Origin of the sequence: Isoptericola sp. NPDC056134, from assembly GCF_042264825.1 — a bacterium.
Taxonomy (GTDB): Bacteria; Actinomycetota; Actinomycetes; order Actinomycetales; family Cellulomonadaceae; genus Isoptericola; species Isoptericola nanjingensis.
The window spans coordinates 4,209-61,404 of sequence record NZ_JBHJVM010000009.1 but is presented as its reverse complement, the minus strand read 5'-3'; the positions used below and the strand labels follow the sequence as shown (position 1 = coordinate 61,404).

Here is a 57,196-nt window from a genome sequence, read left to right as displayed (position 1 = left end):
GCTCGTCGGGCCCGCGGAGGGCTCCCCGGCGACGGTCCCGCCGGGACCCGGTGAGGTCGACGCCGCCGAGCGGGTGGTGGTGCGGCGCGCGGACGGCCGCGACGCGACGCTGCTCGTGCGCCCCGACGGCTACCTCGCCGACGCCCGGGTGCCGGCGGCGACGTCAGGGGCGTGAGCTCTCGAACTCCTGACCCAGGACGTACCCCAGCCGCCGGTACACGCTGCGGGCGGCGACGTTGTGGGCGTACACGCCCAGCGTGACCATCGACGCCTCGGAGACCCCGGCGCGGGTCGCCGAGGCCGTCACGGCCGCCCCGATCCCCCGGCCCCGCCACGCCGGGTCCGTCCCGATCGACCCCAGGGTCCACGGCCGCCCCGGCACGCGGCGCGACGCGCCTGCCACGGCGCGCACGACGCCGTCGTCGTCCCGCCAGCCCCACCAGCGGGACCGCGGCTCGCCCACGGGCAGCTCGCCGTCCGGGTTCGCGACCGCGAGGCAGGCGGCCGCCTCGGCACGTCCGGCGTCGCCCAGCAGCTCGACGACCCGCTCCTCGCCCGCGACGACGGCGGGCGGTCCCGTGACGGCGTACCAGTCCCAGGCGTCGAACGGCGCATGGTCGAACGGCGCGGGGACGACGGCGCCGCCGCACGCGCCGGACGCCGACACCGCGGCGTAGGTGCCGCGCGGCATGGACGCCCGCACGACCGGCCCCAGCCCGCCAGGGCGAAGCTCCGCCTCCGCGGCGAGGAGCAGACGTGCCGCGCCCTCGGCGCCGCCCACGGCCAGCAGGCTGACCCCGGCCGCGTCGTGGTCGACGGCCAGCGGGCGCCCCCCGTCGATCCGCTCGCGCCAGCGCAGCCGCACGAGGAACGCGTCGTCGTCGTGCCAGACGTGGCTGGCGTCCCACCCGCTGTGGGCGGCCTCGGCGACCACGACGGGGTGGTGCGCCCAACGGGGAGGCACGCTCGCCCCGGCCACCTGGGTGACCGGGGCGAGCGACGGCGCGTCGAGGGAGAGCGTCACTCCCCGTCGGCCTGGGGGACGGCGTCCACCCCGGCCTCCTTGCGCTGCTCGGGCGTGATCGGGGCGGGGGCCTCGGTGAGCGGGTCGTAGCCGCCGCCCGACTTCGGGAACGCGATGACGTCGCGGATCGACGCCGACCTCGTCAGCAGCGCGACGATGCGGTCCCAGCCGAACGCGATGCCGCCGTGCGGCGGGGCGCCGAACTTGAAGGCGTCGAGGAGGAAGCCGAACTTCTCCTGCGCCTCCTCGGGGCCGATGCCCATGACGTCGAACACGCGCTCCTGCACGTCGCGGCGGTGGATACGGATCGAGCCGCCGCCGATCTCGTTGCCGTTGCAGACGATGTCGTAGGCGTAGGCGAGCGCGTTGCCCGGGTCGGACTCGAAGCTGTCGACCCACTCCGGCTTGGGCGACGTGAACGCGTGGTGCACGGCGGTCCAGGCGGAGTGGCCCAGGTCGACGTCGTCGTCCTCGCCGGTCGGCTTGAACAGCGGCGCGTCCACGACCCAGACGAACGCCCAGGCGTCCTCGTCGACCTGGCCGGTGCGGTGCGCGATCTCGAGCCGGGCCGCGCCGAGCAGCGCGCGGGCCTCGGCGGTCTTGCCCGCCGCGAAGAACACGGCGTCGCCCGGCTGCGCACCGGTGGCGGCGGCGAGGCCCTCGCGCTCGGCGTCGGACAGGTTCTTGGCGACCGGGCCGCCCAGCGTGCCGTCCTCGCCGTAGGTGACGTACGCGAGGCCCTTGGCCCCGCGCTGCTTGGCCCACTCCTGCCAGGCGTCGAACTGGCGGCGCGGCTGCGACGCGCCCCCGGTCATGACGACGGCACCCACGTACTCGGCCTGGAAGACCCGGAACGGGGTCTCGGCGAAGTAGTCCGTCAGCTCGACCAGCGGGTTGCCGAAGCGCAGGTCAGGCTTGTCCGTGCCGTACAGGCGCATGGCCTCGGCGTAGGTCATACGGGCGATCGGCGTGGGGATCTCGACGTCGATCAGCCTCCACAGGGCGGCGAGGACCTGCTCGGCGAGCGCGATGACGTCGTCCTGGTCGACGAAGCTCAGCTCGACGTCCAGCTGCGTGAACTCCGGCTGGCGGTCGGCGCGGAAGTCCTCGTCGCGGTAGCAGCGTGCGATCTGGTAGTAGCGCTCCAGCCCGCCGACCATGAGCAGCTGCTTGAACAGCTGGGGGCTCTGCGGCAGCGCGTACCAGGAGCCGGGCGCCAGGCGCGCGGGCACCAGGAAGTCGCGCGCGCCCTCGGGCGTCGAGCGGGTCAGCGTGGGCGTCTCGACCTCGACGAAGTCGTGCTCGTCGAGCACGCGACGGGCCGCCTGGTTCGCCTTGGCGCGCAGCCGCAGGGCGTGTGCCGGCGCGGGGCGGCGGATGTCGAGGTAGCGGTGCTTGAGGCGCGCCTCCTCGCCGATCACCTCGGTGTCCGCGAGCGCCGTCGACACCTGGAACGGCAGCGGCGCGGACTCGTTCAGCACGACGACGTCCTTGGCCAGGAGCTCGATCTCGCCGGTGGCGAGGTTCGGGTTGGCGTTCCCCTCGGGGCGGCGACCGACCTCGCCCGTGACCTGGAGGACGAACTCGGAGCGGAGCGGGTGCGCCACCGCCTCGTCGCGGATGACGACCTGGGCGATGCCGGACGCGTCGCGCAGGTCGATGAAGGCCACTCCCCCGTGATCCCGGCGCCGATCGACCCACCCCGTGAGGGTGACGGTCTGACCGATGTGCTCGGCCCGCAGTGAGCCGGCCGTGTGGGTGCGGAGCACGGAGTGTTCCTTTCGAACGGGGTGGGAGGACCGTGTCGCCGGTGGCGACGTCCGGGCGCGCTGGCGCGCCCGTGCGAGTCTAGTCGTTGGCCGGCCCCCTTCTGCGAGGAGATTCCCATGGCGCCACCGATCGCCACCACGACCGCCGTCGACCGCGACGGGCTGCTGGAGGTGCTGCGGGAGCGTCGGCACGGCGTGCTCGTCACCACCCGGCGGGACGGCTCGCCGCAGCTGAGCCCGGTGACGTTCGGCGTCGACACGGATGGCCGGGTGGTGGTCTCGACGTACCCGGACCGCGCGAAGGCCGTGAACCTGCGGCGGGACCCGCGGGCGTCGTTCCTGGCCCTCGGCGACGACTTCGACGACGCCTGGGTGCAGGTGGACGGCACGGCCGAGGTCATCGACGTGCCCGACTCGGTGGAGCCGCTGGTCGAGTACTACCGCGCCGCCGCGGGCAAGGAGCACCCCGACTGGGAGGAGTACCGGGAGGCGATGCTGCGCCAGGGCAAGAGCGTCGTGCGGATCACGGTCGAGCGGTGGGGCCCCGTCGCCACCGGCGGGTTCCCCGCCCGGCTGGTCGAGGGCGCCTGAGAGCCTGGTCACACCCACGGCACGGCCTGCCCGGCGGGCCGTAACGTCGACCCCATGGCGACGTTGCCCGACCCCGTCTGGCCCGTGCTCGTCCTCGCGCTCGTCTCCGCGGGCGACGCGCTCCTGTGCGTGAGACCCGCGGCGTTCATCGCGCAGTGCTTCCGGGACGTGAACTTCCCGGAGCGCTGGTGGTGGGTGATGCCGTGGATCAAGGCCGCCGCCGCGGCCGGGCTCGTCGCCGGGATCTGGATCCCCTACCTCGGGCTCGTGACCGCCGTCTGCCTGGTCGTGTACTTCGTGCTCGCCCTGATGTTCCACGTCCGGGCGCGGGACTTCGGCCGCAACTTCTTCGTCAACGCCACGGGCATGTTCCTGCTGTGCCTGTTCGTGCTGTGGTTCTCGTTCCTGCGCTGAGCCCGCCTGTGCCTCAGAAGAGCACCTGCTCGACGTCCGCGCCGGCCACCTGGAGCCCGCCGCCGTCGCGAGGCATCCCCGCGAGCGCCCCGGACGGGTAGTCACCCTCGTCGTGCGGCGTGAGGTCGTCCGGGAACCGCCCCGTGGCGCCCGACCGCGAGCGGTGCCCGGACGAGCGGAAGCCGCGCTCGGTGAGGAGAGGCTCGACCCGGTCCCACAGCCACTGCCGGTAGGCCTCGAGCGCGTAGGCGCCGCGGGCGTACACGCGCCCGTAGCCGGCGACGGCGCGTGGGTGCTCGCGCTCCAGCCACTGCAGGTACCACTCGCGGGTGCCGGGCTTGAGGTGCAGCGGCACCACGGTGACTCCCGTGGCACCGGCGTCCGCGACGGCGTCCAGCAGGCGGCGCAGGTGGTCGCGGGAGTCGGTCAGCCAGGGCAGCACCGGGGCCACCATGACGCCGCAGGGCAGGCCCGTGGCCCGCACCGCGCGGATCAGGTCGAGGCGCGCCCGGGGTGTCGGCGTCCCCGGCTCGACCGACTGCTGCAGCTCCTCGTCGGCGGGCGAGTCGGCGAAGCCGAGGGAGACCCCGAGCCCGACCTCGACGCGCTGCGCCGCCTCGGCGATCAGCGGCAGGTCCCGACGCAGGAGCGTGCCCTTGGTGAGGATCGAGAACGGCGTGCCGGAGTCAGCGAGCGCCCCGATGACGCCGGGCATGAGGCGGTACCGCCCCTCGGCCCGCTGGTACGGGTCGGTGTTGGTGCCCATCGCCACCGGCTCCCGCGTCCAGGCCGGCCGCGCCAGCTCGGCGCGCAGCACCTCGGCCACGTTCGTCTTCACCACGACCTGGGAGTCGAAGTCCCGGCCGGCGTCCAGGTCGAGGTACTCGTGGGTGGGGCGGGCGAAGCAGTTGTGCGAGACGACCCCGTTCGCGATGAAGTCGCCGGTGCCGGTGGTGATGTCGATCATCTCCTGCTCGAAACCCAGGTCCTCGATGCTCACGACGCGCAGGTCGGCGGCTGTCTTGACGGCCCCACCGAGCACGGAGAGCTTCCGGGTGATCGCCGGGCGCACGAGACGGAAGAAGCGTTGCCGGGAGGGAAGCCCACCCACGACCCGCACGCCCCCGACGCCGCGAGGGCTGGAGCGCTCTCGGACGTTCGGCACACCGAGCCGATCCATGGATGCGCTCGTCCTGGAGAGGATCTCCTCGTCCTTGTTCGAGACGCGGAGGATGCCCCGCGAAAACGATCCTTCCGCATCGAAGATGCCCGCCAGGAACCCCCTCGACCACTCTTCGGTCGGGTCACCGGGCCAGGCCACCAACCGGTTGATCTTCTCGTAGTCCGCACGGCGACCGGTGTATATGCAGTCGATCGCCCGACGGGTCGCGGACGCGGCGCTGAACGGGCGACGCTTGAGCGCGACGCCTTCCTGCGTGAGGTAGTCGGCCGAGCGCTCCAGAGCTTCCGCGTCGGCCGACGCCAGACGGACATGGGTGACGCGCACCGGCCGCCCGGAAGCCCTTGTGTACGTCTTGTCGAGGCGCATGCCGCCACCGCGGATCATGCCCGTGAGATAGCCGCGCCGGTACTCCTTCGAGGGTCCAGCAACCGTCGGCTCGGCGGCGGCCCTCCCGTTGCCGAACCCCATGAGCGTGTTGTTCAGCGTCAGGAACGGACGCTGCGGGTAGCCGCGCTCCTGCCGCGCCACATGTTTCCAGCCGCGCCCGCTGACCAGGAACCGGTGGTCACCGCTGGCCACGATCTCCGTCCCGTCGGCCAGGGTCACGCGGTACGCCCGACGGATGGTCCGCCACCAGGCGAGGACCGCCGTCGCCTCGTACCTCCGATATCGGCCGTCGACGACCGTCCCGACGATCTGCTCCCCCACCCGGATGTCGCGAATCGGCTTCTGCCTCCCGTCGGCCATCAGAACCAGGGTCTCCGGGCTGGTGCAGTAGCGGCACGCATGACTGCATCCCCGGTACGGGTTGACGGTCCACCCGAACGGCATCTTCGATGCGGCGGGCACCTTGGACAGCGCGCTCTTCGCGAGCACCTCGTGGAACGTGACGTCGGCGAACTCCGGCGTCCGCACCGTGCGCACCAGGCCGAGCCGCCCCAGGGCGGAGCGTTCGAGCCCGGGCAGGGCACCGTCGTCGGCGCCGACCGTCTGACCATCCCATCTCACGCCATCATTCGAACAGACGTTCGACTCGCTGTCCAGCCCGCCCGGCGTCAGCGGCGGAGCCGCGCGAGCGCCCGGCGGGCCCGATCCCGCCACGGCAGCGGGCGCCGGGCCAGCTCCGCGAGCAGCACCGCGACCGTGTCCAGGGCGGCCGCGGTCACCTCGCGCGGTCGCGGCGTGTCGGGGTCGGTCCAGTCGTCGCCGGGCGGGACGGGCAGCAGGTCGGCCAGGTCGCCGTGCACGGTCACGTCCTGGTCGCGCAGCCAGGCGACCCAGGTCTCGCTGAGCTCTGCCACCCACGGGTGGTCGTCGGGCCCCAGGGCGATGGGGGTGGACCGCCTCGGCGCGAGCGCGTCCCCGGCGACGACGCCGTCGACGAGCGGCGAGAGGGCACCGCCGCGCCGCACCGCGTCCCCGAGCCGGCGGTTGAGGCCGCGCAGCACCTGCGCCTCGGGCGCCCCGACCGAGGCGTTCGACCGCTCGGCGTCCCGCGGCGCCCAGGCGGGGTCGACCTCGACGGCCTCCAGGAAGCGGAGCCAGAGCGTGTCCCCGGCGCCGCCCGCCGGCGGCGCGGTCACCACGTGGACCCGCGAGGCAGGGAGGTCCGCGGCCCACACGGTCAGCACGTGGGTCGGGTCCACGGAGTCCAGGAACGCGGACCGCCCCGCCCTGACCCGGTCGAGGTAGGCGCGCAGCGTCGTCCTCGCGCCGAACTTCAGCGTCTCCTGCCATCCGCTCGCGAGCTCGCGCGCCAGGTCGCGGACGGTGAGCACCACGTGGACCTCGGCGCCGGTCGCCGCCAGGTCCGCGAGCACCCGGGCCGCCTGGGCCGGGTCCGCCCTCGCCAGCAGCTCGTGGCTGACGACGACGTCTCCCCGCGCCCGCCGCACCTGGCCCACCAGGCGGTCCCACGCGCCGCGCAGTCGCCGCGGGTCGATGCCGTGCCGCGCCCCCGTGGCGTCCAGCGCGGCCCAGTAGTGCACCCTCGGCTCGCCCAGCGGCCCGCTGGGGTACAGCACCCCGTGCCGGCGCAGGTCGTGGCGGTTCGCGTGGAGACGCGACTGCAGGTAGGTGGTGCCGGACTTGGGCGCGCCCACGTGCAGGAAGACTCGGCTCGGCATGGGCCCAGCGTCGCACGACGCCCTGTGCGAGCCCTGGACGGCGTCCGCCCGTGGCTCGGCTTCACAACGCCAGCGAGACCCCCGACCGCGACGTGGCGAACAGCCCGTCCGCGCCCTGGAGCGTGAGCGCCGGGACCGGCGCCGCGGCGAGGTCCGACGACCGGTAGCGCTTGAGGTCCCCGCGGTAGACGACGGTGCCGGGCACGTCCAGCAGCGTCTGCGGGCGCACCTTCCAGCGCGGGACGCCCAGGTCGCACACCCCCGCGTCGCGCAGCACGTGGTAGACGAACTCGGAGCAGAAGAACCGCCGGTCGTCCTCGGACCCCCGCCCGAGCAGACCGGTCACGAGGCCGGGGGCGTTGTAGGCGTAGGTGTGGCTGTCGAGGAGGAACTCCGCGACGCGAGCGCCCACGGCGTCCCGCTGGCGGGACGTCACGGGGACCTCGAGGACGACGCCCGGCAGCCGGTCCATCCCCCGGTACAGGTCGTCGTCGAGCCGCTCGCGCTTGAAGCAGCCGACGAACGGGTTGGACGCGCGGCGACGCCCGAAGCTGAACATGAGCTCGAGGTCGGCGTCGAGGGCCAGGGCCGCGTGCGTGTACTCGTCCCGCGTCGCGAGGCGGATCGTCCGCGACAGGACGGTGCTGCTGCGGGACAGGACGACGTAGATGCTCACGGCGGTCACCGTACCGTCCCCCGGGCGCCGTCCGGCCAGGTCAGCGGCGAGATCAGGGTGAATCTCAGGGGCGCCTCAGGGTCTTCGGGGGACAACCCCCGCGGGATGGCTCCCGATCAGTTCCGGCCGCCCGCGGGGTCCACCTCTCAGGCCGGTCCCCGCCGGCTGCTTCCCGACCCGAGGAGACCCCCGTGATCACCGTGCAGCGTGGCTTCAGCAGCTTCTCCGTCGACGACCTCGACGCCGTCGAGTCGTTCTACCGGGACGTCGTGGGGCTCCGCGTGCACCGCACGTCCATGGGGCTCGAGCTGGACGTCACCGGCGGCAGCGCCGTCTTCGTCTACCCGAAGGGCGAGGCCCACGAGCCCGCGAGCCACACCGTGCTCAACCTCGTCGTGCCCGACGTCGCCGCCGCGGCGGCGGACCTGCACGCCGCCGGCGTGGACCTGGTGCGCTACCCGGGGTTCGCCCAGGACGCCGACGGCGTCGTGCGCAGCGACGACCCGCGCCAGGGCCCGACCATCGGCTGGTTCCGGGACCCGGCGCGCAACGTCGTCGCGCTCATCGAGGCCTGAGGGACGCCGGGTTCACTCGGCGGCGGCCGGCACGACCCGCGGGAACAGGTCCTCCGCCGGCGGCTCCCACGTCGCGGCGTCCGCGTCCACCTGCTCCCCCGAGCGGATGTCCTTCACCTCGCCGGACAGGACGGCGGGCTCGGTGCCGTCCTCGCCCGGCTGCGCCGGGAACCACACGAACGGGATGCCGCGGCGGTCGGCCACCTTGATCTGCTTGCCGAACTTCGCCGCCGACGGCGCGACGTCGGCGGGAACCCCACGGGCGCGCAGGGCCGCCGCGACCGCGTCGGACCGGTCCCGGTGCGCCTCGTCCGTGACGGCGACCAGCACGGCCGTGGGCACGCCGCGCGTCGCGGCGACCAGCCCTGCGGACAGGAGCCGCGAGACGAGGCGGGAGACGCCGATCGACAGGCCGACGCCCGGGTACGTGTTCTTGCCGTCGGAGGCGAGGGTGTCGTAGCGCCCGCCCGAGCAGATCGAGCCGAGCTGCTCGTGCCCCACCAGCACCGTCTCGTAGACCGACCCGGTGTAGTAGTCGAGGCCGCGCGCGATCTTCAGGTCCGCGACGACGACGCCGGGAGCGCGGCGTGCGGCCGCCTCGATCAGCGCGGCGAGCTCGCCCAGCCCCGTCTCGAGCAGCTCCGTGCCCGCGTCGTAGGACGCCGCGAGGGCCCGGACCCGGTCCACCACGGTCGTGTCCGCGCCCGAGATCGCGGCGAGCTCGAGGCACGCCTTGGCCTGCTCGGGGGCGGCGCCCTGCTCCGCCTGCAGCAGCTCCGCGACGGCGTCCGGCCCGATCTTGTCGAGCTTGTCGACCTGGCGCAGCACGCCCTCGACGTCGTCGAGCCCCAGGCCGCGGTAGAAGCCCTCGGCGACCTTGCGGTTGTTCACGAGGATGCGGACCTCGGGCACGCCGACGTCGCGCAGCGCGCCGAGCGCCTCGGCCATGACGAGCGGGAGCTCGACCTCGTAGTGGTAGGGCAGCTCGCCCGCGCCGACGACGTCGATGTCGGCCTGGACGAACTCGCGGAAGCGGCCGTCCTGGGGGCGCTCGCCGCGCCAGACCTTCTGGATCTGGTAGCGCTTGAAAGGGAAGGCGAGGCGGCCGGCGTTCTCCAGCACGTACCGCGCGAACGGGACGGTGAGGTCGAAGTGCAGGCCGAGCTGCTTCTCGGCCGCCGCTGCCCTGTCGGCCCTCGATCCCTCGGCGTCGCCGTCCTGCTCCTCCTGCAGCCGGCGCAGCACGTAGACCTCCTTCGAGGTCTCGCCCTTGCGCAGCAGCTGGTCGAGCGGCTCCACCGCCCGCGTCTCGATACCGGCGAACCCGTGCAGCTCGAACGTCCGCCGCAGCGTGTCGAGGACGTGCTGCTCGACGACGCGACCGTCGGGGAGCCATTCGGGGAAGCCGGAGAGCGGGGTGGGGCGTGCCATGGGCCTCATCCTCCCAGACGCCGGGGCCGTGTCCGGACCCGTCCCACCGCCGGGGACGGGGCGGACGGGACGGATCAGCGCAGGTGCGGGCGCAGGAAGGGGTTCGTCGCCAGCTCGCGGCCGACGGTGGTGGTCGGGCCATGGCCGGGCACGACGCCGAGCTCCGGGCCGAGCGCGCCCACGACGTCGCGCAGCGTGCGCGCCATGGTGGCGGCGTCTCCACCCGGCAGGTCGGTGCGCCCGACCCCGCCCGCGAAGAGCACGTCTCCCGCGAGGACGACGCCGCCGCCGTGGTCGCCGCCGTGGTCGCCGCCAGAGTCGCCGTCGTGGTCGCCGTCCCGGACGACGAGGAGCGTCGAGCCCTCGGTGTGCCCCGGAGCGTGCAGCGTGCGCAGCCGCACCGCTCCCGCAGCGAGCGCCCCCTCGCCGTCGGGTCCGAGGTCGAGCGGCTCGACGACGGCCGGCGCGCGGTAGTCCTCGGCCCGCCGGCCCGTGGCCGCGAGCGCCTGCGCGAGCGCGCCGCTCACCCCCGGGTCGCCGCCGTCGCGCACCGCAGCGAGGCCCAGCGTCCCGAACGGGTCGGCCAGGCGGTAGGCGTCCGCGGGATGAATGCGGAACGGGACGTCGTACCGCTCGCAGAGCGCCGCGGCGTCCCAGGTGTGGTCCACGTGCCCGTGGGTCGCGACGACGGCGCGCGGGACCAGGCCGCGCTCGGCGACCAGGCGCTCGACGTCGGGGGCGACCCCCGCCCCGGCGTCCACGACCACGCAGTCGGCGTCCCGGCCCTCTGCGCCGGCGACCACGACGCTGCAGTTGGTGGCGAAGACGGGCGCGACGACGAGGAGGATCTGCACCGCGCCACCGTAGCCGCCGCGGCCCGGCCCGGGGTCGCCGCCGCCGTAGCGGATGTGACCTGCGTCCCGGCCTCTAGACTGTCCCCCGCGCGCGGGAGTTCCCGTGCGGCGACCGGGACGAGGCGAGGAGGACCGCGCGTTGGCGGCCACCAAGCGCGAGCGGGAGTACGCCCGCAAGCGGCAGCAGCAGTGGGAGCAGCGGCAGGCGCAGGCGCGCGCCCGGCGGCAGCGGACGTTCGCGATCGTGGCGATCGTGGCGGTGCTCGCCCTGGTGGGCGGCGGGTTCGTCGTCGCGAACCTGGGCGGTGCCGCGAACCCCGCAGCGTCGTCGACGCCGCAGGCCGCAGGTGACTGCCCCGCGGCGGAGGTCGGCGCCCGCGACGGCGGGGACCTGCCCGACCCCTCGGCTGCCGAGGACCGCACGTGGACCGCGACCGTCGACCTGTGCGCCGGCGGCACGGAGACGGACCTCGTCCTCGAGCTGGACGGCGCCGCCGCCCCGCAGGGCGTCGCGAGCTTCGTGTCGCTCGCGGACCAGGGCTACTACGACGGCACCCCCTGCCACCGCCTCACCACCCAGGGCATCTACGTCCTGCAGTGCGGCGACCCCACGGGGACCGGGACCGGTGACCCCGGCTACTCGTACGGCCCGATCGAGAACGCCCCGGAGGACGACGTCTACCCCGCCGGGACCATCGCGATGGCCCGCCGCGGCGACGACGGCGAGTCGATGGGCTCGCAGTTCTTCATCGTGTACCAGGATTCGACCATCCCGTCCGACACCGCGGGCGGGTACACGGTGCTCGGCACCGTCACGTCCGGCCTGGACGCCGTCCAGGCAGTCGCTGACGAGGGCGTCGACGGAGGGGCCGGCGACGGCTCCCCCGCGACCCCCGTCATCATCGAAGGAGTGGAGACCCAGTGAGCGAGAGCACCCCCGGCTCGACCGGCCCCGAGGAGACCCCGGCCGGCACCGAGGAGACGGCCGAGACTCCATCGCAGACGACCCCGGACGAGGCGACCCCGCCGGCTCCCGCGGCGGACCCGCAGCCCGTCCCGGGCGAGACCACGGACCCGGCTCCCCCGGCCGAGCCCGCGCAGGAGACCCCGGAGCCCGAGACCGCGGAGCAGGCTCCCGCCGAGGCCGCCGAGACGGCCCCCGTGGCCGAGTCGACCGAGACCACCGGGACGACCGGGACGAGCGCTGAGCCCGAGGCCGCCGAGGCCGAGGCCGAGGCGACCGCCGCGCCCGCCCCGGCGGCTCCCGCGGCGCCGAAGCCGCCCGCCATGCCGAAGCCGCCCCGCCCGGGCGCGCCCAAGCCGTCGGCGCTGCGCCGCCCGGCCGCGCCCACTCCCGCCGACGTGCCGCCGGCCGAGCCCACGACGCCTGCGGCGCCGGTCGTCCCCCCGGCGCTGGACGCGGCCGCGGCGTCCGCCGCGGAGGCGTTCGGTCGGGTGGACGACGACGGCACGGTGTTCGTGCGGGAGGCCGCCGGCGAGCGCCAGGTGGGCCAGTTCCCCGGCGTGGACGCCTCGGAGGCGATGAGTCTCTACGTGCGGCGCTACCTGGACCTGGACGCCAAGGTCGCGCTGTTCGAGACCCGGCTGGACAGCGCCGACCTGTCGGTGCGCGAGATCGACCAGACCCTCGCGAAGCTCGCGGAGGAGACGGGCGAGCCCGCCGCCGTCGGCGACCTGGACGCCTTGCGGGCCCGCGTGGAGGGCCTCAAGGCACGCGCGGCGGAGCGCCGGGCCGCGCTCGAGCAGGAGCGTGCGGCCGCCAAGGCCGAGGCCGTCGCCGCCCGCACCGCGATCGTCGAGGCCGCGGAGAAGATCGCCGCCACCGACCCCGCCAAGATGCAGTGGCGCCCGGCAGGCGAGGAGCTGCGGGGCCTCCTGGATCGCTGGAAGGAGGCGCAGCGCAGCGGGCCGCGCATCGACCGCCCCTCGGAGGAGGCCCTCTGGAAGCGGTTCAGCCACGCGCGCACCGCGTTCGACCGGGAGCGGCGGCACTTCTTCGCCGACCTCGAGCAGCGCAACTCGACGGCCAAGGCGGCCAAGGAGCAGCTGGTCGCCGAGGCGGAGTCCCTGCAGACCAGCACCGACTGGGGAGCGACCGCCGCCGCCTACCGCGACCTCATGGCGCAGTGGAAGGCCGCGGGGCGTGCCAGCCGCAAGGACGACGACGCGCTCTGGGCCCGGTTCCGGGCGGCGCAGGACGCGTTCTTCGGCGCCCGCGACGCCGAGAACGCGGCGATCGACGCCGAGTACGGGCAGAACCTCGAGGTCAAGGAGGCGCTGCTCGCCGAGGCCGAGGCCCTCCTGCCCGTCAAGGACCTGGCCGCGGCGAAGGAGAAGCTGCGCGACCTCCAGGACCGCTGGGAGGAGGCCGGCAAGGTGCCGCGCGGGGACATCCAGCGCGTCGAGGCCCGCATGCGGGCGGTCGAGACGGCCGTCCGGGGGGCCGAGCAGGCTCGCTGGGATCGCACCAACCCCGAGACCCGCGCGCGGGCCGAGGGTGCCGCGGCACAGCTCGAGGCCGCCATCGAGGGGCTCGAGCGCGATCTCGCCGAGGCGCGCGAGTCGGGTGACGCGCGGCGCGTCGAGGAGGCCGAGACGGCGCTCGCCGCGCGGCGCGCCTGGCTCGAGCAGGTCGTCCGCGCCGCGGAGGACACCCGCGGCTGACGGCGCACGGCCGCCGGCCTGACCGGGCGGGGCCCGACCGGACGGCGCGTGCGCGCGACGATCCACAGGCGGTGCCCGAAGGGGCTCACGACCGGATAGTTTCCGCGTCGTGAGCCCCTTCGTCGTCGTCCCCGCACCGCCCGGCCCACCCACGGGCGACCGCCTCCGGTCCCCGGTCGCTCCGCGGCGGCTCGGTGACCTGCTCACGGCGCCGGGACGCGCGTCCGGTCCCCTGGTACGCCCGGCGGACGTCGGCGGGCGGGCGGCGTGGGACGTCCTCGTGCGCGACGGCTCCCTCGAGGTGGTGCGCGACGACGCGGCCGTCGTCGCCGGCACGACCGTGACCCCCGTGCTGCGGGCCGCGCTGCTGGCCGGGTCGCTGCCCGCGGGGGCCGTGGCCGCCGGGCGCACGGCGGCGTGGGTGCACGCCGGCCGGCTGGCGGGCACCCGGTCCGCCGAGCACCTCGACGTCACCTACCCGGCCGGCGGGCACCGGCCCGAGCTCTGGGGAGCGGGGCTCGTGTGGCAGGCGCCGCTGCTGCGCGGCGACGTCGTCGAGCTGGCCGGGGTGCGGGTGACCGCGCCGCTGCGGACCGTGGTCGACGTGGCGGTGCACGTGCCGGGCGAGGAGGACGCGACCCGCCTCGCCCGCGTCGTCGCGGACTCCTGCGGCCTCGCTCTCCCGGACGCGGCCGCGCTGCTGGAACGTCGCGTCCGCGTCGTCGGACGCCCGCGGGCCCGCCGCGTGCTGGCCCGGGCCGCCGCCCTCCGTGCGGCGCCCGCCGCCCTGCCCTAGGTTGAGCCGCATGGCCTCCGCCGCACCCGCCGTCGAGCTCGACGCCGCTGGCCGCGCCGTGCGCGTCTCCAGCCCCGACCGCGTCGTCTTCCCCGAGCTGCCCGACCGCCCGGGCCTTACGAAGCGCGAGATCGTCGAGTACTTCCTGTCGGTGGGCGACGGGATCCTCGGCGCGCTGCTGCACCGGCCCACGACGCTCGAGCGGTGGCCGAAGGGCTGGTGGCCCGAGGCGGTGATGGCGACGCGCGCCGACAACCGCGGCGACGCCTTCTACCAGAAGCGGCTGCCCAAGGGAGCCCCCGACTGGGTCGAGACCGCGACCATCGCCTTCCCCAGCGGGCGCACCGCCGACGAGGTGGCGCCGACCGAGCTCGCCGTCATCGCCTGGGCGGCGAACCTCGGCACCCTGACCTTCCACCCGTGGCCCGTGCGCCGCGACGACGTCGAGGCGGTCGACCAGCTGCGCATCGACCTCGACCCGCAGCCCGGCACCTCCTTCGACGACGCCGCGGCCGTCGCGCCCCACCTGCGCGACCTGCTCACGGAGCTCGGGCTCACCGGGTACCCCAAGACCTCGGGCGGGCGCGGCCTGCACGTCTTCGTCCCGCTCGCGCCCCGCTGGTCCTTCCAGCAGGCCCGGCGCGCCACGATCGCGGTCGGCCGCGAGCTGGAGCGCCGCCTCCCCGACCAGGTCACGACGAAGTGGTGGAAGGAGGAGCGGGGCGAGGCGATCTTCGTCGACTACAACCAGATGGCCCGCGACCGCACCATCGCCTCCGCGTACTCCGTCCGGGCGAACAAGCGCGCCACCGTCTCCACCCCGCTGGAGTGGGACGAGGTCGGCGAGGTGCACCCGGACGACTTCGACGTCACGACCGTCCCCGCCCGGTTCGCCGAGCGCGGCGACCTGTTCGCCGCCCTGCGCGCCGACCGCGACCCGGGGCTGGACTGCTCTCTCGACGCCGCGCTCGAGCTCGCGCGCCGCGACGAGGAGGAGCACGGCCTGGGCGACCTGCCCTACCCGCCGGAGTATCCCAAGATGCCCGGCGAGCCCAAGCGTGTGCAGCCCAGCCGGGACACCGACCGCAAGCGCACCTGACCGTCAGGGACGCGTGTACCGCAGGAAGACCGACCCGTCGCCGAGCGGGACGCACTCGGCGCGCGTGAGGTCGGCCTGCATCCCGTCGGGCAGCAGGCGCAGCCCGCCGCCGGCGACGTGCGGCACCACGCGTACCGTCATCTCGTCGACCACTCCGGCCAGCAGCGCCACCGCGGCGGTCGTCGGGCCCGAGACCTCGACGACGCCGTCGGTCCCCGCCGCGATCTCGGCCAGGCGCTCGGGGGTGAGGCGCGCCTCGAGCGTGGTGCGGGGCGCGTCGACCGTGCCCTGCTCCGCCACGAGGCCGTCGGAGCAGACGATCTTGTCGATCCCGCGCCAGATCTCGGCGAACTCGTCCGCGGCGTCGCTCTGCCCGGGCTCCCACGTGTCCCACACGCGCATCGTCTCGAACATGCGGCGGCCCACGACGAAGGTCCGCACGTCCCGGACCCGGTCGTTGATGAACGCGTGGACGGCGTCGTCCGGTGCGCCCCAGTCGAAGTCGCCCGACGCGTCGGCCACGTAGCCGTCGATGGAACAGCTCATCAGTCCGTACCTCAGTGTGCCCATGCTCCCCAGACCTGCCCCGGGGCCTCGACTCATCGGCGGCCCGCCGATCGGTGGGCTCAGGCGGTGCCCGGAGCCCCGGGCAGGAGGCTCGCGAGGTCGTAGCCGACCGGTTCCTCGAGCTGGTCGTAGGTGCACGACGACGGCTCGCGGTCGGGGCGCCACCGCTTGAACTGCGCGGTGTGCCGGAAGCGCGCGCCCTCCATGTGGTCATAGCCGACCTCCAGCACCCGCTCCACGCGCAGCGGCGTGAAGGACAGGTCCTTGCCGGCGCTCCAGCGCGACTGCGCTCTCGGGCGCCTCTCGCCCGCGCTGCCGTCCGCGACCGCCGGGTCCTGCCAGTCCGCCCACGGGTGCGCGGCGGCGTCCTCGGTGCCCGGTTCCACGACGAGCGGTGCGAGCTCGGCGTGCAGGGCCGCCCGGCGCGCGGCGGGGAACGACGCGGAGACGCCGACGAACTGCAGGCTGTCGGGGTCGTCCTCCTGTGCGTACAGGCCCAGCAGGAGCGAGCCGATGAGCGGCGTCGAGGGCGTCGACGTCTTGTGCAGCCGGTAGCCGGCGAGGACCACGTCGGCCGTGCGGGCGTGCTTGATCTTCAGCAGCGCCCGCTTGTTCGGCTGGTACGGGTCGTCGAGCCGTTTCGCGACCACGCCGTCGAGGCCCGCGCCCTCGAACGCCTCGAACCAGTCGCGCGCGACGCCGGCGTCCTGCGTGCGGGGCGTGGCGTGCACCTGCGGCCCGTCGAGCGCCAGCCCGTCGAGCGCCTCGAGCCGTTCGCGCAGCGGCCGCCCGGACAGGTCGTCGCCGCCGAGGGCGAGGACGTCGAAGACGACGAGGCTGGCCGGCGTCTCCGACGCGAGAAGCCGCACCCGCGACTCGGCGGGGTGGATCCGCTGGCCCAGGGCGTCGAAGTCCAGGTGCGCCGCCCGGGCCGCGCCGTCCCCGGGGCGCGCGACCACGATCTCGCCGTCGACGACGCAGCGCTGCGGCAGCGCGTCGAGCGCCGCGTCCACCACGTCCGGGAAGTAGCGCTGCATCGGCCGACCGTTGCGGGAGTCGATCCGCACGTCGTCGCCGTCGCGGAACACCAGGGCGCGGAACCCGTCCCACTTCGGCTCGTACACCCAGACGTCGTCGCCCGGAGGCTGGTCCGGCACGTCCGGCACCGACTTCGCGAGCATGGGCAGCACGGGCGGTTCGAGCGGCAGCGTCATGCTGGCGAACCTACTCCGGGAGGTGGGCCGGCACCTCCGCTCGCCGGAGCCTGGGGGCCTCGAGCCGCACCCGGACGGTCACCCTGCCGGCGTCGTCCCGGTGCGCGACCGCGTGCCCTCCGCGCTCGGCGCCGTCGAGCTCGACCGTCAGGGGGGCGCCCTCGCCCAGGAAGTTGCGCCACCAGCTCTTGGCGTCCGGCATCCCGACCCCGATGACGACCTCGTCCCCCCGGCGGCGGTACCCGACCGGGATCGCGAACTCGCGCCCCGACCGGCGCCCCGTGTACCGGACGATCGTGAGGGTGCGGCGGAGCGCTCCGCCCCAGCGGGGCGACCTGCGCCAGGCGAGAACCCCGGCGTTGAACCGGGTGACGAAGCGGCGGGAGCGGGGCGAGGCCAGGCTCGGCATGAGGTGTTCCTTCCTGACGCGCGGCGGGGACGCCGGTCAGCGCCCCGTCACGCTAGCAAGGCAACCGGAACGACTCGTCCACTTCCGCCTGGAGTGAGAGCGATGACCGCCGAGCTCTCTCGCACCCGCCCGGCCGCGCGCCCCGCGGACGGCGCCACGGCCGCGCTGCGGGCCGACGCCCGCAACCGCGACCGGATCGTCGCCGCGGCGCGCGAGCTGTTCGCCCGTCACCCGCGACGACCTCGCGCTCGTCGTCATGGCCGACAGCGGCGTCGTGGCCGCCACGCCGGAGGAGGCCGTGGTCGCCTCGCGCCGGCTCGTCGGCCTCCTGCTCAGCGGGCTGCGCGCCGACGGCGCCGTGCGGCTCCCCGCCCCGACCGGCCGGGGCTGCTGGAGTCGCTCAGGCTCCCGCCGACTCCTGGTGCACGTCGGCGGCCCTCGTCCCGGTGATGCGGTAGACGTCGAAGACGCCGTCCACCTTGCGCACCGCGGTGAGCACCTGCTGCAGGTGGCCGGGCTCCGCCATCTCGAAGACGAACTTCGACAGGGCGATCCGGTCGGACGACGTCGAGACCGACGCCGACAGGATGTTGACGTGGTAGTCCGACAGCACCTTGGTGACGTCGGACAGCAGCCGCGACCGGTCGAGCGCCTCGACCTGGATCTGCACCAGGAACATCGTGTTGGCGCCCGTGGTCCAGGACACGTCCACCATGCGCTCGGGCTGCGCCTTGGCCAGCTGCTCGGCGTTGGCGCAGTCCGCGCGGTGCACGCTGACGCCCGCGCCGCGGGTCACGAAGCCGACGATCGAGTCGCCGGGCACCGGGGTGCAGCACTTGGCGAGCTTCACCCAGATGTCGTCCACGCCCTTGACGACGACGCCGGGGTCGCCGGTGCGGCCGCGGCGCGACGGGCGGCCGGGGGCCGCGGCCTCCGCGGCGTCCTCCTCGGTGCCCTCCTCGCCGCCCAGCGACTTGACCAGCAGGTCGACGACGTGCGGCGCGGACGCGTGCCCCTCGCCCACCGCCGCGTAGAGCGCGGAGACGTCGGCGTAGCGCATGTCGTTCGCCAGCCCGACCAGCGCCTCGTGGCTGAGCAGGCGCTGGATCGGCAGGTTCTGCTTGCGCATCGCCTTGGTGATGGCGTCCTTGCCCTGCTCGATCGCCTCCTCGCGCCGCTCCTTGGTGAACCACTGGCGGATCTTGTTGCGGGCGCGCGCCGACTTCACGAAGGCGAGCCAGTCGCGCGAGGGGCCCGCGGACTCCGCCTTGGAGGTGAGGATGTCGACCGTGTCGCCGTTCTGCAGCGTCGAGTCCAGCGGCACGAGCCGCCCGTTGACGCGGGCCCCCATGGTGCGGTGGCCCACCTCGGTGTGCACCGAGTACGCGAAGTCGACCGGCGTCGCCCCGGCGGGCAGCGCCATCACCTCGCCCTTCGGCGTGAAGACGTACACCTCCGCGCCGCCGATCTCGTAGCGCAGCGAGTCGAGGAACTCGCTCGGGTCGGCGGTCTCGCGCTGCCAGTCCACGAGCTGGCGCAGCCACGCCATGTCGTTGGCGCGCGGGTCGTCCGACGTCGTCTTGCCGGCCGGCGCCATCTGCTTGTACTTCCAGTGCGCGGCGACGCCGTACTCCGCGCGACGGTGCATGTCGTGCGTGCGGATCTGGATCTCGACGGGCTTGCCGCCAGGGCCCACGACCGTCGTGTGCAGCGACTGGTACATGTTGAACTTCGGCATCGCGATGTAGTCCTTGAAGCGGCCCGGGACCGGGTTCCAGCGCGCGTGGAGCGCGCCGAGCACCGCGTAGCAGTCCCGCACCGTGTCCACGAGGACGCGCGTGCCGACCAGGTCGTAGATCTCCGCGAAGTCGTGCCCGCGGACGATCATCTTCTGGTAGATCGAGTAGTAGTGCTTCGGGCGGCCGGTGACCGTCGCCTTGATCTTCGCGCTGCGCAGGTCGGCGGAGATCTGCTCCCGCACCACCGACAGGTACTCCTCGCGGGCGGGCGCGCGCTCCGCCACCAGGTGCACGATCTCGTCGTACACCTTGGGGTAGAGCGTCTGGAAGGACAGGTCCTCCAGCTCCCACTTGATGGTGTTCATGCCCAGCCGGTGCGCCAGCGGGGCGTAGATCTCGAGCGTCTCGCGCGCCTTGCGCTGCGCCGACGAGCCGGAGACGTACTTCCACGTGCGGGCGTTGTGCAGCCGGTCCGCGAGCTTGATGACCAGCACGCGGATGTCCTTGGCCATCGCGACGACCATCTTGCGCACGGTCTCCGCCTGGGCGGCGTCGCCGTACTTCACCTTGTCCAGCTTGGTGACCCCGTCGACGAGCATGGCGATCTCCTCGCCGTACTCGCGGGTCAGCTCGTCGAGCCCGTAGTCCGTGTCCTCGACCGTGTCGTGCAACAGCGCGGCCGCCAGGGTCGCGCCGTCGAACCCGAGCTCGGCGAGGATGGTCGCCACGGCGACAGGGTGCGTGATGTACGGGTCGCCGGACTTGCGCTCCTGGCCCCGGTGACACCGCTCGGCCGTCGCGTAGGCGCGCTCGAGCACCGAGAGGTCGGACTTCGGGTGGTTGGTGCGCACAGCCTGGAGCACCGGCTCCAGCGCCGGCGTCGTGGGCGGCGCGCCCCGCACCCCGAGCCGCACGAGCCGGTTGCGCACGCTCCGGCCGGACCCCGAGCCGCGGCCCGGGACCGCCCCCTGCCCGGTCGATCCCTGGGGCGCGTTGGCGGCGCGCACGACCTTCGTCTCGTCGCTCATCTGCGCCTCCTTCCGCAACCACCGCGGGGTCGCCGCCGGCCGGGACGGCAAGTCTACGACTCCACGCGGAGCAGAGCCTCGACCGTCCGTCCGGTCAGCCTGTCGCGTCCGCCCAGGCCGGCGAGCTCGAGCAGGAACGCCAGGGCGACCACCTGGCCGCCCGACCGCTCCACGAGCTCGGCCGCCGCGCACGCCGTGCCGCCGGTCGCGAGCACGTCGTCGACCAGGAGAACACGCGCCCCCGCCTCGAGTGTTCCCGTGCGCAGCTCGATCGCGGCGGAGCCGTACTCGAGGTCGTAGTCCACCCGTTCCACCGGCGGCGGCAGCTTGCCCGCCTTGCGCAGCGGCAGGAACCCCACCCCGAGGCGAGTGGCGAGCGGCGCCCCCAGGAGGAAGCCCCGCGCCTCCATGCCCGCGACGACGTCCACGCCGCCGTCCGCGTCCACGAGGCGGGCGAACGCCTCCACGACGTCCGCCAGCGCCGGGCCGTCCGCGAGCAGCGGGGTGATGTCGCGGAACACGACGGGCGGGTGCGGGTAGTCCGGCACGTCGCGGATCAGCGCGCGCACCTCCGCCGCTCGCTCGGCGCCGAGCCCCCGGAGCCCGTCCAGGACGATGTCGTCCGGACGGTCGCCGGGGCGCCCGCCGCCGGGCACGCCGAAGCCTGAGCTGTCATCCATCGCGTGACCCCCGGCTCAGTGTCCGCGCTTGCGGCGCGGCTGGGCGCGGTTGCCCTGGTGCTGGCCCGGGATCAGCTGCGCAGACCCGGTCGTGAACGCCGCGACCTCGGCGTCGTGGCCGCCCTCCGCGACCAGGCCGGCGCGCTCCGCCAGGACCGCCTTCGTGTGCGCGGCGATCTTCGGCTCGCGATCCCGCAGCGCGACGTCGAGCGGCGTCGCGAGGAAGAGCGACGACGCGGCGCCGACGGCGATACCGACGAACAGCGACAGCGACAGGTCGCGGAGCGTGCCCGCCCCCAGCAGGAACGCGCCGACGAAGAGGATGCTCGCCACCGGCAGGAGCGCCACGACCGACGTGTTGATCGAGCGCACGAGGGTCTGGTTCACGGCGAGGTTGGCGCGCTCCGCGTACGTGCTGCGGGTCTGCGTGAGCACGTCCGCCGTGTTCTCGCGGACCTTGTCGAACACGACCATCTTGTCGTAGAGCGAGAAGCCGAGGATGGTGAGGAAGCCGATGATCGTCGACGGCGTGACCTCCCAGCCGATGGCCGCGTAGACGCCGGCCGAGATGAGCAGGTCGGCGAGCATCGCGACGATCGCCGCCACGGACATCCGCCAGGCGCGGAAGTACACGGCCATGAACAGCGCCGCGGCCACCACGAACACCACGGTGCCCCACAGCGCCCGCATGGAGACGCCCGCGCCCCAGGTCGGGCCGACGAAGGACGTCGTCACCGCGGACTCGTCGACGTCGTACGCGGTGGCGAGGCCCGTGACCAGGGCGGCCTCCTGCTCCGGCGTGACCGTCTCGGTCTGCACCCGGACCGCCGAGCCGCCCACGATCGCGACGCGGGGCTCCTCGTTCGGGAGCACCTCGTGCACCGCGTCGATCGCGACCTGCTGCTCCGTGGAGCTCGCGTCGTTCACCGTGAACTCCGTGCCGCCGCGGAAGTCGATGCCGAGGGTGAGGCCCTTGATCAGGATCACGGCGATCGACGCGACGGCGAGGATGCCCACGATCGTGAACCAGCGCTTGCGGCGCTGCACGATCGGGTAGGACCGCCGGCCCGTGTACAGGTCGTTGCCCCACTGGGCGAAGTGCATGCCGGCCATCAGCGGCTCTCCTCGTTCGTGCCGGAATGGTTCTCACCGGTCGCCGAGGGCGATCCGTCGCCCGGTCCTGCGTCCGGCTGCGGGTCCGCCTCCTCCGCGGCCGCCCGGCGCTCGGCCGCGCGCCGCTCGGCGATCGTCAGCCGGCGCCCGGAGGCGTCGGTGACGGGGGCCGCGGGGGCCTGCCGTGCACCGCTGTGCACGGGCTCGGCGACCACGCGCTCGCCCGGCGCCTCGGCGCCGGTGTCGGCGCCCTCGGAGGCGGCGCCGGCCACGGCGGGCTGCGGCATCCGCACCCGGCCGGCGCCCGCGTACCGCGGGCCGGAGCTCGCGCGCAGGCGCTCGGGCGACAGGCCCGACCACAGGTGGCCGTCCCGGAAGAACGGGATCTTGGTGATGACCTCCATCATCGGGTGCGTGAACCAGAACACGACGGCGACGTCGATGATCGTGGTCAGACCCAGGGTGAACGCGAAGCCCTGCACGCCGCCCACGGCGAGGAAGTACAGGATGATCGCGGAGATCAGGTTGACGGCCTTGGCGGCGAGCACCGTGCGCCGGGCGCGGGCCCAGCCGCGCTCGACCGCGTAGGCGAGGGTCCGCCCGTCGCGCAGCTCGTCGCGGATCCGTTCGAAGTACACGATGAACGAGTCCGCCGTGAAGCCGATGGCGACGATCAGGCCGGCGACGCCCGCGAGCGAGAGCCGATAGCCCATCCCCCAGGAGAGCAGGGCGATCGACACGTAGGTGATCACGCCCGCGACCACCAGCGACGCGACCGTCAGCAGGCCGAGCGTGCGGTACTGCAGCAGCGAGTACACGACGACGAGCGCGAGGCCGATGAGGCCGGCGATCAGGCCGTTGCGCAGCTGCTCGGAGCCGAGGGTCGCGGAGATGACCTCCTGGCTCTCGACCGTGTACTGCACCGGCAGGGCGCCGAAGCTCAGCTGGTTGGCCAGCGTGGCCGCGGAGTCGCGCGTGAACGACCCGGAGATCGTCGCCTGGCCGTTGGAGATGATCGTGCCCGGGGACAGGGACGGCGCCGAGACGACGAGCCCGTCCAGGACGATGGCGAACTGGTTGCGCGGCGCCTCGAGGCCCTGCAGACGGGTCGTGGTCTCGCGGAACTCCTTCGTGCCCACGGAGTCGAAGTTGAGGAAGACGCCCCACTCGTTGGTGGTGGTGCCGTTCGCGCCGGGGACGAGGCCGGAGCTCGCCGACGAGATGTGCACGCCGTCGACCTCCATCGGGCCGAGGATGTACTTCAGCCCGTCCTGCTCGCCGCACGTCACCAGCGGCTTGTCCGGGTCGTCCCCGCCGCCGCCCTTGAGGTTGGCGGGGTCGGTGCAGTCGAGCTGCTCGAACTGCTTCTGGATCTCCGGCGTGATCTGCGCCAGGTCGCTCGGGTCGGAGGCTGCTGCCTCCTCGCCCTCCGGGGTCGCCGACGGCGACGGGTCCGCGTCGTCGCCCTCGGTCGGGGTCGCGGTGGCGGTCGGCGTGGCCGACGGGTCGACGTCCGCCGGGACGGACAGCGGCGCACCCGCGCCCTTGCCGCTCGGCGCGTCGCCGGCGGCGTCCTCAGCGGCCGCGTCGTCCTTGGCCGCGTCGTCCTTGGCGGCGTCGTCCTGCGCCGCGTCGCCGGCGTCGGCGCTGGGCGAGGCGGACGGCTCGGGGGTCGGCGTGCCCGCGGCGTACGTCAGCACCGGGCGGAAGCGCATCTGCGCCGGCTGCGAGATGAGGTCGATGGTCTCCTGCGACACCTCGCCGGGGATCCCGACGACGATGTTCTGGGAGCCCTGCGCGGTGATCTCCGCCTCGGACACGCCCGAGGAGTCGATGCGCTGACGGATGACGTTGATCGACTCGTCGATCGTCGCCGACGTCACCTGCGACCCGTCGGTGGTGTCCGCCTTCAGGATCAGCTGCGTGCCGCCCTGCAGGTCGAGCGCCAGCCCCGGGGCCCAGCTCGCGCCGTCCGGGTTGGAGTCGGACTTGGCGTCCCAGAAGACGCCGGCGCCGAGGGCGAGGAACGGCAGGACGATCGTCAGGATCGTGAAGACCACGAGGGTGCGTACCGGACGCGACCGCTTCGTGCGTGAGTTCGCCAACTTCTGTCTCTTCCCGTCTGCGCGCCGCCGCGGGGCCGGCGCGTGATGGCGCCGGCCGGGATCACCCCGACCGGCGCGTCGTCAGGCCGACGGGCGCGAGCGCCCGCCGTCCCATGTCGCTGGTGCTGTCACTTCGATGCTGTCACTTGGTGGTGCCGGCCTCGCCCTCGTCACGACGCTGCTGCTCCCGGTACTCCCGCTGCGCGGTGTCCAGGCTCGACAGGTCGTCGGGGACGTCGATGTGACCGTCGCCGGAGGTGATCGTACCGGTCGCGGAGGAGTCGCTTGTGACGTCGGTCTCGTCGGCCTCGGCCACGGGCTCCTCGACCGGCGCGTCCACGCGCTTGGCGATGGCCGCGCGCAGCCAGCGGGTCTGCGCGCCGCCGGGGCCGGTCTCGATGGTGACGGTGTCGGTCGCCTCGTCGATCTCCACGACCGTGCCGAACAGGCCCGAACCGGTCATGACCTCCTGACCCGGCTCGAGCTGCGACCGGAACTCGGCCTGCTGCTTCTGCTGCTTGCGCGTCCGCTGGCTCATGAAGAACATGAGGCCGGCGAGGACCACGAAGAGGATGATGAGTTCCACGGAGCGTCCTTGTCTGTCGCTGCCCGACGGTCGTCGACCGACTGCCGGGCGTCGGGGGCGCACCGGTCGGCACGCCGGCGCAGAGTCCTGCGCACACGGCCCCCAACGAGCACGGCACCCGTCGAGTTCCGGCCCTGGGCCGTCGGCGGCCGGGGGCGCTCCCAGTCTACTGGGGCGGCCCGGCGTCCCTGTCGGACCCGTCGAACAGGGTTCCCCCGAGCGGCGCGCCCCACGCGCCGGGCGGCGGCTCGAGCCCGAGGTGCTCCCAGGCGGCCTGCGTGGCGACCCGGCCGCGCGGCGTGCGGCCCAGGAGCCCTTCGCGGACGAGGTACGGCTCGGCCACCGTCTCCACGGTGTCCGGCTCCTCACCCACGGTCATCGCGAGCGTGCCCAGGCCCACGGGACCGCCGGCGAACCGGCGGCAGACGGCGTCGAGCACGGCACGGTCCAGCCGGTCGAGGCCGATCGGGTCGACCTCGTAGACCTCCAGCGCCGCCCGGGCCGCCCGGAGGTCGAGGCTGCCGTCCCCGCGCACCTGGGCCCAGTCGCGCACGCGGCGCAGCAGGCGGTTGGCGATGCGGGGGGTGCCGCGCGACCGGCCCGCGATCTCGTGCGCTGCGGCGTGCTGGATGTCGACGCCGAGCAGGCCGGCGGACCGGGTGATGACGCGCTCCAGCTCGGCGGCGTCGTAGAAGTCGAGGTGCCCGGTGAACCCGAAGCGGTCGCGCAGCGGGGCGGGCAGCAGGCCCGACCTCGTCGTCGCGCCGACGACGGTGAACGGCGGCAGCGCCAGCGGGATCGCGCTCGCGCCCGCCCCCTTGCCGACGACGACGTCGACGCGGAAGTCCTCCATCGCGACGTACAGCAGCTCCTCGGCCGGGCGGGCCAGCCGGTGGATCTCGTCGATTAAGAGGACCTCGCCCTCCTCCAGCGAGGACAGCACCGCCGCGAGGTCGCCCGCGTGCTGGATCGCCGGGCCGCTCGTGACCCGCAGCGAGGTGCCGAGCTCGGCGGCGATGATCATCGCCAGCGTGGTCTTGCCGAGCCCGGGCGGGCCGGACAGCAGGACGTGATCGGGTGACGCGTCGCGGGCCAGGGCCGCCTGCAGGACCAGGGAGAGCTGGTCGCGCACCACCCGCTGCCCGACGAACTCGTCCAGCTTCTTCGGGCGCAGCGCCGCCTCGGCCGCGCGCTCGACGTCGTCGGCCGAGGAGGTGACGAGCCGCTCCCCGCCGTACTCCGGGTCCGCCTCAGCCACGGCGGCCGCCCAGGGAGCGCAGCGCCGCGCGCAGCGTGGCCGCGACGTCGATCGGGCTGTCGGCCGGGCGGTCGTCGCCCGCGTCCGCGAGGACCCGGTCGACGGTGTCCTGGGCGACCTTGGCGGCCCAGCCCAGGCCCACGAGCGCCTCGACCACCTGGTCGCGCGCCGGGTCTCCCGCGGCGACGGGCGGCGCGTCGGGCACGACGGCGCCGGCGGCGGCGGACGTCGGGGCGCCCAGCTTGCCGGACAGCTCGAGCACCATGCGCTGGGCGCTCTTGGGGCCGACACCGGGGATGCGGCGCAGCGCCGCGAGGTCCTCGGACGCGACGGCGCGGCGCAGGGCGTCGGGGGTCAGCACGGCGAGCATGGCGAGAGCGATCCGGGGCCCGACGCCGGACACGGACTGGGCGGTCTCGAAGACCTCCCGTTCGTCCGCCTCCGCGAAGCCGAACACCGTCATCGAGTCCTCACGGACGACCAGCGTGGTGTGCAGCTGGGCCCGCTCCCCCACCCGCAGGCCGGCGAGGGTGCCCGGGGTGGCGTGCACGAGGTACCCGACCCCGCCGACGTCGAGCACGGCCCGCTCCAGCGTCACGTGCGTGACCGTGCCGGTCAGGGAGGCGATCACCGTGGTCCTTCCGTCGAAGAGGCCGTCGAGATGTCCGTCGACACGGCCGTCGAACACCCGTACGAGGCGTCACTGTAACAACCGGCGCCGACGCCGGGGCGGGCGACACTCGACGAGCCGCACGACGAGCCGCGCGACGGCGACCGGGCGGCCCGGGTCCCGCTCAGCGCCGGGCTCGGGAGGGGGCGCCGCGGTGCGAGCCGGTGCGCGCGGTGCGCTCGGCCGCCGCCCAGGCGCGCTGGGCCGGGGTGAGCTCGTTCCGCTCGCCACCCTGGAGCGCTCCGGACGGCCGCCACAGGTGCGTGACGGCGAGGGCGAGCGCGTCGGCGGCGTCGGCCGGCCGCGGCAGCTCGTCGAGCCCGAGGATGCGCGCGATCATGCGCTGCACCTGCTCCTTGTCGGCGCGGCCGGACCCGGTGACGGCGGCCTTCACCTCGCTCGGCGTGTGCATCGCGACCGGGACGCCGCGCCGGGCGGCCGCGACCATCGCGAGGCCGGCGACCTGCGCGGTGCCCATCACGGTGCCGCGGTTGTTCTGGGCGAAGACGCGCTCCACGGCGACGACGTCGGGCACCGTGCGCTCGAGCCACTCCTCGAGCCCCTCGGCGACGCGCAGCAGCCGGAGGTCGACGCTCAGCTCGGGCTCGCTGCGCACGACCCCGACGTCGACCATCCGGGCCTTGCGGCCCGGCAACGAGTCGACGACGCCGACCCCGCACCGGGTCAGACCCGGGTCCACCCCCAGCACGCGCACGTCGTCACCCTCTCACGCGGGCGGCCGCGGACGGCCGACCCGCGCCGGGAGCCGTCACTCCTCGTCGAGGGCCGCCATGACCTCGTCGGAGGCGTCGAAGTTCGCGTAGACGTTCTGCACGTCGTCGCTGTCCTCGAGCGCGTCGATGAGGCGCATGATCTTGCGCGCGCCCTCCACGTCGACCTCGACCTCCATGGAGGGGTGCCAGATGGAGTCGGCCGAGTCGTACTCGATGCCGGCCTCCTGGATCGCCGTGCGCACGGCGACGAGGTCGGTGGCCTCCGAGAGGACCTCGATGACGTCGCCCTCGTCGCTGACCTCCTCGGCGCCCGCGTCGAGCGCGGCGAGCATGACGTCGTCCTCCGTGACGCCCTCCGCCTTCGGCACCACGACGAGGCCCTTGCGGGAGAACAGGTAGGACACGGAGCCCGGGTCGGCCAGGTTGCCGCCGTTGCGGGAGAACGCGAGGCGCACCTCGGAGGCGGCACGGTTCTTGTTGTCCGTGAGGCACTCGACGAGGACGGCGATGCCGTTCGCGCCGTAACCCTCGTACATGATCGTCTGGTAGTCGACGGCGTCGGCGCCCTCGCCGGAGCCGCGCTTGAGCGCGCGGTCGATGTTGTCGTTGGGGACCGACGACTTCTTCGCCTTCTGGATGGCGTCGAACAGCGTGGGGTTGCCGGCCGGGTCGCCGCCGCCCGTGCGCGCGGCGACCTCGATGTTCTTGATCAGCTTCGCGAAAAGCTTGCCGCGCTTGGCGTCGATCGCCGCCTTCTTGTGCTTGGTCGTGGCCCACTTGGAGTGACCTGACATGCGCTCCCTAACTCCTTCGCGATGCTTGGACGAGCCGGACGAACAACCCGTGCACGCGCGCGTCCCCCGTGATCTCCGGGTGGAACGCGGTGGCGAGCAGCCGTCCCTGACGTGCTGCGACGATCTTACCGGCGGCGGGCCCCACCGTGGAGCCGTCCGCCCAGCGGTCCGGCATGCGGGCGAGCACCTCGACGTCCGGCCCGGCCTCCTCGACCCACGGAGCGCGGATGAAGGCGGTGCGCACCGGGCGCCCGCCCGGCGCGTCCGAGACGCCCGCGACCTGCAGGTCCGCCTCGAACGAGTCCACCTGGCGGCCGAACGCGTTGCGCCGCACGACGACGTCCATCCCGCCCAGCGTGCGCTGGTCGGCGGTGCCGCCCTCGATGCGGTCCGCGAGCAGGATCATCCCCGCGCACGAGCCGAACACGGGCAGCCCCTCGCCGATCAGCCGCCGCAGCGGGTCGGCGAGCTCGAACAGCCGCAGCAGCTTGTCGATCGTCGTCGACTCGCCGCCGGGCAGGACGAGCCCCTCGACCGCGTCCAGCTCGGACGGGCGGCGCACGCTCACGGCGCGCGCCCCCGCCTGCTCGAGCGCGGCCGCGTGCTCGCGGACGTCGCCCTGCAGGGCGAGGACTCCGATCGTCGTGGTCACCGGGGCAGTGTAGGGGCGACCGTCGGCGAAGGCCGCAACGTGCTCAGGTGCAGGTGCCGAGCAGGCCCAGCGTGATCGAGTACCGCCGCGTGTTGGACCACGCCGAGCTCCATGTCGCTCCCGGGTAGACGCGGTCCGCGCGGACCTGGGCCGTCGCGTTGTTCGCCGTCGCGGTGACCTGGTGACTCGTCGTCCCCGCGGCCACCTGCACCGTGGTGTTCCCGCCCGGACCGTAGCCGAACGTGTAGCGGGTGGCGCCGGTCGCCGCCGTCCAGTTGAACGTCACCGACCCGATCCCCAGCAGGCCGCACGTCAGGTTCGTCGGGGCGGCGACCGTCGCGGCGGAGACCGCGGCGCTGGTCACCGTGCCCGTGTCGTTCCACGACGTGCCCGGGATCGTCGCCGCCAGCGCCACGGACACGCCCCCGCTCTGGCCCTGGGTGGCAGAGGGGGCCGCGGCCGAGACCGCCACCGCCACGCACAGCGCCACGGTCCCGCCCGCCGGGATCGTGGCGGTGCCACCGGACCCCGCGCCGCAGCCGGTCCCCGTGTCCGCCGCGCCGAACGACGCGCTCGTCGTGAACGCCGTCCCGAGCGTCCCGGTCCGTGAGGTCGTCGCGGTCACCGTGGCGGAACGGGAGCCGCCGTTGCGCACCGTGACGATCTCGGACGCGCCGGAGCCCGGCACCGCGCCGGGGAGCGCGAGAGCGGGCAGGCTGACCGTGCCCCCGCGGCCCACGAGGCCGTTGCCGAGGTTCGCGACCTGCACGTCCACCGTGCCCGCAGAGATCTGGGTCGTCGGCGCCGCCGCGGTGCCCGCCCCGCGCCACCAGGCCCAGGCGATCCCGCCCCCGGCGAGCACGCACACCATCGCCGCGACCACCAGGACCGCGACGCGGCGCACGGTCGCCCCGGCCCGCGCCGGCTCAGGCACGGTGGTCGCCCCCTCGCGGGCGGGCACGATTCAGCAGCACGCCGGCCGCGACGGCACCCGCGGCCGCGAGCAGCACCGGCAGCGGCTGTCCACCGGTCCGTGCGAGCGCGCCCGGGCCGTCGGGGACGTCGTCGGCCTGTCGGCGCCCGCCGTCCTGCTCGCCTCCGCTGTCCGGCGGCCCGTCGCCCGCCAACGTCACGAGCACGTCCACGGGGACGGTCCCGCCCTGCGTCTCGTTCCCCGCCGCGCGGTCGAGCGACGCCTCCACCGTGACGGGCAGCACCTCCGACTCGGCGAGCAGCACCGGGGCGGACCCCGCGCCGTCGGACCACCTGCCCCCCTCCGGGCGCACCCGGACCTGCACCGCCTCTGCGAGGGCGGAGGCTCCGTGGCCGGTCACCCCGTCCCCGACCGAGACGGCGACGCGGCTGCCGGCCGGGCCGGGCCCGTCGTTGCGCACGAGCAGCACGGCCCGGCGCGTCTCGCCCGGCGTCCAGGGCGTGGAGCCGAAGAGCGCCGCCTCGAGGTCGGTCGTCCAGCGGCGGCCGTCCACACTCAGCGCCACGCCTCCGTGCTCGGGGCCGCCGTACGCTCCCGCCGCCGGCGCCGGCGCCAGCAGCACCCCGGCGACGAGCGCGGCCCCGCACGTCGCGACACGGCGCCCTTCGCCCCTCATCGGCCGTCGCCCTTCCGCGCACCGCCCGCGGCCGGCGGCGCCGCCGGCCACCAGGTCGCGAGCCCGTCGGGCGGAACGCTCGGCCCGGTGCCCGACGCCTGAGCCGGGGGCCGACGGGGGCTCCCCCGCGCCGGACGACCGGCGCCCCCGCCGCTCCCGGACCTCGCCCGCGACGAGCCACGACGCGTACCCCAGGAGGAGGACCGCGACGCCGGTCGTGAGGAACCCCCGCTGCTCGGGCGTCCCGAGACCCATGAGGCGGCCCAGTTGCGGGACGGCGTACCAGAGCGTGCCGCGCACCTGCACGGCCCGCACGGGCTCCGGGTCGGCGACCGCGTTCGCGTCACCCCGGGTCAGCAGCGTCCGCTCCCCGTCGACGGTGGTGCCGAGGCCGACCACCCGGTGCGTCACGACCGTGGGGTCCCCGGAGCGCAGCTGGTACGTGACCACCTGTCCGGTCGTGATCTCGTCCACGTCGACCGGGCGCACCACCACGAGCGTGCCGACGTCGAGCGCGGGGCGCATCGACCCGGTCGCCACGCCGTACGGTGTGGCGCCGGCCAGGCGCGGAACCAGGACGACGAGGAGCAGGGCCCCGCCCGCGACCAGCAGGACGACGCACGCGAGGACGCGCCCCGCCGCGCGTCCCACGACACGGCCCGGGCGCGGTGCCGCAGCCACGGCGCGCTCAGGGAGCGGGGACGACGTGCGCCTGCGTGACCTGGACCGTGACGTCCTCGAGCGCGGCGGTCAGCGCCTGCGTGTCGTTCCCCGCGGCCGTGTCGAACGCCGCCTCGAGGTTGACGACGAGCGAGTCGGTCTCGCCGACCGGGACCGGCTCGGTCAGCGGGAGCTCCAGCGTCTCGCCGCCCAGGGTCGCCGAGGTGAGGCTGAGGTCGAGCGCGCCCGTGAGCGCGTTCTCCGCCGCCCAGGTCGGCGACGAGACGGTGATCTCGCCCAGCGCCAGATGGTCACCGGTGCCCCCCACCGCCAGCGTGCAGGTGGTGGTGACCGTGTCGCCCGGCACGATGCCCGCCGCGACCGAGCCGCCGCCGTCGAGGGTCCAGTCGCCGCACGCCCCGTCCGACATCGTGAGCGTGCCGGCGGTGACGTCCGACCCGGTGGCCGTGCCCTGTGCCGTCCAGTAGGCGATCGTCTGGGCGCCGCCGACGAGCAGGACGGCGGCCCCTCCTACGGCGATCGCAGCCTTCGTCAGTCGGTTCATGTCGACATCCCCCTGCCGCTCTGTCCGCACCCCTGCGTGCGGCCCGATGAGACGACGGTAGCCAACTGATGCCCGGGGCGCGCGTCGGCGGCCCGGGACGCCTGGAGGGTCAGGGCGTGCGGGTACCCAGCTCCTCGGGGTCGGACGGCTCGTCGTCGTGCTGGACGCCGAGGTGGCGGACGGTGCCGTCCCACCCCCGGGCCAGGTCCTCCACGACGTCCGGCAGGCTGGTCGGGAAGACCTCGCGCGTCTCGGCGCGCAGCTCGGCCGTGGTCAGCCAGCGCATCTCGTCGAGCACGTCGCGCTCCTCCGCCGTCCACCCGTCGTCGGTGGGCCGGTGGCCGCCGTCCACGCGCGCCAGGAAGAAGACCTCCTGCTGGCGGCACGTCTCCGCGAAGAAGTGGAAGTACGCGTCCCGGGTCAGCACGGGGCCCACCAGGTCGCCCGGCGCGAGCTCGAGCCCGGCCTCCTCGCGCAGCTCGCGCAGGGCCGCGTCGACCTCGCTCTCGCCGGCGTCGATGCCGCCGCCGACGGTGAACCACCACGAGCGTTCCGGCTGGTCGGCGTCGTGACCGCGCACCAGCAGCACCCGGTCCGCGTCGTCGAGCACGATGACGCGCGCCGCGCGCCGCTGGCGCAGCCCGTCCGGCCCTACCGCCCAGTCGTCGCCGAGCGCCGGCGTCACCGGTCCCGCCCCGTGAGGCGCGCCGACTCCGGCTCGGCCTCGACGTCGCGGTTCACGGCCGACGGGGAACGTGCATCCATGGCGCTCATGGTAGCCAGGGGCGAGACCTCGACGACCCGATCCCCGCGCCCTGGACGGTCACCGCCACGGACGGGACCGGGCCGGCGCTCACCGGCGGGGCTTCACCCGCTTCGTCGGGAGGGCGGACAGCGGATCCTCCGGCCACGGGTGGCGGGGATAGCGGCCCCGCAGGTCCGCCCGGACCCCGGGATAGCCCTGTCTCCAGAAGGACGCAAGATCGCTCGTGATCGCGACCGGTCGTCCGGCGGGCGACAGCAGGTGCAGGACGACGGGGACGCGGCCGTCCGCGACGGCCGGGGCCGCGGTCCAGCCGAAGACCTCCTGCAGCTTCACCGCGAGGACCGGCGGCTCGGCACCGTCGTACGCGAGCCGGACCGCGGAGCCCGACGGGACCTGGAGCCGTTCCGGCGCCAGCTCGTCGAACCGGGCTGCCGCGGGCCACGGCAGGAGCCGACGGAGCGCCGAGGCCACGTCGATGCGGGCGAGGTCGCGCGCGACCCGCACCGAGGCGAGCTCCGTACCCAGCCACGCGTCGAGATCGGCGAGCAGCGCCTCGTCGTCGACCGCGGGCCACGGGGCTCCGAGGTGGGCGTGGCAGAACGCGAGCCGCTGCCGCAGGGTGAGCGCGGTCTCCGACCAGCGCAGGACGGACAGACCGCTGCCCCGTATGCCCTCGCGCACCGCCCCCTGGACGAGCATCCGGTCGGGGTCGGTCAACGGGACGTCGCCCAGCACGATCGCGCCGAGCGCCTCGACCCGCCGCGTCACGATCCGGCCGTCGTCCCAGCGGATCCGGTCCTCGGTCGAGACGAGATCGCCCGCGACGTCCCGCGCGGTCTGCTCGTCGATCGGCGCCGCGGACCTGATCCGGGCGTCGGCGCGACCGGGTGCCCGGTCGGCGACCGCGATCGCCAGCCAGGCGGTGCCTCGCAACGGCGACCGCGGATCCAGCGCAGCACCCGTGCCGCCGGACATCTGGTACGTCGTCGAGTCGGCCCCCCGGGCCCGCGCGATCCGCTCCGGGTACGCCAGCCCCGCCACGATGCCCACCGCGAGATCGTCCGGCACCCCGGGCGTCCCCCGACCGGCCCGCCCGTCCGACGGGTGGCCCGACGGCGCGCCGCGGCCGAGGCGCGCCGACTCCTCCCGCCAGCGGGCGGTCGCCCCCCGGTCGTCACCGCAGCGGAGTGCCCGCAGGCGTGCCGGCAGGTCGTCGCCGAAGGCGCGGCCCGAGTCGTCCGAGAGCATCGCGACGATCTCGCGCGCCCGGTCGTCGCCGACCCGCGGGGCCCCGTCCAGCAACGCACGAGCGAGGCGAGGATGCGCCCCGATCGCCCGCATCCGCCGGCCCCGCTCGGTGATCCTGCCGTCGTCGTCCACGGCGTCGACGCGGCGCAGCAGCGCGGTGGCCGCCGTCATCGCGGGCGCGGGCGGCGCCTCGAGCAGCGTCAGGCCGGCCCCCGCAGGCGCGCCCCACGCCGCGAGGTCGAGGGCGAACGCCGCCAGGTCGGCGACCGCGATCTCCGGCGCCGCATGATCGTCGAGACGCGCGTGGTCGGTGGCGGACCAGCACCGGTAGACCCGGCCCGGCGCCTCCCGACCGGCGCGACCCGCCCGCTGGTCGGCCGACGACCTCGAGACCCGGCAGGTGACCAACGTCCCGAGACCGCGGGACTGGTCGGTCCGCGGTTCCCGGGCGAGACCCGCGTCCACCACGACCCTGACCCCGGGCACCGTCAGCGAGCTCTCCGCCACCGACGTCGTCACCACGATCCGACGCGCGGCGGAGGGCACCAGCGCTCGCTCCTGCTCGGCCCGGGACTGGCGACCGAACAGCGGCAGGACATGGAGGTCGGCCAACCGGCGGGCCATCCCGTCGATCTCGGCCTCGCCCGGGACGAACACGAGGACGTCGCCGTCGTTCTCGGTCAGGGCGCGCCGGACGACGGTCCCGACGTGGTCCAGCAGGCGAGGGTCGACCCGACCGCCGGGAAGCAGCGGCGTGGGCAACGGCGGGGGCGCCCACTCGGTCGCCACGTCGAACAGCGCGGCGGTCGCCGTGATCACGGGTGCGGGAGCGCCCGCGCCGAGCGCGCGGCTCAGCCCGACCGTGTCCGCCGTGGCCGATGTCGCGACGACGGCCAGGTCGTCCCGAAGGTTCGCCCGGACGTCGACGAGGAGCGCGAGCAGGAGGTCGGCGTCCAGGTGCCGCTCGTGGCACTCGTCGATCACGATCGCCGTGACACCCGCCAGCTCCGGGTCCTGCTGCAGCCGGCGCACGAGGAGCCCCGTCGTCACCACCTCGACGCGGAGGTCCTTCCCGCCGCTGCGCTCACCGCGCATCGCGTAGCCGATCCGCCGTCCGAGCGGCTCGCCGACCAGCGCCGCCAGCCGGGTCGCCGCCGCACGGGTGGCCATCCGGCGCGGCTCGGCGACGATGATCCTGCCGCCGAGCGCGTCGGACAGGGCCAGGGGCAGCAACGAGGTCTTCCCCGATCCGGGCGGCGCGACCAGCACCGCAGCGCCGCTCGACCGCACCGCGTCGACCGTGGCGGGCAGGACCGCCCGGACGGGCAGGTCCGCACCCGGCACCGAAGGTTCAGGGAGCAGCACGCCCCGACACTAGTCGAGCGCGACCAGGGGCCCCGCGGACGCGATGTCGGCGGGACCCCTGGTCGCGGTCAGAGCTGGTGCTACCAGCCGCGCTCGGCCAGGCGCACCGGCGCCGGCTCGGCCTCGACGTTGATGCCGACCATGGCCTCGCCCAGCCCGCGGGAGACCTTGGCGACGACGTCCGGGTCGTCGTGGAAGGTGGTCGCCTGGACGATCGCCTTCGCGCGCGCGACCGGGTCGCCCGACTTGAAGATGCCGGAGCCGACGAACACGCCCTCGGCGCCGAGCTGCATCATCATCGCGGCGTCCGCCGGGGTGGCGATGCCGCCCGCGGTGAACAGCACGACCGGCAGCTTGCCGGCCCGCGCCACCTCGGCGACGAGCTCGTAGGGGGCCTGCAGCTCCTTGGCGGCGACGAACAGCTCGTCCTCGGGCAGCGAGGTCAGCCGACGGATCTGCGCACGGATCTGGCGCATGTGCGTGGTCGCGTTGGAGACGTCGCCCGTGCCGGCCTCGCCCTTGGAGCGGATCATCGCCGCGCCCTCGGTGATGCGGCGCAGCGCCTCGCCGAGGTTGGTGGCGCCGCACACGAACGGCACCGTGAACTGCCACTTGTCGATGTGGTTGGCGTAGTCGGCGGGGGTGAGCACCTCCGACTCGTCGATGTAGTCGACGCCCAGGGACTGCAGCACCTGCGCCTCGACGAAGTGCCCGATGCGCGCCTTCGCCATCACGGGGATCGAGACGGCGTCGATGATGCCGTCGATCATGTCGGGGTCGCTCATGCGGGCGACGCCGCCCTGCGAACGGATGTCGGCGGGCACCCGCTCCAGGGCCATGACGGCGACGGCGCCGGCGTCCTCGGCGATCTTCGCCTGCTCGGGCGTGACGACGTCCATGATGACGCCGCCCTTGAGCATCTCGGCCATGCCGCGCTTGACGCGGGCGGTGCCCACCTCGCCCGCGGGGATCCGGCCGTCGCTGCCGCTGGTCTCGCTCAACGCAACCTCGCTCGTGTCGCAGTGGGACGCGTGACCGCTGTCACGCACCCTCCATCCTAGTTCCGCGTGTCAGGCCCCGGAGAGCCCCTCCGGCATCTGGTCGTCCAGCTCGACCATGTGCGGCAGCGCCGCGTGCCCCGAGAGGCGCAGCAGACGCACGTACCAGCTGCGTCGCGCCCGTCGCGCCTGCGCGACGGCCTCGTTGTGGAACCGGCGGGCCAGCTGGGCTCGGTACCAGGCCGCCGAGAGCTGTCCGACGAGCTCGTCGCCACCGGGCTCCCGGCGCAGCTCCGCCAGCGCCTCGTCGTCGCCGAGCGCGGAGCGCAGGGTCGCGGACAGCTCGCTCTCGGCGCGCTCCCGGCCGGGCCCGAACCCCTCGAGCGCGAGCTCGGCGCCGGCCGCCGGCGCGGGCCCGGTGTCGTCCTCCAGGGCGGCGAACGCCGCGTCCGCGACGAGCACGGCCCCCGCCGGGTCGAGCAGCCCCGAGGAGGCCAGGTCGACGGCCGCGCCCGCGCGGCGCGCGAGCTGGGCCTGCAGGGCGATGCGCGACGCGACCACCTTGCGGTGGAGCCGGTCGAGGCGCGACGCCGAGATCCAGGCGAGCCAGACCGCGACGGCCGCGACGACGAGGACGACGAGCGCGAGCTCGGACCAGGTCATGCGCCCTCACCTCCCCCGGCACGCCGCGTGCGCAGCCAGCCGACGGCGCTCTCCGTCCGCGACGGGGCCACCGGGGAGCCCAGCGCCTCCCCCGCGGCGAGCGCCATCTCGTAGACCGCGAGCACCTGCGCGGTCACCGCGGACCAGTCGAACCGGCGCACGAACGCCGTGGCGCGCTCGCGCCGTTCGCCGGTGCCCGCAGGGTCCGCCAGGGCCGCGAGGATCGCGCGCGCCAGGTCGTCGGGCTCTCCGGTGCGGAACAGACGCCCCGCGGCGCCGTCGTCGAGCACCCGGCGGAACGCCCCGAGGTCGCTGGCCACGACGCCCGCGCCGGCGCTCATGGCCTCGACCAGGACGATGCCGAAGCTCTCGCCGCCCGTCTGCGGCGCCACGTACAGGTCCGCCGACGCGAGCAGCGACGCCTTGTCCTCGTCGCTCACGCCGCCGAGGAACTCGAACGACCCGGCGTGCGGGCCGAGGGCCTCGAGGGCCGCGTCCCGGCCGTCGTCGCCCTTGCCGGCCACGAGGAAGCGCGCCCCCGGAACCTGCTCGAGCACCCGCGGCGCGGCCGCGACGAGCACCTGGAGGCCTTTGCGCGGCTCGTCGAGCCGGCCGAGGAAGGCGACGGTCGGCGCCTCGGGGGTGCCGCGCCACCGGTCGGACGGCGCGGCGGCAGCGAACGTGTCCACGTAGACGCCGTTGGGGATGACGACGGCGTCGCCGCCCACGTGGTCGACGAGGGTGCGGCGCGCGTCCTCGGAGACCGCGATCCGCGCCGCGATCTTCTCCAGCGACTGACGCAGCAGCGGGTAGGCGACCTGCAGCGCCCGCGACCTCGTCTGGGACGTGTGGAAGGTGGCCACCACGGGCCCCTCGGCGGACCACAGGGCGAGCATGGACAGGCTGGGCACCATCGGCTCGTGCACGTGCACGACGTCGAAGCGCCCCGCCTCCAGCCAGCGCCGCACCCGCGCCGCGGTGCGGGGGCCGAAGGTCAGGCGCGCCACCGAGCCGTTGTAGCGCACCGGCACCGCGCGGCCCGCGGACGTGACGACGTCGGGCACCGGGGTGTCGTCGTCGGCCGGCGCGAGCACGGAGACGTGGTGCCCGGCGTCCTGCAGCGCACCGGCGAGGTCGCGCACGTGGAACTGCACGCCGCCCGGCGCGTCGAACGAGTACGGGCACACGATCCCGACGCGCAGCGGGCGCGACGGCGTCGCGGCGGCGAGGTCGGCGGGCGCGCTCATGCCTCGCCCGCCTCGGCCCTGGTCCGGGCGTACCGCTCGGCGTCGAGGTCGTCGACGAAGACGCGCTGGAGCATGTGCCAGTCCTGCGTGGACTCCTGCAGGGTGACGGCGACCGCGTCCACCCACCCCTGCGTCATGCGCGCCACCCGGTCCTTGCGGTGCAGCCCGGAGTCGTCGGGCACCGGGACGGGCGGGTAGAACCGGATCACGATGCCCCAGGCCGTGCCGGCGGCGCGCCGGCGCTCTCCCGTGAGCCGCTCGTAGGTGATCCCCACCGGGACGAGCGGGACCTTGGCCGCGAGCGCCAGGGCGGCCGGCCCGGCGGCGACGCGGGCGCGGTGCCCGCAGAGGTCCACCTCGACGCCGGACGCCGTGAGGTCGCGGTCGGCGAGCAGCGGGACGATGCAGCCGCCCCGCACCGCGCCCCGCACGAGGTTGCGGAAGACGTCGTGGTCGCCGAGCGGCAGCACCTCGATGCCGATCGATCGCCGGAACTCGACGAACTCGACGAAGAGCTCCTCCGGCTTGAGTCGCTCCGCGACCGTGAGGACGGGCGCGATGTGCGGGGTCGCGTACGCGCCCGCGAGGTCCCAGTTGCCCAGGTGGGCGAGCGCGAGCGAGACCCCCCGCCCGTCGGCGACCGGGCCCGCGACGTGCTCGAGCCCGTCGACGCGCACCCGCGCCGCGACCTGCTCGGCCGTCGCGCCCTGCAGGGTGAACGCCTCGCGGAAGTACCGCATGTACGACCGCATGCCCGCGCGCGTCAGCCGGCGCAGCTCGGGACCGCCCAGGTCGGGCCGCACCCGCGCGTAGTTCGCCTCGAGCCGCCGCACCCCCTCGGTGCGCCGCAGCCAGGTGACGTCGGCGACGGCGGTGAACGCCGCGCGCAGCACCGGCTCCGGGATCTTCGGCGCGTGGCGCCACGCGAACGTGTACAGGCGGGCGACGTCGATCCGCATCAGGCCTCCGGGTCGGGGGTGGCTTCGGTGTGCGCGCTGCGCGACAGCTGGTGACGTACGGTCGCGACGCGCTGCACCACCGTGACGAGGCTCGCGACAGCGAGCAGCGTGAGCATGACCTCGGCGACGACGACCGGCACCCCCACCTGGGTGAGCACGACCGCCAGGAGAGCGACCAGCAGCCGGTCGCTGCGCTCGGCGATGCCGACCGTCGCGGTGGCGCCGACGCTCTCCGCGCGCGCCCGCGCGTAGGGGACGACGGCGCCCAGCACGAGGCAGGCCAGCGACGCCGCCACCCCCCACGTGGCGTACGGGAGGTCGGGGTGCAGCACGAACCACAGGGTGATGCCCGCGAACACCGCGCCGTCCGACACCCGGTCGAGCGTCGAGTCGAGGAACGCCCCCCAGGGCCCCGAACGCCCCGACAGGCGCGCCATGACGCCGTCGAGCGAGTCGGTGAGGACGAACAGGCCGATGAGGAGCCCGCCGAGCAGCACGTGGCCGGTGGGCAGCAGCGTGAGCGCGAGGACGGACACCACCACCGTCCCGGCGATCGTCACCGCGTCCGGCGACACGCCCCAGCCCAGGAGCAGCCGCGCGAGCGGGGTGAACAGGCGCTGCATGGCCGCGCGGAGCCCGCCGAGCATCAGCGACCTCCCTCGGGCGCGGCGCCGCGGCCCGCCGGCCACGCCGCGGCGAGCCGGGCGCGCGTGTCCGCCAGCAGCTCCGGGAGGGCCTTGGTCTGCCCGACGACGGGCAGGAAGTTCGCGTCGCCGAGCCAGCGCGGCACGACGTGCTGGTGGAGGTGCGCCGCGATGCCGGCGCCGGCGACCTCACCCTGGTTCATGCCGATGTTGAAGCCGGCCGGCCCGTAGACCGCGGTGAGGGTGCGGATCGCCGTCTGGGTCATCGTGGCCAGCTCGACGGTCTCCGACCCCGTGAGGTCGACGTAGCCCGACACGTGCCGGTACGGCAGCACCATGAGGTGCCCGGAGTTGTACGGGTACAGGTTGAGCACCGCGTAGCACTCCGCCCCGCGGGCGACGACGAGGCCCGCCTCGTCGTCGCCCGCGGGGATGCGGCAGAACGGGCACTGCGCCACCGTCCCGTCGGCGGGCTTGTCCTGCCCGCCGATGTAGACCAGGCGGTGCGGCGTCCAGAGCCGCTGCAGGCCGTCCTCGGGCGGGCCGAAGCCGCTCGCCGGCTCGACCGCCGGACCCGTCGTCGCGTTCTCCCCCGTCACGCCCGCGCCGTTCAGACCTGGACGCGGTCGCGCACGGCCGTGACGATCCGCTCGACGGCGTCCGCCACCGGCACGCCGTTCTCCTGGCTGCCGTCGCGGAAGCGGAACGACACCGCGCCCGCCTCGGCGTCCTCGCCGCCCGCGATCAGCACGAACGGCACCTTCTCCTTGGCGGCGTTGCGGATCTTCTTGCCGAACCGGTCGTCCGACCGGTCGATCTCGGCGCGGATCCCCTGCGCCTTGAGCTGGGCGACCACGTCGGACAGGTAGTCGTCGAACGCGTCGGCCACGGGCACGGCGAGCACCTGGACCGGCGCGAGCCACGCGGGGAAGGCGCCGGCGTAGTGCTCCACGAGGATGCCGAAGAAGCGCTCGATCGAGCCGAAGAGCGCGCGGTGGATCATCACCGGGCGCTGCCGCGAGCCGTCCGGTGCCGTGTACTCCAGCTCGAAGAGCTCCGGCTCGAAGAAGTCGAGCTGGATGGTGGACAGCTGCCAGGTGCGCCCGATGGCGTCCTTGGCCTGCACCGAGATCTTCGGGCCGTAGAACGCGGCGCCGCCCGGGTCGGCCACGAGCTCGAGGCCGGAAGCCGTCGCGACCTGCCGCAGCACCTCGGTGGCCTCCTCCCAGGTCGCGTCGTCGCCCACCGACTTCTCCGGGTCGCGGGTGGACAGCTCGAGGTAGAAGTCGTTCAGGCCGTAGTCGCGCAGCAGGTCGAGCACGAAGGTGAGCAGGGACGTGAGCTCGTCCTGCATCTGCTCGCGGGTGCAGTAGATGTGCGCGTCGTCCTGGGTGAAGCCGCGCGCCCGGGTGAGGCCGTGCACCACGCCCGACTTCTCGTACCGGTAGACGGTGCCGAACTCGAAGAGCCGCAGCGGCAGCTCCCGGTAGGAGCGCCCGCGCGAGGAGAACACGAGGTTGTGCATCGGGCAGTTCATCGGCTTCAGGTAGTAGTCCTGGCCGGGCTTGCGCACGTTGCCCTCGTCGTCGAGCTCCGCGTCCAGGTGCATGGGCGGGTACATCCCGTCCGCGTACCAGTCGAGGTGGCGCGACGTCTCGAACAGCTTCGCCTTGGTGATGTGCGGCGTGGAGACGAACGAGTAGCCGGACTCGATGTGCCGCTTGCGGGAGTACTCCTCCATCTCCATGCGCACCATGGCGCCCTTGGGGTGGAAGACGGGCAGGCCGGACCCGATCTCGTCCGGGAAGGAGAACAGGTCGAGCTCGCTGCCCAGGCGGCGGTGGTCGCGGCGCTCGGCCTCGGCCAGGCGCTCGAGGTACGCCTTGAGGTCGTCCTTGCTCGGCCAGGCCGTGCCGTAGACGCGCTGCAGCTGCGGGTTCTTCTCGCTGCCGCGCCAGTAGGCGGCCGCGGAACGCATCAGCTGCACGCCGTTGCCGATGAGCCTCGTGCTGGGCAGGTGCGGGCCGCGGCACAGGTCCTTCCAGACCACGGCCTCGGACTCGCGGCCGGCGCCGCGCACGTTGTCGTAGATGGTCAGCTCGCCGGCGCCCACCTCCACGGAGGAGCCGTCGTCGTCGGACGACCCGCCCTTGAGCCCGATGAGCTCGAGCTTGTACGGCTCGGCGGCGAGCTCGGCGCGCGCCTCCTCCTCGGTGACCACGCGCCGGCGGAAGGTCTGGCCCTCCTTGATGATGCGGGCCATCGCCTTGTCGAGGGCCTTGAGGTCCTCGGGGGTGAACGGCGTCGCGACGTCGAAGTCGTAGTAGAAGCCGTCGGTGACCGGCGGGCCGATGCCGAGCTTCGCGTCCGGGTTCACCTGCTGCACCGCCTGGGCCAGCACGTGCGCGGCGCTGTGGCGCAGCACCGCGAGGCCGTCGGGCGAGCCGATCGTCACGGGCTCGACGACCGTGCCGGCCGCCAGGTCGCGCGAGAGGTCGAGCAGCTCGCCGCCGACGCGCATCACGACGACGTCCTTACGGTCCGCGAACAGCTCCGTGCCCGTCGTCGGCGTCTGCACCGTCACCGTGTCCTGCTCGGCGTCGTCGGGGTTCGGTGGCATCGGCGAGGCGACGTCGGACACGTGCTGCTCCTTGCGGGTCGTGGGCGCTGCGGACGGGAGCGGCAACGCCTGATCGGGACCGTCCGGGCCCGGGGAGCCGGGCACGGTCGTGGGGCGCCACCATCGGTGACGCCCCACGATCGTACTCATCCGCGGGGCCCGGGCCCGCGCCACGCGCCGTCGGGCGGGCGCGGGCCGACCTGGTCAGGCGCCCTGGCCGCCGCCGGGCCGGGCGGCCGGGCCGTCGTCGGGCCGGGCGGCCGGGCCGTCGTCGTTGCGCTTCTTGGCCTCCGCCGCCGCCTTGTCGACGTAGCCGTCGACGTTGTCCGGCGTCCGCTTCTTCACCTCGGCCGCCGCCTTGTCGATGTTCTCGTCGGTGGCGAGGTCCTTGATCTTCTCCTTGGCCTTGTCGAACAGGCCGCCCAGGCCCGAGCTCTCGCTCATGCTGCTCCCCCTTCGGTGCCGGCCGGCCCGGTGCCGTCCGGCCGCCGTCCAGACCACCACGCCCGCCGCGCACCCGCGACCGGGGGGGCGCGAGCACGCGGGCCGTCGCCCCGGGACGCTTTGTGAAGGACTTCACAAGAATCGTCCGTGCAGGTCAGGACCTGTGGTCATACCATAGAGGCAGCGCCAGACCCGGCGCAGTCCAGACCGGCCGCGGACCACGCGACCCGGCACCCGGAGGGGACCATGACCACCACCCGCACCACCCAGCGACCGGTTCGCATCGTCGGCCTCGTCGCGCTGATCGCCGGCATCCTGATGATCGGTGCCGGCGCCGCCACGTGGGCCACCGTGAGCACGCAGCTCGCCGCCCAGGACATCACCGTCTCGGAGGACGCCGCGTTCCTCGGCGGAGCCACGGTGGACGGCCCGCTCACGGCGTACGCCCAGGCGCAGGTCATCGACAAGCACGCGCTCGAGGCCACCGGCGGCCAGACCTACGCCCAGCTCGAGCAGGACGACCCGCTGCGCGCCACCGCGATGAACGCCTCGTTCCTGCGGGCCTCGCTGTTCACGTCGGTCGTCGCCTACGGCGTGAGCGCCCTGGTGATGGGCCTCGGCGTCCTCTTCGGGCTGCTCGGCTGGTCGGTGCGCCGCCTCGCCGCCGAGCCCGCCGTCGCCACCGCGACCGTGCCCGCCGCCACGGCCACCCCGGCCCGCGGCCGGCTCAACCCGGCGGTCTGACACCCCGCGTCGTCCCGACGACACCCGCACGGCCCGCCCACCCCCGACCCGGGACGGCGGGCCCTCGTGCGTCCGCACCGCCCGCGCCGTCGTGGGGCCGGCCGCCGTGCGCCACCATGGACCGGTGCCCGCCGTCCCGCCGCCCGACTCCCCCGACTACCCGGTCGCCGCGCGCACCGCGCCGACGCTGGCAGCCCTCGACGCGCACCTCGTGGAGTGCCGCGCCTGCCCGCGCCTCGTGGCCTGGCGCGAGGACGTCGCCCGCGAGCGCCGCGCCGCTTTCCGCGACGAGCACTACTGGGGGCGCCCCGTCCCGGGCTTCGGGGACCCGGCTGCGCGCGTCGTGGTCGTGGGGCTCGCCCCCGCGGCGCACGGCGCCAACCGCACGGGCCGCATGTTCACCGGCGACCGGAGCGGGGACTTCCTCTTCGCAGCGATGCACCGCACCGGGTTCGCCAACCAGGCGACGTCGGTCGCGGCCGACGACGGCCTGGAGCTGCGCGGCATCCGCGTCACCGCCCCGGTCCGCTGCGCCCCGCCCGCGAACAAGCCCACCCCCGAGGAACGGCATCGTTGCGCGCCGTACCTGGCGCGGGAGCTCGAGCTCGTGGGCTCCGGCGTGCGCGTCGCCGTCGCGCTCGGCGGCATCGGCTGGCAGGCGCTGCTCACGACGCTCGCGGAGCAGGGCTGGGACGTGCCGCGCCCGCGGCCACGGTTCGCCCACGGCGCCGAGGTCACGCTCGCACGCAGGGCGGACGACACCGCGGCGCCGGGCGAGAGACCCACCCTCACCGTGCTGGGCTGCTTCCACGTCTCGCAGCAGAACACCTTCACCGGTCGCCTCACGCCGGACATGCTGGACCACGTGCTGCGTCGTGCCCGCGAGCTCGCAGGCGCCTGAGCGGCGACCAGGTCGTGGGCGCGTCGTGGGCGGGTCGTGCGAGAGGCGTGCGAGTGGACGGGGCGCGGAAAAGACGGGGCTCGTGTCCGGGGCTCCGGCTAGGGTCGCGGCGTGACCGTGACCATCCTGACCGGGCCGCCCGGCGCGGGGAAGACCACCGTGGCCGCGCTGCTCGGCGCCGCGTCGGAACGCCCCACCGTGACCCTCACCACCGACACGTTCTACCGGTCGATCACCGTGGGTTTCGTGCCGCCGTACCTCACCGGGTCGCAGCACCAGAACGAGGTCGTCGCCGAGGTGATCGTCGCGGCCGCGAGCGCCTACGCCCGGGGCGGCTACGACGTCGTGCTCGACGGCGTCGTCGGCCCGTGGTTCCTGCCCCCGTTCCGGGCGGCGGCCGCGCGCGAGGGCTGGGACCTCGCGTACGTCGTCCTGCGCCCCGGCCTCGACGCCACGCTCGCGCGGGCCACCGGCCGCGCCGACGCCGAGCTGCGCGACCCGGCCGCCGTGCGCAGCATGCACGCCGCGTTCGCCGACCTGGCCGACCTGGAGGGGCACGCCCGGGACACGAGCGCCGAGGAACCCGCCGAGACCGCCGCGGCCGTGCGCGCGGCGCTTGCCGGCGGCGCGTTCCGGCTGCCTGCGGCGGCCACCCTGCGAGCCGACGACACGCGGGTCGACCCGCCGCTGCGGGCCGACGAGGTCACCACGTTGCGCGCGTACCTCGACTACCACCGTGACACCCTGCGCCGGAAGACTGCCGGGCTCACGGCCGAGCAGCTGCGCACGCCGCTGCCGCCCAGCACGATGACGCTCGGCGGGCTGCTCAAGCACCTCGCGTACGTGGAGTCGAACTGGTTCGTCGAGGTGTACGACGGCGCGCCCGCCCTGCCCCCGTTCGACACCGCCGACTGGGCCGCCGACCGCGACTGGGAGTGGCACAGCGCCGCCGACGACGCCCCGGAGGACCTGCAGACGCTGTTCGACTCCGCCGTCGAGGCGGCCGACCGGTCGATCGACGCGGCGCTCGCGGACACGGAACCGCGCTCCGGGCTGGACGGCACGTCGGCCCGGGAGTCCCGGCGCCCCGGCGAGGGCGCGTTCAGCCTGCGATGGATCCTCGTGCATATGATCGAGGAGTACGCGCGGCACAACGGCCACGCCGACCTGCTGCGCGAGGCGGTGGACGGCTCGACCGGGGAGTGACCGGCGCGCCCGCGAGGTCAACCGGCGGCGCGCGCCCGGTCCCTGGCCTCGCGGCGGGGTCGCAGCAGGAACTGCTCGGTCGTGTACCCGACCACGACCGCGACGATGACGACCGGCGCCATCGCCGGCGCGCCCGACCCCAGCAGCATGACCACCAGCACCGTCGACGAGACGGGGAACGGCAGGGTCGCGGCCGTGGCCGCGCCCATGCCGGCCGCCAGGGCCGGGACCGCCCCGTACCCGGGCAGGTCGGCGGCGAGGACGCCGGCGGCGGCGCCCAGCAGGACGGCGGGGAAGATGGGGCCGCCGCGCAGGGTGCCGAGGGACACGGCGTAGGCGACGCCCTTGAGCAGGAGCAGGGCGACCAGGGCCCCGGCGCCCCACGCCGCGGGGTCGGCCGCGAGCGTCGGGAGCAGCGCCTGCCCGGAGAGCGCGACCTCCTCGGGCGACCGGCCGGTGGCCAGGGCGTAGGCCGACGCGCAGACCGCGACCACGAGCGCCCCGACGACCGCCCCCGAGAACGGCCGGGACGCCGCCCGGCGGGCGACCGCCTCGCCCAGCCGGTGCACGAGCCGGACCAGGACCGCGACGAGCACGGCCACCGGGAGGGTCCACAGCACGTCGCCGATGTCGGGCCGGGCCGGGGCGTCGACGTCGGGCAGCGCCAGCGAGGCGATCTCGAGGCCGGTCCACGTCCCCATGCCCGTGAACACGAGGGCACCGACCCCGGAGGCCGCCAGGCTCGGCAGCACGACGGCCGCGAGCCGCGCGCCGGTCACGCCGGTCATCGCCGAGGCCTCCACGACGAACACCGCCCCGACCACGGGGCTGCCGAAGATCGCCGACAGTGCCGCCGCGGAGCCCGCCACCGCGAGGACCTGGCGCGCCGGGTCGCCGAGCCGCGCGTCCCACGGCCGCACGAGGACCAGGGCCAGCGCGGCGCCGATCGCCAGCAACGGCGCCTCGGGGCCCAGCGCGACGCCGAGCGGGAGGCCGGCCAGCGCGGCGAGGAGGACGCCGGGGACGTGGGACGCGGGGACCGGGCCGAGGCTCAGCCCGTGCACCGGCAGATGGCCCCCGTGCCCGGGCAGCGAGCGCACCGCGACGCCGACCATGACGCCCGCCACCGCCAGCCACGGCAGCGGCCACCACCACGGCGGCCCCTCGAAGCCCCAGGCCTCCGGCAGCGTCTCCCAGACCAGGTGGGTCAGCTCGTGCAGGACCGCGAGGAACAGGAAGGCGGCCACCGACACCGGGATGCCGAGCAGCGCGCACACGCCGAGGAATCTCGCCCAGGGCCGGCGGGTGGTCGGGTCGTCGGCGACAGCGTCGGTCACGGCTCCTCTTCGGGGTGCACGGGTCGCGGGTGGCGGCGCTCGCTCAGCCGAGCAGCTTGGCCTTGGCGGCGGCGAACTCCGCGTCGGACAGGATGCCGGCGGCCTTGAGGTCGCCGAGCTGCTTCAGCTGCGCGATGAGGTCGTCCTCCGCCGGCGCCGCAGGCGCCGCCGCGACCTGCGCCTGCTGCTGGGCCTGCAGCTGGGCCTGCTGCTGGGCCTGCTGCTGGGCCCAGGCCTGCTCCTGCGCCTGCTGTGCCTGGTACTGCTGGGCCTCGTACTGCTGCTGCTCGCGCGAGGCGGCGCGGCGGTTCATCGCCCGGCTGGTCGCGTTCGCGGTCCCGGTGATCACGGCCGTGCGGGCCATCGTGCCGATCAGGCCGGGTCGGCCCATCCGTCGCATGGGGGGCATCTCAGTTCTCCTTCTCGATCTCGTCGGAGAGGGCGTCGATCGCCTCGGCCGGCACGCGCGTCCAGTCGAGCACCTGCCCGCCGGCTCCGCGCACGGCGGCTCCGAGGCCCCGCGCCCACGTGTGCTCGAACACGAGCATCCCGACCGCGGAGCCCGGGGCGAGCTCGTCCGCGATGTCCTCGACATCGTCCGCCGCGAGCAGCCCGGCGGGCTCGCCCACGATGCGGGCCAGCTCCTCGGCGCCGCTCTCCTCACTCGCCTCGAGCCACTCGACCGAGCCGTCCTCGCCCTTGCGCACGACCAGCGCGTCGAGCACGTCGATCGTGCCTGCGTCGACGAGACGCCCGAGCTCTGCGACGATCTCGCCCTTGAAGTCGCTCCGGGGAAACTCGATGAGCACGAGCTCTACGGGTCCTGTGGGTCGCATGTCCTGCCTCTCGGTCGAGCTGTCTGCGGAGGGCGGGTATGGCGGAGGCCGTCCGCCCCTGCCCGCCCTGCCGACACTCTGGCACCGCTGCGGACGGTCCGCATGCCGGGCGGCGCAACTCACCCGAGCGCTGTTCCGGGGGCGAAGTCGCAGGTCATCCGACACGATGAGCCGTGACCGCGGCGGCGACCGGAGACCCGGCGCCGGGACGGAGGGCGACGCGATGACACGGCGGGACGAGCGCGACCCGGACAACCCGGGCGGCGGCACGATGAGCCGGCGGGTCGAGCTCGCCGCCACCGTCCTGCTCGCCCTGGCGACCGTCGTCACGGCGTGGTCGGCGTTCCAGGCCACCAAGTGGTCGGGCGTGCAGGCCAACAGCTACGCCGCGGCCGGGGCAGCCCGGGCGGAGTCCACGCGCGCCTCGACCGAGGCCGGTCAGCTCACGGTGATGGACGTGACGGCGTTCGCGTCCTGGATCGACGCCGTCGCGGCCGAGACCCGCGCGGGCCGGGACTCCGGGCTCGCCGAGGACGGGACGTACGAGCCCGTGGACGGGACCGAGTCCGAGTTCCTGTACACGCGGTTCCGGCCCGAGATGGTGCCCGCGTTCGACGCCTGGCTCGCCACCGACCCGATCCACGACGACGACGCGCCGCGCACGCCGTTCCTCATGCCCGAGTACCGGCTCGAGGCGCAGGCGCGCGCCGACGCCGAGCTCGACCGCGCGGAGGACCTGTCGGCCACGGCGCGGCAGGCCAACCAGACGGGCGACAACTACGTGCTGACGTCGATCCTGTTCGCGTCGGTCGCCCTGTTCGCCGCCCTCAGCACCAAGCTGGCGCACCGCACCGCCCGGCGCGGGCTGCTCGGCGTCGCCGCGGTGCTGTTCGTCGTCTCCACCGTCGTGGTGCTGACGTTCCCGAAGGAACTGTAGCGGGGTACCGGCCGGTCAGGGCGCCGCCGCGCCGCAGGAGCCCCGGACGGTGAGCCGCGGCAGCAGGGCGACGTGCCGCGGCGACCCGTGAGCCCCCGGAACCTCGCCGCCCTCGTCCCCCACGATCCGCCCGACGAGCACGCGCAACGCCTCGCGGCCCAGCTCGCGGCGGGGCGGGGTGACCGTCGTGAGCGGGACGACGGCGAGCTCCGCGTTCTCGTCGTCGTACGCCACCACGGCGAGGTCCTCCGGCACGCGCAGGCCGCGGTCGAGCGCCGCCTCGACCAGGCGCGCGGCGTGGTCGTCCGTGTGCACGAGGACGGCGCGCGTGCCGGTGTCGCGGCACCGGTCGAGGAACGCGGACAGCTCGCGCTCGAGCCCGGCCGGGTCGCCCTCGCCCTTGGGCAGCGACACGTCCGGCCCCGGCTCGACGCCGAGCCGGGCGACCGCCGTCGCGAAGCCCTCCCGCACGTGCGGGGCGGTCGGCGTCCGGTCGTACACCGCCAGGCCGATCCGGCGGTGCCCGAGCCGCGCGAGGTGCTCGACCGCGAGCACCGCCCCGTGGGCGTGGTCCGACCGGACCTGGTCGAGCTCGCTCAGGGCGGTGAGCCCGTCGACGCGTCGCTCGACGACCACCACCGGCACGGGCACCGACCGCAGCCACGCCGCGAGCTCCTCCGGCGACCGGTCCCGGGTGGTGGGGGCGACGACGATCCCCTGCACGCCGAGGCCGACGAGCCGGTCCACCTGGGCGGCCTCCACCTCGGGCCGGTACTGCGAGACGCCGAGCACGAGACGCACGTGCAGGCTGGGCGCGAGCGCCTCCATGCCGCGCACGAGCGGCGGGAAGTGCACCGTGGAGCTCGGCACGACGACGCCGACCAGCACGCGAGCGGCCTGCGGCTCGCGGGCCGAGCGCACGGTCACGGCACCGCCGTGCACCCGCGCCAGCCGCCCCGCGCGGTCGAGCTCGACGATGTCGCGGCGGATGGTCACCTCGGCGACGCCGAGCGCGGCGGCCGCCTCCGCCGAGCGCACGCTCCCCCGCAGCTCCACCTCGCGCAGCAGGTACTCGTGCCGGGCCGTGGGCAGGTGCATGGGTGGTCCTCCGTCGTCGTCGAGCGGATCGGGTCGTCGTGGCAGAGCAGCACCGTAGCCGACGATGTCCGGGGATGATCGAAAATGTTCGGACCTTCCGCGACCGCCTTCCGCTGGGCGAGGATGCCGAGGTGACACCCGCCGCGACGACGCCCGCCCGCACCACGAGCACAGCCACGACGGGAAGGACGACGGGTGCCGCGACGTCCGACCCGCGTCTCGCGCCCGCGCGCCGCTGGACCCGCGAACGGTGGCTCGCGACCGCCGACGGGCTGCTCGAGGCCGTCCGCCCCTTCGCCTCGCCGGGCGGCGCGCTGATCACGCTGCCCGGGCCCGTCAGCGGGTCGGGCACCTGGAGCGACGGGCTCGAGGGGTACGCGCGGACGTTCCTGCTCGCGGCGTTCCGCCTGCGCGGCGAGGACGGTCGTGACCCGCGCGGGCTGCTCGAGCGGTACGCCGCCGGGCTGCGGCACGGCACCGACCCCGCCGGCGACGAGCGCTGGCCCCGGGTCGACGAGCGGCGGCAGGCCGTGGTGGAGGCGGCGTCGGTGGCGATCGGGCTGTCCGAGACGCGGCCCTGGCTGTGGGACCGGCTCGACGACGGCACCCGGCAGCGCACGGTCGACTGGCTGGCCGGCGTCGTCGGCACCCGCGGGTACACGAACAACTGGCTGTGGTTCCAGAACGTCATCGAGGCGTTCCTGGCGAGCGTCGGCGGCCCCTGGGAGCAGGCCGACCTGGACCACAACGCCGAGACCGCCGAGGCGCTGTACGTGGGCGACGGCTGGTACTCCGACGGCCGGGGCCGCGACGGACGGCGGCAGAACTTCGACCACTACGCGGGGTGGGCCTGGCACGTCTACCCGCTGCTGCACGCACGGATCCAGGGCCGCCCGCTCGACGCCGTGCACGCCGGGCGCCTGCGGGCCTACCTCGACCAGGCCCGGCACCTCGTCGGATCGCGCGGGGCGCCGATGCTGCAGGGCCGCTCGGTGACCTACCGGCACGCCGTGCTCGCCCCGTTCTGGGCGGGGGCGATCGCGGACGCGACGCCGCTGTCGCACGGCGCCACCCGCGCGCTCACCGCCGCGGTGGCCGGGCACTTCGACGCCGCCGGCGCCGTCGACGACCGCGGGCTGCTGCCGGTCGGCTGGCACGGCCCGTACGACCGCGTGCGCCAGCTCTACACCGGCGGGTCCTCGCCCTACTGGGCGAGCAAGGGCTTCCTCGGCCTGCTGCTCGGCGCCGACCACCCCGTCTGGACGGCGGCGCCCGAGCTGCCCGAGGCCTGGCAGGAGCCGCACGCCGTGGCGCTCCGGGCGCCCGGGTGGCTCGTGAGCGCCACGCCCGCCGACGGCGTCGTGCGCCTGCTCAACCACGGGTCCGACCGCGCGATCGAGCACGCGCTGGCGCCCCGCGGCGACGACCCGTTCTACCGGCGTCTCGCCTACTCCGGCGCGACGTCGCCGCAGCTGGGGGCGGCCGACGTCGCCGCCCCGCTCGACTCGCACACCGCGCTCCTCGACGCGCGGGGCGTGCCGTCCCACCGGGACGCCGTCGAGCGCGTGCACCTGGACGACGCCGTGGCCGTGTCCCGCTCCCGGGTCTGCTGGCTCGACGTCCCCGGCGGCGCGCCGGACGACGAGGGCCCGGCCGCCGCGCGGCCCGCCGTCGGACCGGGCGACGACGCCGGGTGGGCGGGCCTGCGCCTCGGCCCGGTGCTCACGACCGCGTCGGTGGTGCGCGGCCCGGACGAGGTCCGGCTGGCGTGGTGGACGCCCCCCGCGACGGCGGTGCCCGGCCGCGCGCCGGCGCCGGGCACCACGGCCGAGGACCTGGACCGGGACGCCGCGTGGCCCGTCGACCCCGGCCCCTGGCGGCTGCACGTGGGCGGCTGGCCGCTCGCCGCGCCGAAGGACGGGGCGCTGCACGTCGAACGGAGCGCCGACCGCTCGGGCACCCTGGTCCGGGTCGTCCGCGACGACGGCACGTCGTCGTCCGTGCGCGCCCTCCGCGTGACCGGCCAGGACGACGGCGCACCGGACGCCCTGCCGACCACCTCGCCGGACGTCGCGCTGGACATCGTCGGGGCGGCACGCCGGACCGGGTCGGACCCGTTCGGCGCGGCGTCGGCCGTGCCCTGGCTGCGCACGTCGGGGTCGGTCGACGCCGGCGAGGTGGTCGCCGCGCTCGTCGTGCTGACGGGCGAGGACGGCGCACGACGCCGACCGGTACCCGCGGTGCGGGTGCTGCCCGGCGCGGACGACGGCCCGCCCGTGGCCGTGGAGGTGCGATGGCCGGACGGCCGCGTCGACACCGTCCCGACGGGCGCACCCGCCGCGGCGGCCACGACGGGCACGACGGGCACGACGGGCACCGCCGGGGCGGCGTCGTGACGCGGCTGCGCGCCGCCTTCGCCGTGCGCCACCCTGACCTCGTCCCCGAGCTGTTCGACGACGCCGCGGTGGCCAGGCTGCGCAGCGTGGCCGACGTGGCCGAGGGCGTGCTCACCCCGGACGCGCTGGCCCGCGGCGGCGACCCGGGACAGGGGCCGGCCGGCGGTGCCCTCGCGGACGTCGACGTGCTCCTCACCGGCTGGGGCGCGCCCCGCCTCGACGACGCGCTGCTGCGGCGCGCGCCGCGACTGCGCGCCGTCGTGCACGCCGCCGGGTCGGTGAAGCCGCTCGTCACGCCCGCGCTCTGGGCGCGCGGCGTGCGGGTGTCCAGCGCCGCGGCCGCGAACGCGCGCCCGGTGGCCGAGTACACGCTGGCGACGGTGCTGCTGGCGGGCAAGCGCGTGCTCGAGGCCGCGGACGCCTTCGCGTCCCACCGCCGCTTCGACGGCTGGTCGCTGCCCGACCCGCTGGGCAACCACGGCCTGACGGTCGGCGTCGTCGGGGCCTCCCGGATCGGCCGGCAGGTGATGCGGCTGCTCGCGCCGTTCGACGTCGACGTGCTGCTGCACGACCCGTGGGTCGACGCCGACGCGGCGCGCGCCCTCGGCGCCACCGCCGTGTCGCTCGACGACCTCGCACGGGCGAGCGACGTCGTCACCGTGCACGCCCCCGACCTGCCGGAGACGTACCGGATGATCGGCGCGCCTCAGCTGGCCCTCATGCCGGACGCCGCGACCCTGGTGAACACGGCGCGGGGGCGCCTGGTCGACACCGCGGCGCTCACGCGGGAGGTGCTGTCGGGGCGGCTGCGCGCCGTCCTCGACGTCACCGACCCCGAGCCGCTGCCCGCCGACCATCCCCTGTGGGACGCCCCCGGGGCGCTGCTCACGCCGCACGTCGCGGGGTCGCTGGGCAACGAGCTGCGGCGGCTCGGCGACCTCGCCGTGGGCGAGGTGGAGCGCCTCGCAGCCGGTGCGCCGCTCGGGCACGAGGTGCTCCCGGAACAGCTCGGCACCACCGCCTGAGCGTCCCGCGTCGTCGCCGGTCCGGTTTTGCACGTTTCCCGACCGGATGCGCGGACTCCTCGCACGATGGGCACGTCCGCCGACGGACAACGCACCCACCGTCACGAAGGAGTGACCCACCGTGGTCGACGTCAGCCGCCGTACCGTCCTCACCTCCGCCCTCGCCGCCGGCGCGGTCGCCGCGCTCAGCGCGCGCACCGCGAGCGCCGCACCGGCCACGGCCGCGGTCCCGTCCGCCCCCGCCGGGCACGACCCGGTCGACGTGCGCTGGCTGGAGGGCGGCGCCCCCGCCGCCCTCGCCGGCGGCGCCACCTGGGGCGTGCCCTGGCCGCGCGGCGCCCTGGCCGGCGACCAGGCCTTCGCCCTGACGACCGCGGCCGGCGAGGCCGTGCCCGTGCAGACCTGGCCCACCGCCTGGTGGCCCGACGGGTCGCTGAAGTGGACCGCGCACGCCGTGAGCGAGTCCGCGCCGCGGGCCGAGTCGTACCGGCTCGCGCCGGGGGCCCCCGCGAAGGGCACCCACGCGATCACGGTGCGGGAGAACCCCGGCCGCGTCGTGGTCGACACGGGGGTCGTGCAGGTCGAGTTCGGCCGCCAGGGCGACAAGGTCGTCCGCGCGATCCGCCGCGACGGCGCGGTGATCGCCCAGGACGGGCGGCTCGTCGCGCAGCGGCAGGACTCCCCCGACACCGGCCGCGGCGCGAAGGTCGGGTCCGAGGCGTTCGCCGGGACGGTCGAGAAGGTCACCGTCGAGCAGTCCGGGCCGGTGCGCGCGGTCGTCAAGGTCGAGGGCAGGCATCGCAAGGGCCGCCGCGACTGGCTGCCGTTCGTGCTGCGCTTCGCGCTGTTCGCCGGCTCGGACGGGATCCGGCTCGTGCACACGTTCGTCTTCGACGGCGACGAGGACAAGGACTTCGTCACCGGGCTGGGCGTGCGGTTCACCGTCCCGATGCGGGGCGAGCTCTACGACCGGCACGTCCGCTTCGCCGGGCCCGACGGCGGCGTCCTCGCCGAGGCGGTGCGCGGCGTCACCGGGATGCGCCGCGACCCGGGCGAGGCGGTGCGTGCCGCTCAGGTCGAGGGCCGGGCCCTGCCGGACCCCGCCACCTGGGACCAGCGGGTCACCACCCGCCTGAAGTGGATCCCCGCGTGGGGCGACCACAGCCTGTCGCAGCTGACCGCGCACGGGTTCGAGATCCGCAAGCGCACGGGCTCCGGGCACTCGTGGATCAGGTCGGACGCCGGAGGCCGTGCGCCCGGCCTCGGCTACGTCGGCACGCCGGCGGGCGGTCTGGCGTTCGGGATGCGGAACTTCTGGCAGCTTCACCCCACGGAGCTGGAGATCACCGGCGCCGCCACCGACGAGGCCGACGCCACGGTGTGGATGTGGTCGCCGCGGGCCGAGGCGATGGACCTGCGCTTCTACCACGACGGCATGGGCCAGGACACCTACCCCGAGCAGCTCGACGCCCTCGAGATCACCTACGAGGACTACGAGCCCGGGTTCGGGACGCCCTACGGCGTCGCGCGCACCACCGAGCTGATGTTCTGGGCCCTGGCCGCCACGCCCACCGCCGCGCGGTTCGCCGAGCTCGCCGCGGCGACCGCCACCCCGCCCCTGCCCGCGAGCACACCGGCCCACAACCACTCCGCGGGCGTGTTCGGGTCCTGGTCCCCGGTCGATCGGTCCACCACCGCGAGGGCGACCATCGAGGACCGGCTGGACGCGATCCACCGCTACCACCTGGAGCAGGTCGACCAGCGCTCCTGGTACGGCTTCTGGGACTACGGCGACGTCATGCACTCCTACGACGGCGACCGGCACCAGTGGAGGTACGACGTCGGCGGCTACGCGTGGGACAACTCGGAGCTGTCGACGGACCTGTGGCTCTGGTACCACTACCTGCGCACCGGCGACGCCGCCGCGTTCCGGTTCGCCGAGGCCATGAGCCGGCACACCGGCGAGGTCGACCAGTACCACCTGGGCGAGTGGAAGGGCCTCGGCACCCGGCACGGAGTGCAGCACTGGGGCGACAGCGCCAAGCAGGTCCGCATCAGCAACGCGAACTACCGCCGGTTCGCCTACTTCCTCACGGGCGACGAGCGCTCCGGCGACCTGCTGCACGAACTCGTCGACTCCGACCGCACCTACCTGGTCCTCAACGCGGGCCGCAAGGTCGACGGGTCCACCGGCGAGTACGACCCGGACCCGACGGCGCTCCCGCTGAGCAAGACCACGGACTGGGGAGCCATCGCCGGGGCGTGGCTCACCGAGTGGGAGCGCGGCGGCGACCCGACCGCGAAGGAGCGCCTCCTGGCGAGCGCGCGGTCGATCGCGGCGCTGCCCAACGCGTGGGTCCAGGCCGGCTCCACCTACGACCTGGAGACCGCGACGTTCAGCTCCGGACCCGAGAAGGCGGTGGAGGTCGGCAGCCTCAGCTCCGTGTTCGGCCTGGTCGAGGTCATGACGGAGCTCCTCGACCTCGTCGACGAGCCGGAGGTCGAGGCCCGCTGGGTGGAGTTCTGCCGGCTCTACAACAGCTCGAAGGCCGAGCAGAAGGACGCGACCGGCTCGGACTGGGGAAGCCTCAACCTCAAGCAGTCGTACGCCCGCGCCACCGCGTACGCCGCCGTGCGCCTCGACGACGACGTGCTCGCGGCGCGCGCCTGGAAGGAGCTCGCGACGGGGCACGCCGGCTACCCGGACGACATGGACTGGGGCACGCACCGCGTGGAGCCGCCCGCCGTCCTGCGGGCGGTCGACGAGGCCGTCTTCTCGTCCAACGCGTCCGCGCAGTACGGGCTCGCGGCGATCCAGTGCCTCGCCCTCGTCGGGGAGAAGCTGTCGTGAGCGCCCGACGTCGCCCTGTCGGCCGTGTCACGACGGCCGCGCTCTGCGCGCTCGTCGCCGGCGCCGCACTCGGAGATCCGACCGCGCACGCCGCCGTCGGGCGACCCGGCCTAGCCGGTCCCCGCCCGGACGCGGCGCTGCTCGAGCGGTGCACCGGCACCGACCCGGTCGTGTGCACCTACCCCGACCTGTCGCCGGGCCACTACGACGTCACCGTCATGCTGGGCGACCGGCACGGCCCGGCCGGCACCGAGGTGCAGGCGGAGGCACGGCGCCTCATGGTCCCCGAGGTCCACACCGCCGACGGCGAGCTCGCCCGCCGCACGTTCACCGTCAACGTGCGCGACCCCGAGAGCCAGCAGAACCAGCCCGTCGGCGAGGGCACCGCCGGCCTCACGCTCACGTTCACCGGCGACGCGCCGCACGTCGCCGGGATCGGGATCCGGGCCGCCGACGCCCGCACCCCGCGCATCGCCCTGCTCGGCGACTCCACCGTCACCGACCAGGGCGGTGCGCCGTACACGGGTTGGGGCCAACGGCTGCCCGCGCACCTCCGGCTCGGGGTGAGCGTCATCAACCACTCCGGCTCCGGCGAGAGCACGGTCTCGGTGCTGGCCAAGCCGGAGATGTTCGACGCCCTGGTGCCGCAGCTGCGCCCCGGCGACCTCGCGCTCGTGCAGCTCGCGCACAACGACAAGACCACGACCGCCGAGCAGTACCGCGCCAACCTCACCGAGATCGTCACCCGGGTGCGGGCCACGGGGGCCACGCCCGTGCTCGTCACCCCGATCGTCCGGCTCCGGTTCGACGGCGACCAGCTGAGCTCCACCGGCCTCGTCGAGACCGCCGCCGGCAGCCTCCCCCAGCACGTTCGCGACATCGCCGCCGACCTCGACGTCGACCTCGTCGACCTCACCGCGCTGAGCGAGGAGCTGGTCGAGCGGCTCGGACCCGTCGACGCCCAGCCGATCTACCTGGTCCGGGAGAACGGCGACCGCACCCACACCTCGTGGTACGGAGCCGGCGTCTACGCCGACCTCGTGGCCGACGAGCTGCACCGGCTCGGCCTCGTGCCAGAGCGGTACTGGCGCTGAGCCCCGTGCCCCCGTGGCTCAGATCCGCCCGCGCACCGGCGTGGTCTCGGCGTCCGTGCCGCCCTCGGGCATCACCATCTCGGCGCGGACGCCGAGCAGCCGCACCTCGGGGGGGGGCTCCAGCCCCACCCCCAAGGAAAACAACCCCAAGGTCGCCCCCCCCAGAGAGAGCGTAGGTGGCCCGGGGTTCCCCCAGAACGGCCCCGTTCG

Annotated in this window: 53 protein-coding genes (1 of these 53 running past the window's edge); 16 read left to right on the top strand and 37 right to left on the bottom strand. The window is 75.0% G+C overall.

Annotation, left to right across the window (positions count from 1 at the left end):
- A protein-coding gene (locus tag ACFCZN_RS10695) for an FAD-dependent oxidoreductase (RefSeq protein WP_430556759.1) crosses the window boundary here: on the top strand, window positions 1-175 show its 3' end. 1,406 nt of this gene lie to the left of the window's left edge; 175 of the gene's 1,581 nt are visible here — the last part of the coding sequence; its start codon lies off the left edge, out of view; it ends in the stop codon at window positions 173-175.
- On the opposite strand, the gene ACFCZN_RS10690 is transcribed toward ACFCZN_RS10695, so the two are convergent.
- Complete coding sequence (locus tag ACFCZN_RS10690; RefSeq protein ID WP_430556758.1) at window positions 164-1,024, bottom strand: GNAT family N-acetyltransferase; 861 nt, start codon at window positions 1,022-1,024, stop codon at window positions 164-166. The two genes, ACFCZN_RS10695 and ACFCZN_RS10690, sit on opposite strands and share 12 nt — an antisense overlap.
- Window positions 1,021-2,793, bottom strand: coding sequence for an aspartate--tRNA ligase (gene aspS, locus ACFCZN_RS10685; RefSeq protein ID WP_430556757.1), 1,773 nt, complete (start codon window positions 2,791-2,793; stop codon window positions 1,021-1,023). Before aspS ends, ACFCZN_RS10690 begins: the two co-directional genes overlap by 4 nt.
- A 117-nt stretch (window positions 2,794-2,910) precedes the next feature.
- Between aspS and ACFCZN_RS10680 the strand changes: the two genes are divergently transcribed.
- Both ACFCZN_RS10680 and ACFCZN_RS10675 read left to right on the top strand, forming a co-directional pair.
- On the top strand, window positions 2,911-3,384 hold the full coding sequence (locus ACFCZN_RS10680; RefSeq protein WP_430556756.1) for a PPOX class F420-dependent oxidoreductase: 474 nt from the start codon (window positions 2,911-2,913) through the stop codon (window positions 3,382-3,384).
- Window positions 3,385-3,438: 54 nt separating this feature from the next.
- Window positions 3,439-3,798, top strand: coding sequence for a DoxX family protein (locus ACFCZN_RS10675; RefSeq protein ID WP_430556755.1), 360 nt, complete (start codon window positions 3,439-3,441; stop codon window positions 3,796-3,798).
- 13 nt (window positions 3,799-3,811) lie between these two features.
- Here the strand turns inward: ACFCZN_RS10675 and ACFCZN_RS10670 are convergent, their stop codons facing one another.
- The 3 genes from ACFCZN_RS10670 to ACFCZN_RS10660 all read right to left on the bottom strand — a co-directional run bounded on the left by ACFCZN_RS10670 (window position 3,812) and on the right by ACFCZN_RS10660 (window position 7,783).
- The gene (locus tag ACFCZN_RS10670) at window positions 3,812-5,989 is read right to left on the bottom strand and encodes an intein-containing Rv2578c family radical SAM protein (RefSeq protein ID WP_430556754.1); all 2,178 of its coding nucleotides are present in this window, start codon (window positions 5,987-5,989) and stop codon (window positions 3,812-3,814) included.
- A 47-nt stretch (window positions 5,990-6,036) separates the two neighbouring features.
- On the bottom strand, window positions 6,037-7,107 hold the full coding sequence (locus ACFCZN_RS10665; RefSeq protein ID WP_430556753.1) for a hypothetical protein: 1,071 nt from the start codon (window positions 7,105-7,107) through the stop codon (window positions 6,037-6,039).
- Window positions 7,108-7,168: 61 nt separating this feature from the next.
- Window positions 7,169-7,783, bottom strand: a complete 615-nt coding sequence (locus tag ACFCZN_RS10660) for a hypothetical protein (protein ID WP_429763612.1) — start codon at window positions 7,781-7,783, stop codon at window positions 7,169-7,171.
- A gap of 191 nt (window positions 7,784-7,974) precedes the next feature.
- On the opposite strand from ACFCZN_RS10660, the gene ACFCZN_RS10655 reads away from it, so the two are divergent.
- The gene (locus ACFCZN_RS10655) at window positions 7,975-8,358 is read left to right on the top strand and encodes a VOC family protein (RefSeq protein ID WP_429763613.1); all 384 of its coding nucleotides are present in this window, start codon (window positions 7,975-7,977) and stop codon (window positions 8,356-8,358) included.
- 12 nt (window positions 8,359-8,370) lie between these two features.
- On the opposite strand, the gene hisS is transcribed toward ACFCZN_RS10655, so the two are convergent.
- Together hisS and ACFCZN_RS10645 are read right to left on the bottom strand one after the other, a co-directional pair.
- Window positions 8,371-9,789: a histidine--tRNA ligase gene (gene hisS / locus ACFCZN_RS10650; protein ID WP_429763614.1), complete on the bottom strand. Its 1,419-nt coding sequence runs from the start codon at window positions 9,787-9,789 to the stop codon at window positions 8,371-8,373.
- A 74-nt stretch (window positions 9,790-9,863) separates the two neighbouring features.
- Entirely contained in the window at window positions 9,864-10,643 is a 780-nt protein-coding gene (locus ACFCZN_RS10645) for an MBL fold metallo-hydrolase (RefSeq protein ID WP_430556752.1), read from the bottom strand.
- Between the two features lie 139 nt (window positions 10,644-10,782).
- Here ACFCZN_RS10645 and ACFCZN_RS10640 point away from each other — a divergent pair, with 139 nt between their 5' ends.
- The 4 genes from ACFCZN_RS10640 (at window position 10,783) to ACFCZN_RS10625 (ending at window position 15,223) form a co-directional block, all read left to right on the top strand.
- A complete protein-coding gene (locus ACFCZN_RS10640) occupies window positions 10,783-11,568 on the top strand; it encodes a peptidylprolyl isomerase (RefSeq protein ID WP_429763616.1) in 786 nt (261 codons plus the stop codon).
- On the top strand, window positions 11,565-13,328 hold the full coding sequence (locus ACFCZN_RS10635) for a DUF349 domain-containing protein (protein ID WP_430556751.1): 1,764 nt from the start codon (window positions 11,565-11,567) through the stop codon (window positions 13,326-13,328). The genes ACFCZN_RS10640 and ACFCZN_RS10635 overlap by 4 nt, the downstream gene beginning before the upstream one ends.
- A 109-nt stretch (window positions 13,329-13,437) precedes the next feature.
- Window positions 13,438-14,124, top strand: coding sequence for a hypothetical protein (locus tag ACFCZN_RS10630; protein WP_430556750.1), 687 nt, complete (start codon window positions 13,438-13,440; stop codon window positions 14,122-14,124).
- Between the two features lie 10 nt (window positions 14,125-14,134).
- Entirely contained in the window at window positions 14,135-15,223 is a 1,089-nt protein-coding gene (locus ACFCZN_RS10625; protein ID WP_430556749.1) for a DNA polymerase domain-containing protein, read from the top strand.
- 3 nt (window positions 15,224-15,226) lie between these two features.
- Here ACFCZN_RS10625 and ACFCZN_RS10620 read toward each other — a convergent pair whose 3' ends face one another.
- From ACFCZN_RS10620 to ACFCZN_RS10495, 26 genes are all read right to left on the bottom strand, one after another.
- Window positions 15,227-15,769 (bottom strand): dihydrofolate reductase family protein, encoded by a 543-nt coding sequence (locus ACFCZN_RS10620; protein WP_429763620.1) that lies wholly within the window; start codon window positions 15,767-15,769, stop codon window positions 15,227-15,229.
- An 80-nt stretch (window positions 15,770-15,849) separates the two neighbouring features.
- Window positions 15,850-17,004: an ATP-dependent DNA ligase gene (locus tag ACFCZN_RS10615; protein ID WP_430556748.1), complete on the bottom strand. Its 1,155-nt coding sequence runs from the start codon at window positions 17,002-17,004 to the stop codon at window positions 15,850-15,852.
- A gap of 10 nt (window positions 17,005-17,014) precedes the next feature.
- Window positions 17,015-17,413: a hypothetical protein gene (locus ACFCZN_RS10610; protein ID WP_430556747.1), complete on the bottom strand. Its 399-nt coding sequence runs from the start codon at window positions 17,411-17,413 to the stop codon at window positions 17,015-17,017.
- A 400-nt stretch (window positions 17,414-17,813) separates the two neighbouring features.
- A complete protein-coding gene (locus ACFCZN_RS10605) occupies window positions 17,814-20,180 on the bottom strand; it encodes a RelA/SpoT family protein (RefSeq protein ID WP_429763624.1) in 2,367 nt (788 codons plus the stop codon).
- Window positions 20,181-20,233: 53 nt separating this feature from the next.
- Entirely contained in the window at window positions 20,234-20,860 is a 627-nt protein-coding gene (locus tag ACFCZN_RS10600) for an adenine phosphoribosyltransferase (RefSeq protein WP_429763625.1), read from the bottom strand.
- A gap of 15 nt (window positions 20,861-20,875) precedes the next feature.
- Complete coding sequence (secF, locus tag ACFCZN_RS10595; RefSeq protein WP_429763626.1) at window positions 20,876-21,973, bottom strand: protein translocase subunit SecF; 1,098 nt, start codon at window positions 21,971-21,973, stop codon at window positions 20,876-20,878.
- Window positions 21,973-24,033, bottom strand: coding sequence for a protein translocase subunit SecD (gene secD, locus ACFCZN_RS10590; RefSeq protein WP_430556746.1), 2,061 nt, complete (start codon window positions 24,031-24,033; stop codon window positions 21,973-21,975). The genes secF and secD overlap by 1 nt, the downstream gene beginning before the upstream one ends.
- 187 nt (window positions 24,034-24,220) lie before the next feature.
- Window positions 24,221-24,664 (bottom strand): preprotein translocase subunit YajC, encoded by a 444-nt coding sequence (gene yajC / locus ACFCZN_RS10585; RefSeq protein ID WP_429763628.1) that lies wholly within the window; start codon window positions 24,662-24,664, stop codon window positions 24,221-24,223.
- Window positions 24,665-24,830: 166 nt separating this feature from the next.
- A complete protein-coding gene (ruvB, locus tag ACFCZN_RS10580; protein ID WP_430556745.1) occupies window positions 24,831-25,922 on the bottom strand; it encodes a Holliday junction branch migration DNA helicase RuvB in 1,092 nt (363 codons plus the stop codon).
- Complete coding sequence (ruvA, locus tag ACFCZN_RS10575) at window positions 25,915-26,553, bottom strand: Holliday junction branch migration protein RuvA (RefSeq protein WP_430556744.1); 639 nt, start codon at window positions 26,551-26,553, stop codon at window positions 25,915-25,917. The genes ruvB and ruvA overlap by 8 nt, the downstream gene beginning before the upstream one ends.
- 163 nt (window positions 26,554-26,716) lie before the next feature.
- Window positions 26,717-27,307, bottom strand: a complete 591-nt coding sequence (gene ruvC / locus ACFCZN_RS10570; protein WP_429763631.1) for a crossover junction endodeoxyribonuclease RuvC — start codon at window positions 27,305-27,307, stop codon at window positions 26,717-26,719.
- Between the two features lie 54 nt (window positions 27,308-27,361).
- Window positions 27,362-28,120: a YebC/PmpR family DNA-binding transcriptional regulator gene (locus ACFCZN_RS10565; RefSeq protein ID WP_429763632.1), complete on the bottom strand. Its 759-nt coding sequence runs from the start codon at window positions 28,118-28,120 to the stop codon at window positions 27,362-27,364.
- A 7-nt stretch (window positions 28,121-28,127) separates the two neighbouring features.
- On the bottom strand, window positions 28,128-28,772 hold the full coding sequence (gene pdxT / locus ACFCZN_RS10560) for a pyridoxal 5'-phosphate synthase glutaminase subunit PdxT (RefSeq protein WP_429763633.1): 645 nt from the start codon (window positions 28,770-28,772) through the stop codon (window positions 28,128-28,130).
- Between the two features lie 43 nt (window positions 28,773-28,815).
- Window positions 28,816-29,706: a hypothetical protein gene (locus ACFCZN_RS10555; protein WP_430556743.1), complete on the bottom strand. Its 891-nt coding sequence runs from the start codon at window positions 29,704-29,706 to the stop codon at window positions 28,816-28,818.
- A complete protein-coding gene (locus tag ACFCZN_RS10550) occupies window positions 29,699-31,063 on the bottom strand; it encodes a signal peptidase I (RefSeq protein WP_430556742.1) in 1,365 nt (454 codons plus the stop codon). Before ACFCZN_RS10550 ends, ACFCZN_RS10555 begins: the two co-directional genes overlap by 8 nt.
- Before the next feature lie 7 nt (window positions 31,064-31,070).
- A complete protein-coding gene (locus ACFCZN_RS10545; protein ID WP_429763637.1) occupies window positions 31,071-31,607 on the bottom strand; it encodes an alternate-type signal peptide domain-containing protein in 537 nt (178 codons plus the stop codon).
- 109 nt (window positions 31,608-31,716) lie between these two features.
- Window positions 31,717-32,292, bottom strand: a complete 576-nt coding sequence (locus tag ACFCZN_RS10540; protein ID WP_429763638.1) for an NUDIX hydrolase — start codon at window positions 32,290-32,292, stop codon at window positions 31,717-31,719.
- Between the two features lie 168 nt (window positions 32,293-32,460).
- Complete coding sequence (gene hrpB, locus ACFCZN_RS10535; RefSeq protein ID WP_430556741.1) at window positions 32,461-34,986, bottom strand: ATP-dependent helicase HrpB; 2,526 nt, start codon at window positions 34,984-34,986, stop codon at window positions 32,461-32,463.
- A gap of 80 nt (window positions 34,987-35,066) precedes the next feature.
- On the bottom strand, window positions 35,067-35,987 hold the full coding sequence (gene pdxS / locus ACFCZN_RS10530; protein WP_429763640.1) for a pyridoxal 5'-phosphate synthase lyase subunit PdxS: 921 nt from the start codon (window positions 35,985-35,987) through the stop codon (window positions 35,067-35,069).
- A gap of 69 nt (window positions 35,988-36,056) precedes the next feature.
- Window positions 36,057-36,647, bottom strand: coding sequence for a hypothetical protein (locus ACFCZN_RS10525; protein ID WP_429763641.1), 591 nt, complete (start codon window positions 36,645-36,647; stop codon window positions 36,057-36,059).
- Window positions 36,644-37,849, bottom strand: coding sequence for a glycosyltransferase family 4 protein (locus ACFCZN_RS10520; protein ID WP_430556827.1), 1,206 nt, complete (start codon window positions 37,847-37,849; stop codon window positions 36,644-36,646). The genes ACFCZN_RS10525 and ACFCZN_RS10520 overlap by 4 nt, the downstream gene beginning before the upstream one ends.
- 41 nt (window positions 37,850-37,890) lie before the next feature.
- Window positions 37,891-38,853 carry a phosphatidylinositol mannoside acyltransferase gene (locus ACFCZN_RS10515; protein WP_430556740.1) on the bottom strand — a complete coding sequence of 321 codons (963 nt, stop codon included), beginning with the start codon at window positions 38,851-38,853 and terminating at the stop codon, window positions 37,891-37,893.
- On the bottom strand, window positions 38,853-39,500 hold the full coding sequence (pgsA, locus tag ACFCZN_RS10510) for a phosphatidylinositol phosphate synthase (RefSeq protein ID WP_430556739.1): 648 nt from the start codon (window positions 39,498-39,500) through the stop codon (window positions 38,853-38,855). Before pgsA ends, ACFCZN_RS10515 begins: the two co-directional genes overlap by 1 nt.
- Window positions 39,500-40,096 (bottom strand): HIT domain-containing protein, encoded by a 597-nt coding sequence (locus ACFCZN_RS10505; RefSeq protein ID WP_430556738.1) that lies wholly within the window; start codon window positions 40,094-40,096, stop codon window positions 39,500-39,502. Before ACFCZN_RS10505 ends, pgsA begins: the two co-directional genes overlap by 1 nt.
- Window positions 40,097-40,107: 11 nt before the next feature.
- On the bottom strand, window positions 40,108-42,117 hold the full coding sequence (thrS, locus tag ACFCZN_RS10500) for a threonine--tRNA ligase (RefSeq protein WP_430556826.1): 2,010 nt from the start codon (window positions 42,115-42,117) through the stop codon (window positions 40,108-40,110).
- A 204-nt stretch (window positions 42,118-42,321) separates the two neighbouring features.
- Window positions 42,322-42,561 carry a hypothetical protein gene (locus tag ACFCZN_RS10495; protein WP_429763644.1) on the bottom strand — a complete coding sequence of 80 codons (240 nt, stop codon included), beginning with the start codon at window positions 42,559-42,561 and terminating at the stop codon, window positions 42,322-42,324.
- Between the two features lie 246 nt (window positions 42,562-42,807).
- Here ACFCZN_RS10495 and ACFCZN_RS10490 point away from each other — a divergent pair, with 246 nt between their 5' ends.
- The 3 genes from ACFCZN_RS10490 to ACFCZN_RS10480 all read left to right on the top strand — a co-directional run bounded on the left by ACFCZN_RS10490 (window position 42,808) and on the right by ACFCZN_RS10480 (window position 45,412).
- Window positions 42,808-43,305 carry an aromatic ring-opening dioxygenase LigA gene (locus tag ACFCZN_RS10490; protein WP_429763645.1) on the top strand — a complete coding sequence of 166 codons (498 nt, stop codon included), beginning with the start codon at window positions 42,808-42,810 and terminating at the stop codon, window positions 43,303-43,305.
- A gap of 124 nt (window positions 43,306-43,429) precedes the next feature.
- Window positions 43,430-44,206 (top strand): uracil-DNA glycosylase, encoded by a 777-nt coding sequence (locus ACFCZN_RS10485; protein WP_430556737.1) that lies wholly within the window; start codon window positions 43,430-43,432, stop codon window positions 44,204-44,206.
- A gap of 111 nt (window positions 44,207-44,317) precedes the next feature.
- Window positions 44,318-45,412 (top strand): DinB family protein, encoded by a 1,095-nt coding sequence (locus ACFCZN_RS10480; protein WP_430556736.1) that lies wholly within the window; start codon window positions 44,318-44,320, stop codon window positions 45,410-45,412.
- A 17-nt stretch (window positions 45,413-45,429) separates the two neighbouring features.
- Here ACFCZN_RS10480 and ACFCZN_RS10475 read toward each other — a convergent pair whose 3' ends face one another.
- The 3 genes from ACFCZN_RS10475 to ACFCZN_RS10465 are packed head-to-tail and all read right to left on the bottom strand — an operon-like array spanning window position 45,430 to window position 47,585.
- Window positions 45,430-46,749 (bottom strand): chloride channel protein, encoded by a 1,320-nt coding sequence (locus tag ACFCZN_RS10475; protein WP_430556735.1) that lies wholly within the window; start codon window positions 46,747-46,749, stop codon window positions 45,430-45,432.
- A 43-nt stretch (window positions 46,750-46,792) separates the two neighbouring features.
- On the bottom strand, window positions 46,793-47,158 hold the full coding sequence (locus ACFCZN_RS10470) for an SHOCT domain-containing protein (protein WP_430556734.1): 366 nt from the start codon (window positions 47,156-47,158) through the stop codon (window positions 46,793-46,795).
- Window position 47,159: 1 nt separating this feature from the next.
- Window positions 47,160-47,585 carry a DUF6325 family protein gene (locus ACFCZN_RS10465; protein ID WP_430556733.1) on the bottom strand — a complete coding sequence of 142 codons (426 nt, stop codon included), beginning with the start codon at window positions 47,583-47,585 and terminating at the stop codon, window positions 47,160-47,162.
- Window positions 47,586-47,808: 223 nt separating this feature from the next.
- Between ACFCZN_RS10465 and ACFCZN_RS10460 the strand changes: the two genes are divergently transcribed.
- Window positions 47,809-48,522 carry a hypothetical protein gene (locus tag ACFCZN_RS10460; RefSeq protein WP_429763651.1) on the top strand — a complete coding sequence of 238 codons (714 nt, stop codon included), beginning with the start codon at window positions 47,809-47,811 and terminating at the stop codon, window positions 48,520-48,522.
- 15 nt (window positions 48,523-48,537) lie between these two features.
- Here the strand turns inward: ACFCZN_RS10460 and ACFCZN_RS10455 are convergent, their stop codons facing one another.
- Window positions 48,538-49,620 (bottom strand): substrate-binding domain-containing protein, encoded by a 1,083-nt coding sequence (locus ACFCZN_RS10455; RefSeq protein WP_430556732.1) that lies wholly within the window; start codon window positions 49,618-49,620, stop codon window positions 48,538-48,540.
- Window positions 49,621-49,751: 131 nt separating this feature from the next.
- Between ACFCZN_RS10455 and ACFCZN_RS10450 the strand changes: the two genes are divergently transcribed.
- From ACFCZN_RS10450 to ACFCZN_RS10435, 4 genes are all read left to right on the top strand, one after another.
- Window positions 49,752-52,016 carry a DUF2264 domain-containing protein gene (locus ACFCZN_RS10450; RefSeq protein ID WP_430556731.1) on the top strand — a complete coding sequence of 755 codons (2,265 nt, stop codon included), beginning with the start codon at window positions 49,752-49,754 and terminating at the stop codon, window positions 52,014-52,016.
- Window positions 52,013-53,041, top strand: a complete 1,029-nt coding sequence (locus tag ACFCZN_RS10445) for a hydroxyacid dehydrogenase (RefSeq protein ID WP_430556730.1) — start codon at window positions 52,013-52,015, stop codon at window positions 53,039-53,041. Before ACFCZN_RS10450 ends, ACFCZN_RS10445 begins: the two co-directional genes overlap by 4 nt.
- A gap of 121 nt (window positions 53,042-53,162) precedes the next feature.
- Window positions 53,163-55,892 (top strand): Tat pathway signal sequence domain protein, encoded by a 2,730-nt coding sequence (locus tag ACFCZN_RS10440; RefSeq protein WP_430556729.1) that lies wholly within the window; start codon window positions 53,163-53,165, stop codon window positions 55,890-55,892.
- Complete coding sequence (locus ACFCZN_RS10435) at window positions 55,889-56,986, top strand: GDSL-type esterase/lipase family protein (protein ID WP_430556728.1); 1,098 nt, start codon at window positions 55,889-55,891, stop codon at window positions 56,984-56,986. Before ACFCZN_RS10440 ends, ACFCZN_RS10435 begins: the two co-directional genes overlap by 4 nt.
- Window positions 56,987-57,196 lie beyond the last annotated feature (210 nt).

Excerpts from the sequence above, each read along its gene's own strand:
- ACFCZN_RS10680 (WP_430556756.1), top strand. The coding sequence starts at position 2,911 with ATGGCGCCACCGATCGCCACCACGACCGCCGTCGACCGCGACGGGCTG.
- ACFCZN_RS10675 (WP_430556755.1), top strand. The coding sequence starts at position 3,439 with ATGGCGACGTTGCCCGACCCCGTCTGGCCCGTGCTCGTCCTCGCGCTC.
- ACFCZN_RS10665 (WP_430556753.1), bottom strand. The coding sequence starts at position 7,107 with ATGCCGAGCCGAGTCTTCCTGCACGTGGGCGCGCCCAAGTCCGGCACC.
- hisS (WP_429763614.1), bottom strand. The coding sequence starts at position 9,789 with ATGGCACGCCCCACCCCGCTCTCCGGCTTCCCCGAATGGCTCCCCGAC.
- ACFCZN_RS10625 (WP_430556749.1), top strand. The coding sequence starts at position 14,135 with ATGGCCTCCGCCGCACCCGCCGTCGAGCTCGACGCCGCTGGCCGCGCC.
- ACFCZN_RS10620 (WP_429763620.1), bottom strand. The coding sequence starts at position 15,769 with ATGAGCTGTTCCATCGACGGCTACGTGGCCGACGCGTCGGGCGACTTC.
- ACFCZN_RS10615 (WP_430556748.1), bottom strand. The coding sequence starts at position 17,004 with ATGACGCTGCCGCTCGAACCGCCCGTGCTGCCCATGCTCGCGAAGTCG.
- ACFCZN_RS10610 (WP_430556747.1), bottom strand. The coding sequence starts at position 17,413 with ATGCCGAGCCTGGCCTCGCCCCGCTCCCGCCGCTTCGTCACCCGGTTC.
- ACFCZN_RS10605 (WP_429763624.1), bottom strand. The coding sequence starts at position 20,180 with ATGAGCGACGAGACGAAGGTCGTGCGCGCCGCCAACGCGCCCCAGGGA.
- ACFCZN_RS10600 (WP_429763625.1), bottom strand. The coding sequence starts at position 20,860 with ATGGATGACAGCTCAGGCTTCGGCGTGCCCGGCGGCGGGCGCCCCGGC.
- secF (WP_429763626.1), bottom strand. The coding sequence starts at position 21,973 with ATGGCCGGCATGCACTTCGCCCAGTGGGGCAACGACCTGTACACGGGC.
- ACFCZN_RS10565 (WP_429763632.1), bottom strand. The coding sequence starts at position 28,120 with ATGTCAGGTCACTCCAAGTGGGCCACGACCAAGCACAAGAAGGCGGCG.
- ACFCZN_RS10545 (WP_429763637.1), bottom strand. The coding sequence starts at position 31,607 with ATGAACCGACTGACGAAGGCTGCGATCGCCGTAGGAGGGGCCGCCGTC.
- ACFCZN_RS10525 (WP_429763641.1), bottom strand. The coding sequence starts at position 36,647 with ATGACCTGGTCCGAGCTCGCGCTCGTCGTCCTCGTCGTCGCGGCCGTC.
- ACFCZN_RS10515 (WP_430556740.1), bottom strand. The coding sequence starts at position 38,853 with ATGCGGATCGACGTCGCCCGCCTGTACACGTTCGCGTGGCGCCACGCG.
- pgsA (WP_430556739.1), bottom strand. The coding sequence starts at position 39,500 with ATGCTCGGCGGGCTCCGCGCGGCCATGCAGCGCCTGTTCACCCCGCTC.
- thrS (WP_430556826.1), bottom strand. The coding sequence starts at position 42,117 with ATGCCACCGAACCCCGACGACGCCGAGCAGGACACGGTGACGGTGCAG.
- ACFCZN_RS10495 (WP_429763644.1), bottom strand. The coding sequence starts at position 42,561 with ATGAGCGAGAGCTCGGGCCTGGGCGGCCTGTTCGACAAGGCCAAGGAG.
- ACFCZN_RS10490 (WP_429763645.1), top strand. The coding sequence starts at position 42,808 with ATGACCACCACCCGCACCACCCAGCGACCGGTTCGCATCGTCGGCCTC.
- ACFCZN_RS10470 (WP_430556734.1), bottom strand. The coding sequence starts at position 47,158 with ATGCCCCCCATGCGACGGATGGGCCGACCCGGCCTGATCGGCACGATG.
- ACFCZN_RS10465 (WP_430556733.1), bottom strand. The coding sequence starts at position 47,585 with ATGCGACCCACAGGACCCGTAGAGCTCGTGCTCATCGAGTTTCCCCGG.
- ACFCZN_RS10460 (WP_429763651.1), top strand. The coding sequence starts at position 47,809 with ATGACACGGCGGGACGAGCGCGACCCGGACAACCCGGGCGGCGGCACG.
- ACFCZN_RS10455 (WP_430556732.1), bottom strand. The coding sequence starts at position 49,620 with ATGCACCTGCCCACGGCCCGGCACGAGTACCTGCTGCGCGAGGTGGAG.